The following is a 47,448-nucleotide window of genomic DNA, read 5'->3' as shown; positions in this document are numbered from 1 at the left end:
TGGTTTTCATCGTGGTCATCATCGGCGGCCTCGGCTCGATCGGGGGCTGTTTCATCGGCGCGTTGCTGGTCGCCATGGTCGCCAACTATGGCGGGTTTCTGTTGCCGAAGCTGGCGCTGGTATCGAATATTCTATTGATGGTCGCCATCCTGATGTGGCGCCCGCGCGGGCTTTATGCGGTGAAGAGCCGATGATGATCCTTTCCGGTGATCCGCCGCGCAGCCGCGCCCTTTCCATCGTGCTCGTGATCATCATCGCAATCCTGGCGATGACGCCATTTTTGTTCCCGGGCGCCAAGGCCATGAATGTCGCCACCAAGATCTGCATCTTTGCAGCGCTGGTGGCTTCTTACGATCTCCTGCTCGGCTACACCGGATCAGTGTCGTTCGCGCATACAATGTTTTACGGGATCGGCAGCTACGCGATCGCCATCGCGCTCTATTCGATGGGTCCAAGCTGGGCCGCGGTCGCCACTGGCGTCGCCGTCGGCCTGCCGTTGGCGATATTGCTGGCGCTCGCCATTGGACTGTTTTCGCTTCGGGTGGAGGCGATCTTTTTCGCCATGATTACGCTGGCCGTGGCATCGGCGTTTCTGGTGCTGGCCTCGCAATTGTCGTGGCTCACCGGCGGCGAGGATGGCCGCAGCTTCCAGCTACCGGAGTTGCTGCGCCCGGGCACCAAACTGATCTCTAAGGATGCGTTCGGCTTTGAACTCAACGGCCGCGTATTGACTTACTATGTGATTTTCGCTGGTTGCGGCGCGATGATCCTGGCACTGCTGCGGGTGGTGAACTCGCCGTTCGGCCGCGTGCTGCAGGCGATCCGGGAGAATCGCTTTCGCGCCGAAGCGCTCGGCTTCCGCACGGTATTCCACCTGACCTACGCCAACTGCCTCGCCGCGCTGGTCGCCGCCAGCGCCGGCATGCTTAACGCCCTGTGGCTCCGTTATGCCGGCCCTGATACGTCGCTGAGCTTTTCGATCATGCTGGACATATTGCTCATGGTGGTGATCGGCGGCATGGGAACGATCTACGGCGCAATCATCGGCGCGACGATCTTCATTCTGGCGCAGAACTATCTGCAGACGCTGATGGGCGCCGCATCCAATGCTGCCGCCGAAGCGGGTCTGCCGGTGCTTCCCGGGCTCCTGCATCCGGATCGCTGGCTGCTCTGGCTGGGCCTGCTGTTCATTGCAAGCGTTTATTTCTTTCCGACCGGCGTAGTTGGCCGGTTGCGAAGCGCCCGGCCAAAAATCCCTTAAAGCCTGAACTGGCGCGGTCCATGGCTGGGCTTATGCCCGCATGGAAAGGCGTTAAGCCCTAAGTAACCGCATTTGCTAACCGCTACGCCATTTGCACCCTGTATGCTCTTTTTGGGGAGGAGGCCGAGCATTCGAAAGCCGGTTTCCAACACAAGGCGCAATAATGTCAGGAAGCACGGCGCGCAGCCCGCATGAAGCGGCCACCTCGTTGAAGCGAGGCCCTGTTCTTTGGCTCATCCTCACCGGCGTTCTCGTGGTTGCGGCGATCACCATCGACATCGCGATTATCGTCGGCCAGTTCCGCGAACGCGCGATCAGCAACAGCGAGCGCGAACTTGAGAACACCGTGCTGCTCCTTACACGGCACTTCGATCAACAGTTCGCCGATTCCGATATCATGGCAACTGACCTGATTGCCAAAATGCAATTCGAGGGGAGCGCCTCGCCCGAGATTTTCAAGAGCCGGATGTCCACATGGGACGCCCACCTGTTGCTGAAATCCAAAGCCAGCGCCCTGTCATACATCGGCGATGTCAACATTTTCGATGCGAATGGGAAGCTGATCAACAGTTCGGGCAGCTGGCCGCTACCGGACCTCGATATCGGCGACCGCGACTATTTCAAGGCGCTCAAATCCGATCCCCGGTCGAAAATCATGATGACCGAACCGGAGCGCAGCAACTTGACCGGCAACGTCACCACGATGGTGATCGCCCGCCGGCTGAGCGGGCCAAATGGGATTTTTCTGGGCGTGATGGCGCGGCGGATTGATCCCCTGAATTTCGAAAATTTTTTCGCGTCGGTCCTGCTTGGAGAGGGTGCGGCAATTTCCATGTTCCATCGTGACGGAACGTTGCTGGCGCGCTACCCCCATGCCGATTTGATGATCGGGCAGAAATTAACCAGAGCGCCGCTATTGGAGATGGTTCGGGCCGACGGCGGCCTTCAGACGCTCCGGTTTGAAAGCTCCGTGGACTGGCAGGATCGTCTTGGATCTGCCGCCAGCCTGAACCGCTTCCCTATCATTATTGTCGCCACATCGACCATCTCCGCCGTGCTCGCGGATTGGCGCGAGCAGACGCGCTTCCTGGTCGCGATTGCCGCCTTATCCGCAATCGTGATTGCATCCATTCTGTACCTGATCGTCCGGCAGGTGAAGCAGCAGAACCAGGAGTCGCAGCAGCGGCTCGAATCCGAAAGGCATCGGCTTGATACTGCCCTGAACAACATGACACAGGGCCTAGTGCTGTATGACGCATCGGCGCGCGTCGTCACCTGCAATCGCCGCTACATCGACATGTACGGCCTCTCGACAGACGTCATTAAGCCGGGCTGCCATTTCCTGGATATCATCCGGCATCGGCAAGAAACCGGCTCCTTTGACGGTAACGTCGAGGAGTTCTGCTCCGCTATCATGCAGAATGTCGCCGAGGGGAAAGTCAGCCACACGATGATGGAATGCGCCGACGGCCGTTCGTTTCAGATCGTGAACAAGCCGCTGACGGAAGGCGGATGGGTGGCAACCATCGAGGACATCACCGAGCGTCGCAATCTGGAACAGGAGCGCGACCGCAACTACGCTTTCCTTCGCCAGATCATCGATCACATTCCAACGCAGATTACCGTGAAGGATATGCGCGATCGTTGTTACGTGCTGGCCAATCGGGTGGCCGAGACCCAGTTCGGAAGGTCGCGCGATGAGATAGTGGGCAAGACAGCCCTCGATCTTTTCCCGAAGGAGGCTGCGGAGATCATCGCGGCGGACGATGAAAAAGCCCTGCAATGCCCCGAAGGCCTGTTCCTCGATATAAGCCCGTGGCAAAGCCAGGCGACCGGCCAGCGCTACATCACCTCACGGCGGATCGGAATTCCCGACCAGGCCGGCCAGACTCGATATATCATCAACGTCGTTGACGATGTCACCGATCAACGGCGTGCGGACGAGAAGATCGCGCATCTTGCCCATTATGACGCGCTAACCGACCTGCCGAATCGCGTGCTGTTCCGGGATCGGATCGAACGCGAACTGCAGAAGACCAACCGGGGCCAACAGTTCGCGTTGCTTTACATCGATGTCGACGAGTTCAAGGGGATCAACGATTCACTGGGACATCACGTCGGCGACGAACTGTTAAAAGCCGTCGCCGCGCGCATCAGGGACTGCATCAGGGAGTGCGACCATGTCGCCCGGTTGGGCGGCGACGAATTCGCGGTGATCCAGACCGATGTCGAACATGCCGGTGATGTCATCGAGTTCGTGACACGCATTCAAGATGCGATCCGCCAACCCTATGAATGCCTCGGGCATCAGCTCTCGACCGACGCCAGTATCGGGATCGCATTGGCGCCACGCGATGGAACCGATCTCGATCAGCTCATCAAGAATGCTGACTTGGCGATGTACGGCGCCAAAGGCGACGGCCGGCGAACCTATCGCTTTTTCGAACCCGCGATGGATGCCCAGGCCAAGGCAAGGCTCACGCTCGAACGCGACCTGCGGCAGGCGCTCATCGACGGCAGCTTCGAGCTTCACTATCAGCCCGTGGTCGATCTCAACAGCGATGAGGTGACCGGCTGCGAAGCCCTGCTTCGCTGGCGCCATCCGCAACGCGGGATGATCTCGCCGGCGGATTTCGTCGCAGTAGCTGAGGATACAGGCCTGATCGTCGAGCTCGGCGAATGGGTGCTGCGAACCGCCTGCGCCGAGGCGGTCACATGGCCGCCTCATGTGCGGCTTGCGGTCAACGTTTCGCCCATCCAATTGAAATGCCCGAGCTTGTCGCTGAAGGTCGCCGGCGCGCTTGCCGCTTCGGGGCTCGCAGCAAACCGGCTCGAGCTCGAAATTACCGAGGCCGTGCTGATCCGCGATGACGAGATGGCGCTTGCGATCCTGCATCAGCTTCGCGAGCTGGGGATTCGCATCGCGCTCGACGATTTCGGGACCGGCTATTCCTCGCTGAGTTACCTCAAGCGCTTCCCGTTCGACAAAATCAAGATCGATCGTTGCTTCGTCAGTGACATTGCCGAAATCGACGGCTCATCCGCGATCGTCCAGGCAGTGGTCAATATAGCTGCGGCGCGCAACATCACGACAACAGCGGAAGGCGTCGAAACGCCAGAGCAAAAGGAAATGCTGCGCAGGCTCGGCTGCACCGAGATGCAGGGTTACCTGTTCAGCGCCGCCAAACCGAGTGCGGAGGTGAAGCGCCTGTTCGGAACCGACCGCGAGAGCGTCTCGGCCGTCGCCTGACTATGTTCTCCTTGAAGTCGTAAAAGCGTTGCCGGCGTTGGACGCAACGCGCGCCGAACAGAATTGAAACGTCGCCCGCCCAGGTCTTTCAGAGCGCTGCCTCATCTGCTACGATGTTGCTTTACTCGAATATTCCTCTATCTCGAACGTGGGACACTCTAGCAGATGTTCCCACAAGCTTTGCCAAGTCCATCTCGATCTGGCCAGGAGGCTGGTTATGGCAAGCATGCTTTATCACGAAGGCAATCGCGAATTTCAGCACCAGTTTGACAGCCGGCGGCTTGCCGATCGCCTCGAGGAGCGGCTGGCGCGGACCAAATTCAGCGACGACGACAGAAGTTTTGTTGAAAGCTGCATCTATTTCTTCCTGGCAACCGCCGATGCATCGGGCCGTCCTGATTGTTCATTCAAGGGAGGACCGCCGGGTTTCGTGAAAGTCACCGGACCATCCGAACTTGCGTTCCCGGATTACGATGGCAATGGCATGTTCAAGAGCATCGGCAACCTAGCCGTCAACCCGCATGTCGGGCTGTTATTCATCGCCATGCATGGCAATCCGAAGCGGCTGCGGATCAATGGCAGCGCTCGAATTGACCGTGACGATCCCCTGCTTGCCGGGACCGTCGGCGCGCAACTGATCATCCGCGTCAAAGTCGACGTGATCTTTCCTAATTGTCCACGCTACATTCCCGCGATGACGCTCACCGAACCATCGGTCTACGTACCGACCGCCGGAGTCGCTCCGGTCGAACCGGCCTGGAAGGGCTTTGATGCCTTCAGGGACGTCGTGCCGCCGCGCAGGGATGTGCGAAGCGAGTAGCGGCGAGCTTTACGAGCCGCCGGGAAGGACATTGCCCATGGCAGGGCAATCGGCTAAATGAACGCCAACGCACCCGTAGCTCAGCTGGATAGAGCGTTGCCCTCCGAAGGCAAAGGTCACACGTTCGAATCGTGTCGGGTGCGCCACTTGAACGGCAACAAGCCACCTTTATTGCGCGGCGGATCCACCCGCCACGATCTTCTCGCTCAGTTTTTGGTCCACGATATCGACCGTACGGTCGATATCGGCATTGGGCATGCCGAGCTGATGCGAAATCAACTTCACCAGCAGGTCGACCCGCTCGATGAACGGCGCTCCACTGGCTACCGCGCGGGCGGCTGATGAGGGTTTGAGAAGGCTTTCAGCTGCTTTGGCGTATTTCTCGAATGGTACTTGATCCCTGGGGTCGGCACCCAGACGCCGTGCGATGGCATCGACATGGTCATAAATCGATTGTGAGAGCTTCAGATCGTCGTGCACGGCGTCGCGGATCGACTGAGGCTCCTGCGACGTGATGCAGCGATAATTGCCGGTCAGTAGCATCGACCACTTAGCCAGCGGTACGAACAGGGAATCGAACACCTTGAGCTTCACGGGAACGTCCTGGCCATCCAGCTTCACCGCGTCGATATCTGCTTCCAGTTCCCGAAGCAGCCGATTATGCGCCTCGTCTGCAAATGTCGCTGCCTTGAAATTTGTTGGCAGGCCGACATGAAGGACATTCGCGGCTTCTTCTGATGGCCGGAAGGCCTGCGGATCAGGCGAGCAGAGCGACACCAGTCCCGGCTTGAATCGTTCCCACACCTGAGCATTGGTATAGGCCTCTTCGAGGCCCATCTCTGCCAATCCGTCAATCCGCTTGAGATACGGCAGCGGCGGCATATTCATGATCGAAAGACAAGGCAATTGCGCCTCGGCGATTTTGATCATCAGAACCCGGATCGTATGGTTGGCATACTGCGGCTCCTGCATCGCAAGACCAACGAGATCATAGCGGGAAACGTCGACGTCACCGGGTGGGGTCGCGTCCAGTTTTCCCGCCAGATCGCGCGAAAAAATCGACCGGTGCGCCGGCTCATCGCGCAGCTTGATTCGAACTTCGATACCTTCACGGTTAATGAGTTCGGCAGTCTTCTTCCGGCAGACCAGCGTCACGTTGTGGCCCGCCATCAGCAACTTCGTTGCCAGCAATGAGCCGTACGAGGCTCCAAGTATCAGAATGTTGCGCGCCATGCTCACTCGTCCAAAAATGATGTCTTAACGATCCGCCGGAGATCCATCGCATCAGGAATCGCGCCTGCGCAAAGAAATGCAACAGGCCAGCCCCCCGATATCGCCGAAGGAAAGCCGCTTGAGGCGGCGCATCGGTGTCTAACGTAAGTTGATGGACACCACAATCATCTGGCGGTTCTCACGGCGTTATTTTGGCGACCAGCAAAACGCTTCCGCACTCTGAACGCTGTGTCAGCGCCTATTCAATGTGCGCGCCGGCCGCCTTCACTACCTTCTCCCATTTCTCGGTTTCGGCCGCGACCATCTTGCCGAACTCATCCGGCGTGCTGATCAACGGCTCGCCGCCGAGATCGATCAGGCGGGCTTTGATGGCGGGTTCGGCCAGGACTTCGTTGATATCCTTGTTCAGCTTCTCGATGATCTCCGGCGGCGTCTTCTTCGGCGCGCCAACGCCGAACAACGCGCTAGCCTCATAGCCGGGCACGGTCTCCGCAACCGTCGGAACGTCAGGTAGCTGCGGCGATCGTGTTGTTGTCGTGACCGCCAAGGCGCGCAAGGCCCCTGAACGGATGTGCTGGATCACCGAGGGCATGTTGTCGAAGATCACCTGAACCTGCCCGCCGAGCATGTCGGTAAGGGCGGGCGCCGCACCTCGATACGGAACGTGCTGCATTTTTACCTCCGCCATCGACATGAACATCTCGCCCGAGAGATGCACCGAGGTGCCATTGCCTGACGAGGCCATGTTGATCTTGCCGGGATTTGCCTTGGCATAGGCGATGAATTCGGCCACGGTTTTTGCCGGCACGTTGTTGTTTACCGTCATCACATTCGGCACGCGATTGAAGGAAGCGACCGCAGCAATGTCGCGAACGAAATTGAACTTGAGGTTGGTGTAGAGCGAGGTGTTGATGTAGTTGGCAGGATTGACGAGCAATATCGTGTAGCCATCCGGCTCTGCGTTCACCACCGCCTCAGTGGCGATGTTGTTGCCGGCGCCGGGCTTGTTCTCGATTACGAATTGCTGGCCTGATTTTTCCGAGAGCCGCTGTCCGATCAAGCGCGCCAGGATATCGGTCGCGCCGCCGGGCGGATACCCGACGACAAAACGCACCGGTCGGCTTGGATAGTCCAACGCCGAAGCGGCTCCCGCCGGCCAAACCAGGGCGACAAGCCCGCTTGCAAAAACACCGATCGCTGCGCGGCGTGAAATCATGCAATTCCTCCTTGGGTCCGGATCCGATGTCCGGATTGCCCTTGTTTTATTGACGAATGATGGCCGTTGTAACAAACAAAGACCAAATCGGCCAGCAGCGCGGCGCGCGCGGAACCAGGACCAAAGGATAAGCGATGTCCGTCAAAGTGGAATCGATCGATCATATCGTCATCAACGTGGCTGACGTTGCGCGGACCGCTGAGTGGTATCAAAAAACCCTTGGCATGGAGATCAAGGTGTTCGATCCGGGCGACGGCAAGACGCCGCGGACATCGCTGATGTTCGGCAGCCAGAAGATCAACGTGCGGCCGATCGATGCCGATAAGATCGAGTGGTTTACCGCCGATCATGAAGCCGCAGGCAGCGACGATCTCTGCTTTCTGACCGCGAGCACGCCCGAGCAGGTGGTCGAACATCTCGAAGCATGCGGAGTATCGATTGAGGAAGGACCCGTGGAGAAACAGGGCGCGGTGGGCATGCTGCGCTCGGTCTATTGCCGCGATCCGGACGGCAGCCTGATCGAGATTTCGTCATATGAGCAGCGACGCGGTTAGCGCTGTAAGCGGTTTGCCTTTGATGGCGTGGCGCGGATTTGCGCTCGGCTCGGGCGGATGGCAGAAATACATGCAACAAAACAAGTCGGCTGAGACAGCGATAGCGGGGGGGAACGATGTCGAACAAAGACGCAGCGCCGGGCATTGTCGGGCCATTTGCCGGAATGGACGTGCCATCGCTGCTACGGATGCGCGCCGAGACACGCCGGCAACATCCATTTCTGATCTGGGCACCATTCGATGCGCCCGCACGCCGCTGGACCTACGGCGAATTTCACGAGCGGGTTGGCGCGCTCGCGGCCGGGCTCAAGGCGCGCGGCGTCAACCCAGGCGAGTTCGTCCTGATCCATTTGGACAATTGCGTCGAGGCGATGCTCGCCTGGTTCGCCAGTGTCGAGATCGGCGCTATTGCGGTGACCACCAACACGCGCTCGGCGCCGGCGGAGGTGGAATATTTCGCGGGCCATTGCGGGGCGGTGGCCGCGATCACGCAGCCAGCCTATGCCGAAATGGTCTCGGCTCACTGCAAAAACCTGCGCTGGCTCGCGGTGATCTCGCATGATGCGGGAGCTGCGCCCGCCACAGGCCAGAAAGTCCCGCATGGTGACAGCTTCGAGGCGTTATTCGCCGACAGTGCCGACCGGCCGCGCCGCGCCGTTGATCCATCGGCGCCATGCAGTGTGCAATATACTTCCGGCACCACTTCCCGCCCGAAGGCGGTGCTGTGGACCCACGCCAATGCGCTGTGGGGCGCCAAGATCAATGCGGCGCACCAGGATTTGCATCAAGCCGACGTGCATCAGACCTATTTGCCGTTGTTCCACACCAATGCATTGGCCTATTCGATGCTCGCAAGCTTGTGGGTTGGCGCAAGCTGCGTGATCCAGCCACGGTTTTCCGCCAGCCGATTCTGGAACGTCGCCGCGGAGCACGGCTGCACCTGGACCTCGACCATTCCATTTTGCATGAAGGCGCTGCTCGAACACGAAATTCCCAAGCGCCATACATTCCGCCTCTGGGGCACCGCGGTATGCGAGCCGCCGGCATTTTCCACTTTTGGGGTCAAGATCATCGGCTGGTGGGGCATGACCGAGACCATCACCCACGGCATTGTCGGCGAGGTCGACCAACCCAACACGCCGATGTCGATCGGTCGCGCCGCGGCGGAATATTCGATCCGGGTCATTGACGATGATGGCTCGCCAACGCAACCCGGCGGCACTGGCAATCTTCTGATCAAGGGAATTCCCGGCTTGTCGTTGTTCAAGGAATATCTCCACAACGAGCAGGCCACCCGCGAGAGCTTCGACGAGCACGGCTATTTCATCACCGGCGACCGGATCAGCTTGCTTGACGGCGGTTTTATGAAATTCGGCGATCGCGCCAAGGACATGCTCAAGGTCGGCGGCGAGAACGTCGCCGCGTCAGAGATCGAGCAGGTGATCGCGGTGGTGCCCGGCGTGCGCGAGGCGGCGGTAGTCGCAAAGAAGCATCCAATGCTGGACGAAGTGCCCGTCGTCTTCATCATCCCAGCCGACGGGGTTGAACGCGCGCCAAAGGACTTGCACGACAAGGTCATGGCCGCGTGCCGTAACGCGCTGGCCGATTTCAAGCTGCCGCGCGAGATCCGTCTGGTCGATGAGATGCCGCGTTCGACGCTTGAGAAAGTTGCAAAGGCAGAATTGAGAAAGATGCTGGGCTAGTCTTTGCCGAGCGCCACCGGACGAAAAGCCTGCAGCAAATGCTTGTCGAGCTTGCCGTCCATGGCTTCCATGATCGAAAACGCCCGGTTGTGCGTATACGGCAGCCGGTAGGCGCGGTTTTCCACCAGCGCCGAGTGGATGTCGACGATTGTTGTCAGTCGCACGATATCGCTGATCTGATCCCCGCGCAGGCCATTGGGATAGCCGGTTCCATCAAGCATCTCGTGATGATGCAGCACCACGTCCAGCATTTCAGGCGGAAAGCCAGCTTCCGCCGCGAGCGCATCATAGCCAAGGCGAGGATGCATCCGCATCACCCGTATATCGTCATCCGTGAGCTTTCCGGTTTTGTCGAGAATTTCAACCGGGACGAACGCCTTGCCGACGTCGTGCAGAAGGGCAGCGCGGACCATGCGGCGCTGGTCGTCCTCACGCATGCCGAGACGCTGCCCGAACGCTACCGCAAATCCGGTGACAAACAGGCAGTGACGGTAACTACCGGTGTGATGCCGGCCAACCGTGGTCAGCCATTCGCGCAGCGAAGTTTTTTTGATCGCCCGCAGGATCTTGTTTTCGGCTTCCAGGATGTCGTCGAACTTGAGCGGAGTCCCTGCCGGGAGCTTCTCAAATATCTTGACCATCACTTCTTGGGCCGCAGCAACACCCCTGTTCAGGGCCTTGCCGCCGTCGGTCGCATCGAATGACACGGTGTCCGGGAATGCCGAGCGAATGCGCTGCAGAATTCCTTCCGGATCGAACGGCCGGGCAATCGTATCGGTTGCGCCGAGGGCCCAAGCCTGCATCGAGCCGTGATGGAGCGCGTCCGCCAACACGAACAGCCGCGGCAAAGCGCGATAAGCGTCACCCCGAAGCTTGTTACGAACCTGCTGCACGCTCTCAGGCGACCGCAGATTGATGTCGACCACGATACCGGAAAATTCGCGGGCAGGCGTATCGGGAATCTCTGATGTCGAGATGGTATCGACCTGCCCCACTGCCTGCAGAATGCTGGCCAATTCGCTGCTCTGATCGCTCCGGTCGGAAGCCAGCAGCAATCGGCGTTTGGGTGAACTCTCAATGGCTGGAGCTGTCATAATTCCTCATCGGCAGGACGGAGTGGCCGAGAGTCCAAAGTGCCCGAAAGGCATTCCGTTGGGATTAAAGGGCATGATGAATCATTGCCTGTCGTGGAACGTACAATCCGAACGAGTGCTCGAAAAGCCGGCGCTCAGGCTCATACGCCGGACCCAAAAAAATCCGCCGGAAGACTGGCTTCCGGCGGACGTCGTTGTGGCTGATATCGGATCGGTTCAGGCCTTCATCGCTCCCTTCACCGCCTCCGCCGTGATCGGCAGCGAGCGGATGCGGGCGCCGCAGGCGTTGAAGATCGCGTTGCCGATGGCAGGCGCGATCACCGTGACGGCCGGCTCGCCGACGCCGGTTGCCTTTTCGCCATTGGCGATGACGCTAACAGCCACTTCCGGCACCTGGCTCATCCTGAGCGGAGTGTAGGTGTCGAAGTTGGTCTGTTCGATGCCGCCATCCTTTAGCGTGGCCTTTTCGTACAACGCGAGGGAAAGTCCCCACAATGCCGCACCCTCGACCTGGGCCCGGATGTTGTCAGGGTGCACCTGGGTGCCGACATCGGTCGCCACGGTCAGTTTCTTGACCTTGATCTCACCGCTCGGCGCGACCGCGACATGCGCAACGCAGGCAGTCCAGCTTGCGGTTGCCCGTTCCTGCGAGGAGACACAGGCCACGCCCATGCCTTCACCTTTCGGCAGCTCCCTGGTGCCGTAGCCCGACATGCCCATCGCCGCCAGCAGCGTGTTGCGTAGCCGCTGAGCGCCGCCGGCGTTGGCCCCTTTGCCGTCAAGCATGTCGATCCGGTACTGCGCCGGATCCTTGCCGACGGAATGGGCGAGTTCGTCGACCATGCTTTCCACCGCCCAGAAGGTCCAGCCCGGCGCGACCGAGCGTAATTGGCCTGACGGGGTGGCGTTATGGGCCATCTCGTTGAGAATGGCCCGAACGTTGTGATTGGGCACGGTGTAGAAGAAGTCCGCGCCATTCACGGTGAAGCCGTCAAGACCGCCTTTCTTGTCGACCGAAGGCGTGAGGAAATCGGGAATTCCCCATCGCTTGGTCGGCCATGCGCTGACCACGTCGTGATTCATCGCAATCAGTTTGCCGTCGGCATCCAGACCAGCCTTGATCTTCTGGAACGTCAGCGGCCGCGAGAAGTCCATCGTCATATCGTTCTCGCGCGAATAGATGACCTTGACCGGTTTGCCGACGGCTTTTGCCGCCTGCACCGCGGGCACGGTCATGTCCGCGTCGAGACGCCGGCCGAAGCCGCCACCCAGCCACATCTGGTGCATGACCACGAACTTGGGGTCGACGCCGGCAGCTCCCGCCGCGATCGCCCCGGAGCGCGTCGCAAACTGGTTGCCGGTATAGACGTGCCAAATGTCGCCCTGCTGTTGCGCGGTGGCGGTCATCGGCTCGAGCGGCGCATGAATATTGATGTTGGTGGTGTATTCCGCCTCGATCACCTTGGCCGCCGTGCCGAACGCCGCTGCCGTGTCGCCATCCTTCACAAAGAACAGCCCGGAATCGTCAAGCGACTGCAACCGCTTCGCTTCGTCAAGCAGCGATTGGCTCGACAACTTGGCGTTGGGTCCGCCGTCATAGCTGACCTTCAGCGCTTCGGCTGCCTTGCGCGCATTGACATAGGTATTGGCGACCGCCACCACCCATCCCGTCGTTGTCCCGGTCTTGTCATCGAGGGTGACGGCCTTGATGAAGCCAGGCACTTTCTTTGCGGCGCTATCGTCGACCGATTTGACAGTGGCGCCGTAACGAACCGGAGGCGTGACGAGCGCGCCGTACACCATACCTGGCAACATGACGTCGATGCCGTATTTGGCTGACCCGTTGGTCTTGGAGGGTATATCGAGCTGCGGCACCGAAACGCCGATCATCGTGTATTGATCGGGCGTCTTCAGCTTGATTGCTTTGAGCTCGTCGGGCGTAAAGGTCTTCGTGATCTTGCCGCTCTTGACGATCTCGGCAAAAGTCGTCGACTTCCTGGATTTCGGATTGGATATTACCGAATCCCTGACGATCAGCTCGGATGCCGGCACGCCCATCGCCGCGGCCGCGGCATCGGTCAAGGCGATCCGCCCCGCGGCACCCGCGCGGCTCATCGCATCGAAGTTCATCATGGTGCTCCAGCTTCCGCCGGTGATCTGCGCGCCGAGCACGGGATCGTTGAACTTCGGATCGTTGGATGCAAGCTGAACCCGCATGTCCTTCCAGTTCGCCCCGAGCTCTTCGCAGATGATTTGAGCCATTGTGGAGGCAATATGTTGGCCCATGTCGGCTTTGCCGCAGGTAACCGTGACGATGCCGTCGGGCGCGATCGAATACCAGACGCTGGCATCGAAATTGGCTGGCGCGGCGAGCGCCTGATCGGCTCCGAGCATTCCGGGAACACTGGAATAGCCGAGCGCAAGGCCCGCGGCGGCGGTGCCGACGAGGAACGAGCGGCGGCTCAAATCGGCGGTTTCCCGGCCCATCGTGACGTCGGTGATTTTCACGTGCGTATTCATGTTGCCCTCCGCTCGGTTCCGGAATTCGAAGCGGTGCGCATTTCGGAAGCTGCGCGCATGATCGCCTTCTGAATCCGCGAATAGGTCATGCAGCGACATAGATTACCGTCCATATGCGCCACCACCTCTTCCTTGGTGGGATTGGCGTTCTTCGAAAGCAGGGCCGCCGCCTGCATGATCTGCCCGGACTGGCAGTAGCCGCATTGTGGCACCTGTTCGGCGATCCATGCTTTCTGCAGCGGATGGTCGCCCTTGACGCTAAGGCCTTCAATCGTGGTGATCTTCTTTCCAGCGACGTCGCTGAGAGAGGTTTGGCAAGATCGTACCGCTTCGCCATTGACGTGAACGGTGCAAGCACCGCACAGGCCGGCGCCGCAGCCGAATTTTGTGCCGGTCATCTGCAATTGTTCGCGGATGGCCCAGAGCAGCGGCCTATCTGGCGCCGCTTCGACGGACATATTCCGTCCATTAATGTTGAGATTAGGCATGCTCTCTTCCCCTGCCGGTGCATGATGCCGATTACGTCGGCTAGTCACCTTGTCATCTGGTCTGACACCCACCGGGCCGGTGTAGACCTTGGTCCGAACAATGATCGCGTTCCAATCCGGAGGCAACGTAATTTGAAATCCGGCGCGGAGAATAAAATTGCGAAATGGGCTTGTGCGCTGCGGGAACTATCTTTCAGTCATTTGCCCGGCGCGCTCAGCGCCTTGCGCGAAGCGCCAATTATCGATGCGAGGTTTGGAGCCGGCCAATTCCCCTCAAGGCTTGGATCGCGCCACAATAGTGTGCGACAAGGCGCATTGCGAACCACCAGGAATAGCTGATGCCAAAGATCGACCGGGACGGGGTCAAGATCCACTACGAGGTTCATGGAAGTGGGCCGACGCTGCTACTAACCCACGGCTATTCCTCGACCTCGGCAATGTGGAAGGGCCAAATCGAGGCGCTGTCCAAAGATCACAAGCTGGTGCTGTGGGATATGCGTGGCCACGGCCAGTCGGATTATCCGGACGATCCCGCCGCGTATAGCGAAGCGCTCACCGTGGCGGACATCGCCGCGCTGCTCGATCAGGTCGGCGCCGCCAGCGCCATAATCGGCGGCCTTTCGCTTGGGGGCTATATGTCCTTGGCTTTTTATCGCGCGCATCCGGAGCGTGTCCGCGCGCTTCTCATTATTGATACCGGACCAGGGTTCAAGAAGGACGACGCCCGCGATGCCTGGAACAAGCGCGCGCACGATACCGCCGAGCGATACGAGCGCGAAGGGCTATCGGTGTTGCAAACCTTAAGCCGCGAACGTTCCAGCGTGAGCCATCGCAATGCGTCGGGCCTGGCGCATGCCGCGCGCGGGATGCTGACCCAACGTGACGCGCGCGTCATCGAATCCCTGCCCGCGATCAAAGTGCCCGCGCTGGTGATCGTAGGCGCCGACGACGGGCCGTTTCTCGCTGCCTCCGATTACATGGCCGTGAAAATTCCAGGCGCGCAAAAAGCCATCATTCCTGCCGCGGGACATGCCGTGAACATGGACCAGCCGCAAGCTTTTCTGGAAGCTGTGCTGCCGTTCCTCGATAGCCTACCGCGCCATCCCGAAGGGCTGGCGGCTTCATGACGCGTTTTGGGTGCCATGCATTTTGGCTGATCGCGCTTTTGCCCGTCTGTCTTGAACCGGCGTTTGCGCAGCAACCGGCTTCGATAGTCGCAGCTCCGCACCTGCCCTTCAGCTCGACGCTATCGAATAATACGCCGCTGGCATTCGGGATGAACGTCGAGGACGTCTCGCGGGCATTGGGCGAGCCGCTTAGCTTTATCAGCGGCCGCCGCGGCGACGAAATCTATCTGGCAATTCGCAACATCGGCGGCAGCGGATTATTCAATCACCACGACCGGCTGTTCCTGCAATTCCGAAAAGGGAGATTGACGGGATGGAAAGGTGATTGGGGCCACAACTGGATGTGGCAATAGCTAATAGCCGGTACTTCGCTCGTCAAAACTGACGGCGCATCAATTCTCAACAAATGGGCGACCCGTGGGAAAAGACATCAAGCTGACGGCTTCGGACAATCTTCGATTCAGCGCCTATCGCGCCGATCCTAACTCTGCGCCGAAAGCAGCGATCGTGGTGATCCAGGAAATTTTCGGCGTGAATCATCACATCCGCGCCGTGTGCGACCGTCTGGCAGGCGAAGGATACGTCGCGATTGCGCCTTCGATCTTTGATCGGATCGAACCCAACTTCACCTCCGGGTATTCGCCGGATGAGATCGCCGTGGCGCGCAAGTTCGTGTCAAATCCGGACTGGGCGGCGATGCTGCGCGACACCCAGGCCGCGATCGATGCCGTAAGGGACGTCGGGCCGGTCGGTATCATCGGTTTTTGTCTGGGCGGCAGCATCGCTTACGCGGCAGCGACCAAATTGTCAGGGCTGTCGGCTGCGGTCGGCTATTATGGCGGCGCCATCGCGCGCTTTGCCGACGACAAGCCTCAAGTACCAACCCAGCTTCACTTCGGCGAGAAGGACGCTAGCATTCCACTCAGCGACGTCGACATGATCAGGACCAAGCGACCGGAGGTCGAAATTCACGTCTATCCGGGCGCGCAGCACGGATTTCATTGCGACGAACGAGCAAGCTACGACAAAAAGAGCGCCGAAATCGCTTGGCCGCGTAGCCTGGCTTTTTTTGCCAAACATCTCAGCAAATAAGCCATCTCATTAAGGCTGTGAGTTACTGATAATAGCAAGTTACGTGCGGGGAGTGCGTTCGCGCGATGCGGAAGTCGGAAGGCGCGACTTTCCGCATGCGCGGATACAATTTACGCGGTGATGCCGACGCCGATCGGACACGACACGCCGGTGCCGCCCAGTCCGCAGTAGCCGCCGGGATTCTTCGCGAGATATTGCTGATGATAATCCTCCGCGAAATAGAACTCGCCGGCGGTCGCAATCTCGGTAGTGATGGAGCCGAGTCCCTTTGGCGCCAACGCATTTTGATAGGCGACTTTCGATGCCTCGGCAGCCTGTCGTTGCGCTTCGCTGAAGGTGTAAATCGCGGAACGATATTGCGTTCCGACGTCGTTGCCCTGACGCATGCCTTGCGTTGGGTCGTGACTTTCCCAGAAGACCTTCAGCAATTGATCGTATGAGATTTTTTTCGGATCGAATACGACCAGCACCACCTCGGCATGGCCGGTGCGACCAGAGCAAACTTCCTCATATGTGGGGTTTTTGGTGTGACCCCCGGCATAACCAACCGCGGTCGTAAATATGCCATCGCCGAGTTCCCAGAATTTGCGCTCGGCGCCCCAGAAACATCCGAGACCGAACACCGCCTGCTCCAATCCCTTGGGGTACGGCGGCTGCAGCTGCCGACCATTGACGAAATGAATCTTTGCAGTCGGGATCGGATCGGCACGGCCCGGCAGCGCCTCGGAAGCGCTCGGCAGTGCGGTTGGTTTGCGCGTGAACAGCATGGTTGCCTCCGCGATCAGGTTCGAATTCACGACGACGAAGCGTGTCTGTAATATATGTACGTTTCTACGCAGGCCAGTGCGCCGGGGTTACTCGGGGCGATGAAAAGCCGGCCACATTGCCCGACCGTCAGCTCCGCGAGTAACCGATTAGCGGCTTCCGAGGCCGGAACAGTAGCATCAAGAGAATGCCGATGATGCCCATGACCGCGAAAACCGGCTGATCCAGAATGACTCTGATGACGCTGGTCCACAGCCATGGCGCATGGCTTTCGACCCAGGCGCGGAACGCCTGCTGGCTGGATTGATGAATATCGTTCCAGAATTGACCAAACCGGGTGAAACGCAAAGTTTGATCGGCTACCCAGCGCGCGCCGTCATAGACCATAAACACAAACCCGCCGGCCAGTAGTAACAGTCCCAGAAGTCGGAAAAACCCGCGGATCATGCGTCACCTTACATGCTGAGACCGAAAAGCGCCGTCAGGCAATACCGGGGCTATCTGGAACATTCAACCTCATCAGCAACTTATCGGCGCTTTCTGGCCGTTTGAGGTTCCGCGGGCGGGCCCGGCAAGCGTTGACGCTGCAACACCCGCCCTCTATAAGGGCGCCAATGGCGGCGGGCGCAATCCCGCCGCCGCAGTTCTTTAAGCGGCGTCGTCATCTCAGCACAGTTGCCTCAGAGACCGACACTGCAGGGGACACCCGAAACACGATATCATCGATCCCGCATTGGGGGCGGCCGGCGCACTTGGGCCCGACCACTTAGCGATCGGTTACCGCCGAAGGATATTTGAGAGATGGCCAACACAACTTCCGCCAAGAAGGCGACGCGCAAGATCGCCCGCCGTACGATCATCAACAAATCGCGCCGCACCCAAATGCGCGGTGCGGTTCGCACCGTTGAAGAGGCGATCAAGAGCGGCGATCGCGATGCCGCACTGAAGGCAATGGCGCGCGCGGAGCCGGAGCTGATGCAGGCAGCGCAGCGCAATATCATTCACAAGAACAACGCGAGCCGAAAGGTGTCACGGCTGACGCACCAGATCGCCAAACTGGCGAAATGAAGCGCGCGAAAATCGATCAGTCATAAAGCCCGGCATCGCCGGGCTTTATGCTTTTTATGGTGCCGCTGTCTAACCGACGACTCCGGATATTATTGCGCACCGTATTTCTACGTGCGCTTTCAACGGGAGCGACGTTTAGAATTTCGAGAATGCGTCAGCACAAGCGCCGCTACGCATCGTAGCCGTCGCAGTTTTGATGTTGCAACCGCGTTGACGCCGCGCAATGCAAAGAGTGGCCGCAGGGTTACCCTGTTCTGACGAGCAAAAAAAAACGCGCTTGCGTAGTCACTTATCGGCATAGTGGCGAAGAGTTGTTCGAAAACTCCTTTCCGCCTTATTCCAACTTAAACGTTTTATGAATTTATTTGGCGGCGTTGTCAGAAATGTCACAGTGCTTTCGCGTTTCGAATCTGTGCACAGATTCAAAACGTTGCCACTTCGCGCGAAATGCTTCGCATCGCTTCGCCATCATGAATCGTTTTCAGGGGCGATCGGCACCAATCATTTCCGTTGCGGGAAATAAGGCATGCTGTATTTGTACAACGTTCGCGGCGCTCACGGCTCTTCAGACCAGCGCGGTTTAAGAAACGGGGCGGACGTGCAAATCGGCGGCGGTGTGCGCGTTGGCGACGCTCTCCAAGCGATTGTCGGGTTCAACTTCATAGGAATATGAGGACTGCGGTTCTGTGTCGAATTTTCTGAGGCGAGACATCTGTCTCCTGGTTTTTAGAAAAGTGGTATGCGGAGAGCTAAACCGAACAGCGTGGGAACGCGAAGCAAGTGGGCAGGGAAGACAATCAATCTTGGTGAGGCAGTGTAAACTCTGAACGGTTGTAGTGTTCGGGCGTTGGCGGCTGAATTTGGGATAGATGTTGGGATGACAACTTGCTGTGAGTGATCATGGCGAGATGGGGAGGTTGCATGCTATACAGAATCATCGCGGTGTTCGGTCAAATGCCAACTTCAAACAATGGCGCTTCGGACGCCGTTGACATCGTCACTGCACAGGCTCGGGCGCGAGCTCCCGACAGGCCCTCCAGTACGCGCTGACCTCACCAACGTTTCTCTTCAATCGACGATCTGACCGCGGCGTTTCCGCCGAGCGGCCGGTCTATGGCTGAAGACAACCGTCGCTTGAGGTCTACGCCGGGCACAAAGAGTGCAAGGCGTTTCGCCCAGCTACATTACTCTTTCCGAAAAGAAATCAGACATGACAACCACGGAACAGGATCGTTGGTCACGCGTAAAAGGCCGGCTGCGCTCGAGCGTAGGAGAAGACGTCTATGCAAGCTGGTTTGCGCGGATGGACCTCGAAGGCGTCGAGCAAGAGAGTGTGCGCCTTTCAGTTCCCACCCGATTTCTCAAGAGCTGGATCCAGGCACACTATTCCGAACGTGTTCTTACGTGCTGGCAGGCAGAGATGCCGGAAGTACACAGGATCGACCTAACCGTGCGCACGGCGATGCGATGCGTGGCGCCCGTTAAGGAGGCTCCGGCCCCGCTCGACAAGCGCCGCGTTGAGCGGTCCGACGGCAGGCCGGCGCCGGAGCTACGCGCGACCGCGATCGCGCCGGTTTCCGCCAGTCACGATGCGCTTGGTGGCTCGCCGCTGGATCCGCGGCTGACTTTCGGGACGTTTGTGATGGGCCGCTCCAACACGCTGGCACACGCAGCGGCGCGCCAGGTCGCGGAAGGCCGGCGCGGCGATCCCGTCATGTTCAATCCGCTTTACATCCATGCCGGCGTGGGCCTCGGCAAAACGCATTTGCTGCAGGCGGTGACATGGGCGGGCAATTCAGGCAGCGAGCGCAAAGTGCTGTATCTCACCGCCGAGAAATTCATGTACGGTTTCGTCGCGGCGCTCAAAACGCAGACGGCGCTCGCCTTCAAGGAGGCATTGCGCGGCATCGACGTGCTGGTGATCGACGATCTGCAATTCCTCCAGGGCAAGTCGACGCAGGCCGAGTTCTGTCACACGCTGAATGCGCTAATCGATGCGGGCCGTCAGGTGGTCATCGCAGCCGACCGTCCCCCGTCAGATCTGGAGAGCTTGGATGATCGCGTGCGTTCGAGGCTCGCCGGCGGCCTGGTGGTCGAAATGGGATCGCTCGGCGAAGAACTGCGGCTTGGAATTTTGAAGTCGCGCGTTGCGGTTGCCCGCGCGCACCATGCGAGCTTCGACGTGCCCGCACCGGTGCTCGACTATCTGGCCCGAACCATCACGCATAACGGCCGCGATCTCGAAGGAGCCATCAATCGCCTGCTGGCACACAGCAAACTGAATGCGCAGCCGGTGACGCTCGAAATGGCGGAGCGCGAAGTTCGGGATCTGATCCGCCCGCAAGAACCCAAGCGCATCAAGATCGAAGATATTCAGCGTGTAGTAGCCCGGCAATACAATGTCAGTCGCTCCGACCTGTTGTCCTCTCGACGGACGGCGAATGTGGTTCGGCCTCGGCAGGTCGCGATGTATCTAGCGAAGACGCTGACGCTGCGTTCGCTTCCCGAGATCGGACGGCGGTTCGGCGGGCGCGACCATACGACGGTGCTGCACGCAGTGCGCAAGATCGAGGGGCTGGTCTCCAAGGACATCGCGCTCTCCGAAGAGGTGGACTCGCTGAAACGTCAATTGCAGGAGTGAACCCCTCTTCTGTTTCCTCCTGGTTGGCAGGATCAGGCTAAACTCAGCCACCCGCGCGGCAGCCGGCTCGCTGCTCGCCTCGGGGTCGCCAAAGCGAGCCGTTGGAACGCGCGGTCTTTCGGATTCGCCCGCAAAACGTGGGGAACGAGGCCGCGTTTCTCTTGCGCTGACCGGCCATCCGCGCCACCTTGCGGTCCCCTCGCGGGTTTGATCAAATCCAGATCGGATCAGGCTTTTCGGGTCTCAAACGCCGCGGCGCGCCTTTTGGCCGCCCGGCTTTTCCATCTTAGGATCAGGCGGGTATTGAAATGAAGGTCACCGTCGAGCGCGCGCAACTGCTGAAGTCGTTGGGCCACGTCCATCGCGTGGTCGAGCGCCGCAACACCATTCCGATTTTGGGCAACGTGCTGGTTCGTGCTGAAAATGCACGGCTGTCGCTCAAGGCCACCGACCTCGATCTGGAAGTCACCGAAACGCTTGCTGCTGAAAGCACCACCAGTGGTTCGACCACGGTGCCGGCGCATATGTTCTACGATATCGTCCGTAAGTTGCCCGACGGCGCCCAGATCGTATTGGAAGCCGACGGCGATCGCTCGGTGCTGGCGATCCGCGCCGGGCGTTCGCGGTTTACGCTGCAGACATTGCCTGAGAATGACTTCCCCGATCTTGCAGCCGGCGACCTGACGCATTCGTTTACGCTCGGCGCCGCCGAAATGAAGCGGCTGATCGACCGCACCCAATTCGCGATCTCCACGGAAGAGACCCGTTATTATCTGAACGGCATTTATCTGCATACCGCCGGCAATGGCAAAGCCCAGAACTTGCGCGGTGTCGCCACTGACGGCCATCGCCTGGCCCAGATTGATCTGCCTCTGCCCAAAGGCGCAGCCGGCATGCCGGGCGTGATCGTGCCGCGCAAGACTGTTGGCGAGGTGCAACGCCTGATCGAGGACAATGAAGCCGAGATCAAGATCGAGTTGTCGCAGGGCAAGATCCGGTTCACCATCGCTGACGTGGTGCTGATCTCGAAACTGATCGACGGCACGTTTCCGGATTACGGCCGCGTCATCCCGCAGAATAATGATAAGGAACTGATCGTCGAGAAAAAGGATTTCGAGGCCGCCGTCGATCGGGTCTCGACCATTTCGAGCGAGCGCGGCCGCGCCGTGAAGCTGGCCTTGTCGGCGGGTAAATTGGTGCTGTCCGTGACCAACCCGGATTCCGGGAGCGCGACGGAAGAGCTTGAAGTCGAATACGCGTCCGATCCCCTCGATATCGGATTTAACTCTCGCTATCTGCTCGATATCGCGGCGCAGATCGAAGGCGACGTCGCGGTGCTCAAACTCGCCGATCCCGGCTCGCCGACGCTGGTGCAGGACAAGGATTCCAAGGGCGCGCTGTACGTTTTGATGCCAATGCGGGTTTAGAAGACTTTTCCAGTTCGCCCCGAATACGCCTGGCCTGCGGCCGCGCAAAGCGCGAATCGCAAGAGGCGCGTACGGAAAGTCCGCGTCGCGCCCCTGAGCATCCGCTTGTCGACTCGGAAAGGACGGATTGCCCCATGAAGCGGGATGAGATCCGGTGTGACGCGTTGATAATTTTGCCATGACCACCTCCCGCATTCACCGCCTCACGCTCACGCATTTTCGAAACTATCGGGCGGCGAGCCTCGAAACGCATGGTCAGATGGTGGTGCTGGTTGGCCCGAACGGGGCCGGCAAAACCAACTGCCTCGAGGCGATCTCGTTTCTTTCGCCCGGGCGTGGCTTGCGGCGGGCGACGCTCGAAGACGTTGGCGACAATCAGGGCGATGGCTCCTGGGCGGTGTCCGCCGAGGTCGAAGGCGCGCTCGGTCTAGCGACGCTTGGCACTGGAGTCGAACCGCCCGGCAACGATGGACCAGCCTCCAGCCGGCGCTGCCGCATCGACCGTGAGCCGGTGAATTCGGCAAGCGCTTTCGGCGACCATTTGCGCATGGTGTGGCTGACGCCGTCCATGGACGGACTGTTCCTGGGCGGGGCGTCGGAGCGACGGCGGTTTTTCGACCGGCTGGTGCTGGCGATCGACAGCGAGCATTCGAGCCGCGTGGCGGCACTCGATCGCTCGCTCCGATCGCGCAACCGCTTGTTAGAAGTGCGCAACTATGACGATCATTGGTGCGACGCTATCGAGCGTGAGACCGCCGAGCTCGCGGTTGCGGTGGCAACGACGCGCGCCCATGCAGCGGCAAAGCTGAGTGGTACGTTGCTTGAGCGCAGCCATGCATCCGCATTTCCCTCAGCCCAGCTGGCGCTCGACGGCTGGATGGAGAACGCGCTGCTCACCGAGCCCGCCACTTCGGTGGAGGATCGCTACCGCCAGATCCTGCGCGACAGCCGCGCCCGCGATGCTGCCGCCGGGCGCACGCTCGACGGTCCGCATCTCACCGATCTGCAGGTGATCTACGCGCCAAAGGAAATTCCGGCGCGCGAGGCCTCGACCGGCGAACAGAAGGCGCTGCTGATCGGCTTGGTGCTGGCGCACGCCAATCTGGTCGCGGAGATGACCGGGCTGACGCCCCTGTTGCTGCTTGACGAGGTGGTCGCGCATCTCGACCCCTCCAGGCGCGCGGTGCTGTTCGGTGAGTTGGCCGAGCTCGGCGCGCAGGTTTGGATGACCGGCGCGGACCCCGCCACTTTCAGCGAGGTCGGCACGACCGGCGAAATATTCGATGTCAATTCAGGCCAAATTGCTCGCCGCCCCTGAGGCGCAGCGTGTTGAATAAGGTTGAAGCAAATCGAAAGTCCGAGGCCAGGAAAAGCCTGCGGAATCGCGCTTTTGACGGGCGTCCGAATCGGGTTCCATGCACCTTGAAAAAATCACAAAAAGCACCATCTATTCAATGGTTTAGTAAAGCAGACTTTGCGCTAGGCGCATCGCGCCTTTCATGGCAGAAATAGATCAATCAGCGCCTGTATTGTGCCGCTGATTCGGGACACCCTCAAAGGCCTCACATGACAGAACCTGCCCGGCGAACGGTTGCCGAAACTGAGCAATCCATTCCCATCGAGTATGGCGCGGAATCGATCCGGGTGTTGAAAGGCCTTGATGCCGTGCGCAAGCGGCCGGGTATGTACATCGGCGATACCGATGACGGAAGTGGCTTGCATCACATGGTGTATGAGGTCGTCGATAACGCCATCGACGAAGCGCTCGCAGGCCACGCGACCATCGTGGAGGTGCTACTGAACGCCGATGGCTCGGTGACTGTGCGCGACGACGGCCGCGGCATCCCCGTCGACATTCACAAGGGCGAGGGCATTTCCGCCGCCGAGGTCATCATGACCCAGCTGCATGCGGGCGGAAAATTCGACCAGAATTCGTACAAGGTCTCGGGCGGCTTGCATGGTGTCGGCGTCTCCGTCGTCAACGCGTTGTCGAGCAAGCTGCAACTGCGGGTCTGGCGGGACGGCAAGGAACATTTCATCGAATTCGCCCATGGCGACGCGGTGGCGCCGCTGCAAATCATTGGTGACGCCAATGGCAAGCGCGGCACCGAGGTGACGTTCCTCGCCTCGAAGGAAACCTTCACCAACGTCGAATACGATTTCGCAACGCTCGAGCACCGCCTGCGTGAGCTTGCGTTCCTGAATTCAGGCGTCAACATCGTGCTGTCTGATCTGCGCCATGCGGTCGAGAAGCGCGAGGAGATGCGCTATGAAGGCGGGATCGAGGAATTCGTCAAATATCTCGATCGCAACAAGAAGCCGATGGTACCGTCTCCGATCGTGATCAATACCAACATGAACGGCATAGGCGTGGAAGCAGCCCTGTGGTGGAACGACAGCTACCACGAAAACGTGCTGTGCTTCACCAACAACATTCCCCAGCGTGACGGCGGCACCCATCTGGCGGGTTTCCGAGGCGCTCTGACGCGTCAGGTCAACGGTTATGCCGACGCGATCGCCAAGCGTGAAAAGATCGCCCTCACCGGCGACGATTGCCGCGAGGGCCTCACCGCGGTGCTGTCGGTGAAAGTGCCCGACCCGAAGTTTTCGTCACAGACAAAGGACAAGCTGGTGTCCTCCGAAGTGCGGCCGGTGGTGGAGAACGTCCTCAACGAGGCGTTGGCGGCCTGGTTCGAGGAACATCCAACAGAAGCCAAAATCATTGTCGGCAAAGTGGTAGAAGCCGCCGCCGCCCGCGAAGCGGCGCGGAAGGCGCGCGAGTTGACGCGGCGCAAAGGCGCGCTCGATATGGCGTCGCTGCCCGGCAAGCTCTCCGATTGCCAGGAGCGCGATCCTGCCAAGTCAGAACTGTTCATCGTCGAGGGCGACTCCGCGGGCGGCAGCGCCAAGCAGGGACGCAACCGCGAATTCCAGGCCGTGCTGCCATTGCGCGGCAAGATCCTCAACGTCGAGCGCGCGCGGTTCGACAAAATGCTCGGCTCCGAGCAGATCGGCACGCTTATCACCGCGCTCGGCACCGGCATCGGCCGCGAAGATTTCGATCTCTCAAAACTGCGCTATCATAAGATCATTCTGATGACGGACGCGGACGTCGACGGTGCGCATATCCGCACCCTGCTGTTGACCTTCTTTTTCCGGCAGATGCCGGCGCTGATCGAGGGTGGGTATCTCTACATCGCGCAGCCGCCGCTTTATAAAGTGGCGCGCGGCAAGTCCGAGCAATACCTGAAAGATGAGCGGGCGCTGGAGGACTATCTTATCCAGACCGGGCTGGACGATTGCGTTTTCAGGCTGGGTTCGGGAGAGGACCGCAAAGGCCGCGATCTCCAGGCAATGGTGGAGGACGCCCGCAGCATCCGCACCACGCTGCACAATTTGCACAGCCGTTATAATCGCAAGGTGATCGAGCAGGCCGCGATTGCCGGCGTGCTTACTCCCAAGGTCGCGGGGGATGCCGCAACCGCCAACGCCGCCGCCGAGTATATCGCAAGAAGGCTGGACGCGTTGGCCGATGAAGTCGAGCGAGGGTGGACCGGCCGCTATACCGAAGGCGAAGGTTACTTCTTTGAACGTACCGTGCGCGGCGTGAAAGACGTCGCGGCAATCGATGACGCGCTGCTCGGTTCCGCTGACGCGCGCAAGCTGGATAGCTACGCTGCCAAGCTGCAGGAGGCCTATCCGAAACCGGGCGTGCTGCGTCGCAAAGATTCCGAGACCCTCATTCATGGTCCTGTCGACCTGTTCGAGTCGGTGACCGCGGCCGGACGAGAGGGACTGAAGCTGCAGCGCTACAAAGGTCTCGGCGAAATGAATGCCGACCAGCTTTGGCAAACCACGCTCGACACCAACGAGCGTTCGCTTTTGCAGGTCAAGATCAAGGAGGTCGATGAGGCCGACGACATCTTCACCAAGCTGATGGGCGATCTGGTCGAGCCGCGCCGGGAGTTCATCCAGGATAATTCGCTCACGGCCAATGTGGACGTGTAGCGAGCCTTCGGTCCGGCAGACGGAACCCGCCGATCGCCCTGGCGCCTAGCATCGCGTGCGGCGCCGTTCCGGAATGGGACGAAGGCGATCATGTCCCGCGCCGTCCGCAGCCACGATCGATCCGGCTGATCGGCCGAGCGGCTGTTGACGGGCTACCGCGCGCGCCGTACCAAAACTGGCCGAACGAGCAAAAAAGGCAGTGCCATGGCCAACGAAACCGCTACGCTCGCCGCTTATGTCGCCGATCTGAAATTCGAAGATATCCCGCAGGAAGTACGGGAGCGCGCCAAGGCGCTGACGCTGGACTTCCTCGGTAGCGCGATCCGCGCGCGCCGGGACGCGGAGTCAACGCCATCGCTGCTGAGAATGCTGGAGGCGCTCGCCCTTGACGGTACCGGCGACTCCACCGTCTTCGGGGACACCAGAACGTGGACCCCTGCGGTGGCGGCGCTGCTCAACGGGGCGCTTGGCCACTCGCTTGATTTCGATGACACGCACGCGGACTCTTCGCTGCATGCGAGCGCGCCGGTCGTGCCTGCCGCATTTGCAGTCGGCGAACTCCTCAGTGCATCCGGGCGCGATGTATTGACCGCCATTGTTGCCGGCTATGAAGTGTGCTGCCGGCTCGGCAACGCGCTCGATCCCACCTCTCATTACGCACGCGGCTTTCATCCGACCGCCACCGCCGGCACTTATGGCGCGGCTGCGGCCGCGGCGAAGCTGTTTGGGCTTTCACAACAGCAAATCATTGCCGCCTTTGGCGTCTCCGGCAGCCAGGCCGCCGGCTCACTGCAGTTCCTCGTCAATGGCGCCTGGAACAAGCGTTATCAGGTTGGCGCGGCTGCTATGAATGGCGTGATCGCCGCTACGCTGGCGCGCAACGATTTCGTCGGGGCTACTGAATCAGTTGAAGGCAAGCATGGGCTGCTCGTGGGATATAGCGACAATGCCCATCCGGACAAGGCGATCGCAGGGCTCGGCAAGGTCTACGAGACCATGAACATCGGCGTGAAGCCATATCCGAGCTGCCGTTACACCCATGCCGCGCTTGATGCACTGATAGCGATGCGTCGCGAGCATAATTTGACTCCGGACCAGATCAAGCGCGTTGAGATCGGTCTGCACCGCAATGGCATCACACTGACCGGTGACGCCGCTACCAAGCGGCACCCGACCTCGATCGTTGGTGGACAGTTTTCGATGTTCTTCACCGGTGCGGTGGCGCTCGATCAAGGCCGCTTTGGTTGGGACGATTACGAGCGACTGGGTGACGCCGCGGTCGACGCGCTTGCCGACAAATTCGACGTGGTGCAGGACGACCGGCTCCAGATCGGCCGCAGCCATCCGTTCGGCGCGCGCGTCAGCATTACCACGGATGACGGCGTACATGAGCGTCTCCATGCCGATCCCTCCGGCGAGCCGAACTCGTTTCCGGATGCACAGGCAATGGCGCAGAAATTCCTGACGCTCGCGCGCCCGGTACTGAACGGTCGCGCCGATCAGCTAGCGGACGCGGTCCTTTCGTTGGAGCGATTCGACCGGATCGGCAAGGCAACCGAGCTGGGCCGGCAGTAGGCGTGACGCGATCGGTTGCCGAACCTCCGGTTACGCCTTCCATTTATCGCGATGGGTTACCCAAATATCCGCGGGATGGCCAAACAGATCGAACTCGTCCTGTTTATCGGCACCGAGCCGCCGAGCGACAGCCTGCGACGCCGTGTTCTCGCGATCGATGCAATGGATGATGCGGTCCAGTTCGAAGGTCGCAAACGACCAATCGATTGCCGCTCGAGCCGCCTCTAAGGCATAGCCCTTGCCGCGAAACTCGCGAGCTATGCCCCAGCCGACCTCAAATCCCGGCCACCCCGGTGGAAACCATGGGCCCACCCGCCCGACGTATTTTCCGGTCGTCTTTTCCTCGACCACAAACATGCCGGCGCCGTGCAAGATCCAATGTCCTGACATGATGGCTGCGTTGCGCCATCCCACGAACGGGTCGGTGACGGGCTTATTGTCGGCAGCAATGTATCGCGCGGTACCCGGATCGGAAAGCATCGCCGTATTCGGCGCTATATCGTCCGCGCGCCATTGCCGCAGTTTCAGCCGCTCGGTTTCGATCACAGGACCGTTCGGCGAATTAAGGGTGGCACCGGGCTTGAGGCGGACCGCGATCATGATTTCCATCCCCTTCTTGCTTGTGAGTGCTTACCGCCGTGTTCGCGAGCCGCGCACGCGAACTCGGCGCTTGGACGGACGTAGATATTTGTTGTTATAATATCGGCAAAACTCACGGAGACGCGGATGAGCTGGTTTCCCGACAAAGACCCCGTGCTCGGCGATGTGAAGTCCTGCGACGCTCTGGAAATGGTGATCGTGCCGCGCACGCGCGACCTGGGCGACGGATTCGCGGTGCGCCGGGCATTGCCGCACGGTCGGCGCCAGATGGTCGGCCCCTTTATTTTTTTCGACCATTTCGGCCCGGTGCAATTCGTGTCCGGCAAGGGCATGGATGTTCGTCCGCATCCGCATATCGGGTTGGCCACGGTGACCTATCTGTTCGACGGCAGCATCCTGCATCGCGACAGCGAGGGCAACATCCAGGAGATCCAGCCGGGCGCAATGAACCTGATGACGGCGGGACGCGGCATTGCCCACTCGGAGCGCACCCCTGACCTGGAGCGCAAGAATGGCCAGAAGATGCTGGGACTGCAGAGCTGGATCGCGCTGCCGGCCGCTTCCGAAGAGATCGCGCCCTCGTTTCAGCATTACGCCGCTGCCGACCTGCCCGTTGCAAGCGATCGCGGTCTTACGGCACGCGTTATCGCAGGCAACTCCTTCGGCCTGAGCTCGCCGGTTGCGATGGTGTCGCCGTGGTTCTACACCGAGGTGACCGCGGCCCAAGGCATCGGCGTTCCGCTCGATCCCGATCACGAAGAGCGCGCCATTTACCTGGTGGACGGCGAAGTCGAGATCGCGGGCGATCGCTACGAAGGACCGTGTCTGCTGGTCTTTCGGCCCGGCGATCGAATCACCGTCAAGACCATCAGACCTACGCGGATGATGTTTCTTGGCGGCGATGCATTGGAAGGTCCGCGTCATATCTGGTGGAACTTTGTCTCGTCCAGCAAGGAGCGAATCGAGCAGGCCAAGCAGGACTGGAAAACAGGACGCTTCGCGCCAGTCCCCAACGAACACGAGTTCATTCCGCTGCCGGAGTAAGCTCGCCCGCCCCTTCTCTTGCTGCCGCCAGCCCCTGTGCATACGGGCGCTGCCCACCGAAAGTTTGACAATGCCTCCCATGCTCGCCAGCGACCTGCCCCTCCCTCGGATCGGGCGCGGCAAGGTGCGTGACCTCTATGCCGTTGGCGAAGACCGCGTACTGCTGTTGACAACTGATCGCATTAGCGCCTTCGACGTGGTGATGGCCGAGACCATCCCGATGAAAGGCGCGGTGCTGACACAGATCAGCGCGTGGTGGTTCAACGAACTTGAGGGCGTAGTTCCTCATCACATGATCAGCGCCGATGCCGATGAGATCATTGCCGAGGTGCCCGCCTTGGGCGAACATCGAAGTTCACTAGCCGGACGCACGATGCTGTGCCGTCGCACCACGGTGTTTCCGATTGAATGCGTGATCCGCGGCTACCTCTCGGGTTCGGCGTGGAAGGAATACGCACAACAGGGCACTTTGGCGGGTGAAACACTTCCGCCGGGATTGCTGGAAAGCGGCAAGCTCGATCCGCCGATCTTCAGTCCGGCAACCAAGGCCGAAACCGGCCATGACGAGAACATCACGATCAATCGAATGCGGGAGATCCTGGGCCATGACGTAACACATACGCTCGAGAGCATGACGCGCGCCGTCTATACGCTTGGCGAGAAGATCAGCCGCGACCAGGGCATCATTATCGCCGATACCAAGTTCGAATTCGGGCGTGACAAGGATGGCCGCATCATTCTCATTGATGAGGTCATGACTCCCGACAGTTCGCGCTTCTGGGCTGCGGATCTGTACAAGCCTGGTCAGCCGCAACCGAGCTTCGACAAGCAACCACTGCGGGACTACCTTGACGTCGAGCGCTGGGCGGGTCGCTGGAACGGCGAAGCGCCGCCACCGAAGCTGCCAGCGAGCGTGGTTGAGGCTACCAGCAAACGTTACCTCGAGGCTTACCGCCGTATCACGGGCGAAGAGCTGACGATTTGAGCCAGTCACTTGTTGAGCCTGTCATTTCGTATCCGGGAGCATAGCCATGACCGACACGGATAGCGTGCTTGAGCGCGATGGTCCGGTGACCATCGTTTCGATCAACCGTCCGCATTGCCGTAATGCCGTAGACGGTGCAACGGCGCAAAAACTGTTCGACGCCTTCAACGCGTTCGATGCCGATCGCGAGGCATCGGTCGCGGTCTTTACTGGAACCGGAGGCTATTTCTGTGCGGGCGCCGACCTGAAGGCCGTGGCATCCGGCGACCCCAACAAGAAACGTGAAATTGGCGGCCATGACTCGATCGCGCCGATGGGACCGAGTCGGCTACGCCTTTCAAAGCCGGTAATTGCGGCCGTGGAAGGTTTCGCCGTGGCCGGCGGCATGGAGCTCGCGCTGTGGGCGGATATGAGGGTTGTCGCCGAAGACGCCACATTCGGAATCTTTTGCCGCCGCTTTGGCGTGCCGCTGATCGACCTCGGGACCATTCGACTGCCGCGACTGATCGGTCATTCGCAAGCGATCGATCTTATTCTTACCGGACGCCCGGTCGGTGGTCCGGAGGCCCTGCGGATGGGTCTTGCCAATCGATTAGTGGCGAAAGGCGAGGCGCGAGCCCACGCGATTTCACTGGCAAAGGATATCGCGCGCTTCCCGCAAGCCTGCTTGCGTGCGGATCGGCTGTCGGCACTGCGGCAATGGGACCTGTCGGAAGAAGATGCGATCGCGGATGAGATGCGCGGCGGTCTGGAGGTCATAGCATCCGGCGAAACCTTGTCCGGCGCTACCCGCTTTGCTTCAGGTGCCGGACGTCACGGCAAGTTCGCGTGAGCGTTGCAATCGGCGCCCATGAAAAGGCGCCGATCCTTGGTCGGTCCATGGAACGGCTCGCGCCCGCGTAACGCTCAGACCCCGGCCATCATCACGTATTTGATTTCGACATACTCATCCATGCCGTGGTGCGATCCTTCGCGGCCGAGGCCAGATTCTTTAACGCCGCCAAACGGCGCGACCTCCGTGGTAATGAGGCCGGTATTGACGCCAACCATGCCCGACTCGAGCGCCTCGGCGACCCGCCAGACGCGGCCGAGATCGCGCGAGTAAAAATATGACGCCAATCCGAATGGCGAATTGTTGCACATCGCGATCACGTCGGCCTCATCCTTGAACCGAAACACCGGCGCCAGTGGGCCGAAAGTTTCCTCCTGCGAGACCAGCGCGTCGGGCTGGACATTCGCCAGCACGGTCGGTTCGAAGAAGGTGCCGCCCAGTGAATGGCGTTTTCCGCCGGTCACGACCTTTGCGCCGCGCTTGACCGCGTCGGCAATGTGCTTTTCGACCTTATCGACGGCGTCCATATTGATCAACGGACCCTGCGTGACGCCGGACTCGGTGCCGTCGCCGATCTTCATCGCCGCGACTTTCTTGGTCAATTTCTCGACAAACTGATCGTAGATCTTGTCCTGGGCGTAGATGCGGTTCGCGCAGACACAGGTCTGACCCATGTTGCGATACTTCGACACCATCGCGCCCTCAACAGCGGCATCGATATCCGCGTCATCGAACACCACGAACGGCGCGTTGCCACCTAGCTCCAGCCCGAGCTTCTTCACTCCGACCGAAGCTTGCTTGTAAAGGATCTTCCCGACCTCGGTTGATCCGGTGAATCCGATGAAGCGCACCGCCGGGTGTTCGCACAGTACTTTGCCGATGGCGGAGGAATCCCCGGTGATCACATTGAACACACCTTTGGGCACGCCGGCCTTCTCGGCGAGCGCCGCGAGCGCCAGCGCACTGAACGGTGTTTCATTGGCGGGTTTCAAGACGACGGTACAGCCAGCGGCGAACGCGGGGGAGACCTTGCGGGTGATCATCGACGACGGAAAATTCCAGGGCGTAATCGCGCCACAGACGCCGATCGGCTGCTTGATCGCCAGCAGCCGCGCATCGGCGCGTTGCGTTGGAATGGTCTCGCCATAGACGCGACGCGCCTCTTCCGCGAAAAACTCGACATAGGCGCCGCTGATATCGACCTCGCCCAGCGCTTCAGCGAGCGGCTTGCCCTGCTCGGTAGTCAGGATCATCGCCAAGTCTTCGCGGTTGGCGACAATCAGGTCGAACCATTTGCGCAAGATATTGGAGCGCTGCTTGGCGGTGAGCTTCGACCAAGCGGGAAACGCGCGCTCGGCGGCTTCGACGGCCTGGGTTGCCTCGGCCGTGCTCATCCTTGGAATCTTCGCAATTTCAGCGCCATTGGCCGGGTTGGTTACGGCGCTAGCCGGTGTTCCGATCCAGGCGCCACCGATATAGCAGCGATCACGCAGCAGCGACGGATCCTTCAAACGGTCGCGCAGTGAAGGCGTGGTAGGTTGGGAAGTACGTGCCGCAGCAGTCGGGGACATGGCGTTACTCCTCGGATTTTTGGATATTGATCCAATTATAGGCCGAAAACGGCAGCAATGCACCGGCCGCAAAACGCGGGGCTGCTTCAATCAATTTTGAAGGCTGGAGTTACAAGGCTGGCCGCGCCCGCTTAGGCCGCGCCGCTCATATAGGTCTCCCGACGACCGATCATCCGCTCCGCCGCAGCCTTAGCGTCCGCCTTGGTCGAGGTGGCGCAGGTGCGGTATTCGAGCTCCGGCACGGCAACAGGTCCACGCCGTCCAAACCAGGATTTCGAACTGTACGGGAGTTGCGACAGCGCCTGGGCGACATTGTCGACGGCTCCAAACGAATGCAGAGCGCCGGTCGCCGCATAGCGCACTTCGTAGATGCCCGGAGTAATCGGGGCCTCGATATTTTCCCCGCGGCCCGCCCGCGGATACATTTTCCATTCGCTCCAGGTCGAGATCATTATCATTCCCTCGCGGCGCCACGGCCGCAAAAATGTCGTTAACTAATGTCCGCGGAAAGCGTTTGAAGCCGCGATCTGAACGTGTTGCTACGAAATCAATTCCGGTTTGGCGAGTCGAATATACCGCTCAGAGCAGCATCGGTCATTGCCCGAACGGCCCAATGCACCGCAAATAAGACAACCCTTGACGTTGTTCAATCCTCTCCTGCGCCGTCAGCATCACGAGATCGCGACCCTCCCCTCGATTAACCACGACGCTTGCGGGAAGTGAGCGGCGGGAGGAAGATCACCCGTTTTAAAAACATAACGGGAGGACATGCCATGCAAAGCAACGCACAGGTTGAACAGCTGCTGCGCCAGAAGACCAGCGACCGGGAAATTCCCGGCGTGGTCGCGATGGCGGCAAACGCGAACGAGGTGATCTATCAGGGCGCGTACGGCAAGCGCGACTTGTCCAAGGACGATGCCATGACGCTGGATAGCGTTTTCTGGATTGCCTCGATGACGAAGGCGATCACGGCGGCCGGCGCCATGCAACTGGTCGAGCAAGGCAAGCTCTCACTCGATGCGCCGATCGGTGAAGTGCTGCCGGATCTTGCCGCGCCTCAGGTGCTCGAAGGCTTTGATTCCAGTGGAGAGCCGAAGCTGCGGCCCGCGAAATGTCCCATCACGTTGCGCCATCTCATGACCCACACCGCCGGCTTCGCCTACCATTTATGGAACGGCGAAATCGTGCGCTATCTGGAAAAAACCGGGCTGCCCGAAATCACCACCTGCAAGAACGACGCGCTTAAGACACCTCTGATGTCCGATCCTGGCACGCGCTGGGAATACGGCATCAACATCGATTTCGTCGGCAAAGCGGTTGAGGCCGTCACCGGCACACGGCTAGGCGCCTATCTCCGTGATCATTTGTTTGCCCCGCTCGGTATGAGCGACACCGGCTTCAAAATCGGGGACTCGCAACGGCAGCGCCTTGTTGCCATGCACGCCCGCGGCGAAGACGGAAGCCTGTCGCCGATCCCGTTCGAACTCGATCAGGACCCGGAATTCCACATGGGTGGGGGCGGCCTGTACGGCACGGCGGGCGATTACATCAAATTCACCCAGATGATCCTCAACAAGGGTCGAGGCAACGGCGCTCAGGTGCTCAAGCCTGAAACGGTTGCGATGATGGCACAGAATCACATCGGGGACCTGAACATGACCAAGCTGACGTCGGCGGTGGCGTTCGCTACCAACGATGTGGACCTCTATCCTGACATGGACAAAAAGTGGGGACTGAGTTTCCTGATCAACACGGCCAGGACGGCGGAGGGTCGCAGTGCCGGCAGCCTCGCCTGGGCCGGGCTTGCGAATACCTATTTCTGGATTGATCCCGCGCGAGACATCAGCGGGGTAATTTTGATGCAGGTGCTGCCGTTTGTGGACCGCGAATGCATGGAAGCGTTCGCCGGCTTCGAACGCGCGATCTATGGCGCGCTTGATGCGACACAACAGGCCGCGTGAGGACGCGGGGTTGATTGGATGATGAGCTAGGCCGGCAGTCCGCTCTGCTGCGCCAATTGCTTCAATGATGTTTGCGGGCGCGCGCCGATGTGCTGAATGACTTCAGCCGCGGCGAGCGCTCCTAACCTTCCGGCGTTTTCATAGCCAGCGCCGCGCACGAGCCCGAACAGAAACCCGGCGGCGAACAGGTCACCGGCCCCCGTCGTATCGACCATCTTTTCGATTGGAAACGCCGGGACCGCGGTGACATCATCCTTTGACGCCACCACGCACCCTTTCTCGCTGCGCGTCACGATCGCCAGATTCACGTCAGCTCGAAATTGCTTCAGCGCCGCGTCGAAGTCTGACGTCTGGTACAGGGAATGCAATTCGGCCTCGTTCGCGAACACCAGGTCGACCGTTCCATTACGCATGAGATCCAGAAATTCGCCGCGATATCGATCAACGCAAAAAGAATCCGATAGCGTCAGCGCAACCTGCCGACCCGCTTCATGTGCGATACCCGCAGCTTTCACAAAGGCGTCCTTGGCGCTTTTCGGATCCCAGAGGTAACCCTCCAGATACACGATCGCCGACGCCGCGACCTGGTCGGCGTCGATATCGCTGGGCATCAACTCCTGGGCCGCGCCGAGGTAGGTGTTCATGGTGCGCTCTCCGTCGGGCGTAACGAGAATATACGAGCAGCCGGTCGCGGGGCCGTCGGTTGCGGGGCGCGTTTCGAACGCCACGCCCGCCGCGCGAATATCGTGGGCGTACAGCTTGCCGATCTGGTCATTCTTGACTTTGCCGACATAGGCCGCCCGTGCGCCAAGATTGGCGAGCCCGACAATCGTGTTGGCGGCCGATCCGCCCGACATCTCTGTCGCCGGCCCCATGTCGCGGTAGATCGCCGCGGCCCTGGACTCGTCGATGAGCGACATGCCGCCTTTGGTCATGCCGTGAGATGCGAGAAAGCCCTCGTCGGTCTGCACCAATATGTCGAAAATAGCATTGCCGATTCCAAGAACGTCGTATTTCGCTGAACTCATCTATCCGTCCTGTCGCGGCAATTGCAGTGACGCGGAAAATCCGCTCCAACTGGGTCTCGATCGGGTGCAGCGGCCTATCACGATCAACCCTGTGCCAGCAAGCGACGGTGCTATACAGCCTCTCATGATCCGTTCTTTCCTGACCGTGTCCACGGGGACGCTGGCATCGCGACTACTGGGGTTCGCGCGCGATTCGATGGTCGCGGCGCTGCTCGGTGCGGGGCCCATTGCGGATGCGTTCCTGGTAGCATTTCAGCTAATTAATGTGATCAGGCGCTTGTTGACTGAAGGCGCGTTGAACGCCGCGCTGGTGCCGGCCTGGCTGCGCGTACGCGAGGCCGAGGGCACTGCTGCCGCCGCCGCATTCGCCGGGCGTATCCTCGCGACCGTCAGCACCGCGCTGATCGCGGCGGCTCTCCTGATAGGCATTTTGATGCCGATCGTCATTACCGCTCTGGCGCCAGGCTTCACCGGGCGTCCAAGCCTGCAACTGGCAATCGACGATGCTCGGCTGATGCTGCCCTATCTTGCTTTTGCAGGTCCGGTCACCGTGATGATGGCGCTCATGAATGCGCAACATCGATTTGCGCTCACTGCCTTCTCACCGCTTCTGTTTAACGTCAGCTTGATTACAGTGATGATCGCTCTCCTGGGCCTTCAGCACGACCCGGCTATTGCTGCGCGAGTGATCGCATTCACGGTCGGAGTGGCCGGGCTGCTGCAGCTGGCGATTCTGCTGTTGCGCCGCGGCAGCAACGCTCCCCGCCCGCTGCGGATTTCATTTGACGCCCAGATGCGCGGCTTTCTTGGCACGGCAGTCCCCGGAATGATCGCCAGTTGCGGGCCGCAGCTGCTCGTCATCGCGGGCGCCGTGATGGCCTCGACTTCGTCGTCCGCGATATCGCGGCTGTATTTCGCCAATCGCCTGATCGAGCTGCCGCTCGGCATTGTCGGAGTCGCAATGGGCACGGTAATGGTGCCAGAACTGGCGCGCGCGCTGCGCGCCCAGGATCGAGTAGCCGTCGGCCACGCACAATCGCGCGCACTCGAGCTCGCGGCGGGCCTGGCATTGCCTGCGATGCTCGGCCTGATCGTAATGAGCGAGTCCGTTGTGCGAATGCTGTTCCAGCACGGTGTGTTCAGCGCATCCGATAGCGCGGCCACGGCGCAGACATTGAATTGGCTCGCGCTCGGGCTACCCGCTCACGTGCTGGTCAAGACGCTGTCGCCGGCATTCTTTGCGCGCCAGGATACGCTGACACCACTAATGGCCACGCTGAAAGGATTGGCGGTCGCGATCGTCCTGGCTGTGATCCTCAACCAGATAATCGGCCCGGCCGGCATCGCAGCGAGCATCGCGTGTGGCGCCTGGAGCAGTGCGCTGGTCTTGATCCGGCGCGGTGCGGCGACATTTGGATTTTCGATCGACACCGCGGCGCGGCGGCGGCTCCCGCGCATAATCCTGGCGGCGGCGGCAATGGGCGGCCTGGTATGGGCCGCGTCGCAGCTGGTCCCGCCAACGGAGCTGCATGGTCTCGCCAACGCGGCGGTTCTGATGATGTTGATCGCAGGCGCGGTAGCCATTTACGGTCTACTTCTGGTCTTGTTGGGTGTCGTCAGTTGGAACGAAGCGCGTATTGGCTTCAGGCAAAACGCGCGCTCCGACTTGCGCGACCATGAACCACGTGGCATGTGACGGCGCGCCGCGCCTTTGCCAATTGATGGCGCGACAACAGGCGGGCGCGGGAAGCTGATCATGGCATTCGTTGAGCGGGTTTTCTCAGGCGTCCAACCGACGGGCAATCTGCATCTGGGCAACTATCTCGGCGCCATCGTTAATTTTGTGAAGCTGCAGGAAACGCACAATTGTCTGTACTGCGTGGTCGACATGCACGCGCTGACTCAGCCGGTTTCGGTCTGGGGCGGTCCGGCGGAACTGGCACGCAACACCAGGGAAGTCACCGCCGCGTTCATCGCCAGCGGCATCGATGCGAAAAAGCACATCGTGTTCAATCAGAGCCAGGTGTCCGGCCATGCGGAACTGGCGTGGATCTTCAATTGTGTTGCGCGCGTCGGTTGGCTGAACCGTATGACGCAGTTCAAGGAGAAGGCCGGCAAGGACCGCGAGAATGCGTCGGTGGGGCTGTACGATTATCCCGTGCTGATGGCGGCGGACATTCTGCTCTATCGCGCTACGCATGTTCCGGTCGGTGAGGACCAGAAGCAGCATCTGGAGCTTTCGCGCGACATCGCGCAGAAATTCAACAACGATTTCGGCGACTCCATACGCAGCCATGGCTTCAACGAGGGACTGTTCTTCCCGCAGCCGGAGCCGCTGATCACTGGCCCGGCGACACGGGTGATGTCGTTACGCGATGGTACCAAGAAGATGTCGAAATCGGATTCATCGGATAACTCGCGCATCAATCTGACCGATGACACCGACACCATCGCGCAGAAGATCAGGAAGGCAAAGACCGACCCGGAACCGCTGCCGTCCGAGGAAAAGGGTCTTGAGGGGCGCCCGGAGGCGGACAATCTCGTCGGCATCTTTGCCGCGCTGTCGGGCCGGACCAAGTCCGATGTCCTTGTCGAGTTTGGCGGCGGCCAGTTTTCAACCTTCAAGAATTCACTGGTCGAGCTCTGCGTCGCAAAGCTGTCGCCGATCGCCTCCGAAATGAAACGGCTGGTCGCGGATCCCGGTTACGTCGATTCGATCCTGATCGAGGGAGCAAACCGCGCCCGCGATATCGCTGCCGAGACCATGAAATCGACAAAGGACATCGTGGGTTTCGTCCGGAGACACTGATTTCGCCGATTTGCCGGCTTGCTGCCTGTCAATCTATAAGCGCTCCGTTGGTGAACGCCGCTCCCTGCGCGCTTGTCGAGCATGGCTGGGTCATGGCAGCATAGGCTCCGCTTGGCAGCACCGGGACATGCATGACCAACCAGCGACGAAGCTATGAGACGGGTCACAAGCCAAAATGTCTGGTTATCGTCGATGATACTGCGGAATGGGACCGCGCGGTCTATTATGCCAGCCGCTGGGCGATCCGGGCCGGCGGCGGCGTGGTAATGCTGCGTATCATCGAGACGGAAGATCAGAACCAGCAATGGCTCGGGGTCGCTGAGGTGATGCGCGCCGAGGCCCACGAGGAGGCCAACGCCGCGCTTGATCGCGCCGCCGGACGCGCCAATGGGATCGCCGCGATTACGCCCGAACGTGTAATCCGGGAAGGCGATCCGGCCGAGCAGATCGTCGACGTCATAGATAACGATGTCGATATTTCGATGTTGGTGCTGGCCGCCAATCCGGGACCCGAAGGTCCCGGCCCGCTGATCACCATCATGGCCAAGACGGTTGGCTCGTTCCCGATTCCGGTCACCATCGTACCAGGAGATCTGAGCGACGAGGCGATCGACGCACTGTCGTGATCCGTGTCACGCTATTCTTTTTCGACCTTAGATCTTTGATACAGCTGCGGAACTCCTGTTCTGCACCCCTTGATCGTGCATCCGCGGTCGCCATCTGCTAGGTATCGCTCACGCGCCGGCCTTGAACCGGCGACGCCGGAGAAAACCATGTTCATCCAGACCGAAACCACCCCTAACCCCGCCACCCTGAAATTCATTCCAGGGCGTATCGTGCTCGACAGCGGTACCATGGAATTTACCAGCCCCGAATCCGCGGTGCGGTCGCCACTAGCCGAGCGATTGTTCAGCATTCCCGGCGTGACCAGCGTGTTCTACGGCTCCGATTTCGTCACGGTGACGAGAGACGGCAGTGACTGGCAACACATGAAGCCGGCGATCCTCGGCGCCATCATGGAACATTATATGTCGGGCGCGCCGCTGCTCGCCGATGGCACCGTTGCAAATGACGAGGCGGCCGATGAAGACGACGAATTCTTCAACGAAGCAGACGCCGAGACTGTGGAGATGATCAAAGATCTGATCGAAACCCGGGTGCGTCCGGCTGTCGCCAACGACGGCGGCGACATCACTTTCCGTGGGTTCAAGGATGGTGTCGTCTATCTCAACATGAAGGGTTCCTGCTCAGGATGCCCATCATCCACAGCTACTCTCCAGCACGGAATTCAGAATCTGCTGCGGCATTTTGTGCCCGACGTGGTTGAAGTCCGGCCGATGTGATGCCGGCAGCGGCGAACAGCGCGGTCCAATGCTGATCCTGGCCATCGATACCGCGCTGGATGCCTGCTCCGCCGGCGTTCTCGATACTGACGCAGGTCAGCTGATCGCGCTGCAAACGCTGGCCATGAAACGCGGTCACGCCGAGGCACTGATGCCGCTGATTCAGCGAGTGATGGACCAATCCGGCATCGCTTTCGCAACGCTCGACCGAATAGCGGTCACCACCGGTCCTGGCAGCTTCACCGGGCTTCGGGTGGGACTTTCCGCCGCTCGCGGAATCGGATTGGCGGCGCGAAAGCCGGTGGTCGGGCTGACGACATTGACCGCCTATGCCGCTCCAATCGTCGGCCAAAACGCCGAACAGCCGATCATCTCGGCGATCGATGCGCGGCACAATCACGTCTACTTTCAGGTTGTCGCCGGCAACGGCGCCTCGCTGGTCCGGCCGCAAGTTGCGTTGATTGACGAGGCACTCGATGCCTCGCGTTTCGGCGCGCCGTATCTGGTCGGTAACGCCGCCAACATGCTCGCCGACCGCTGGCCGGCCGACGCGCCGCGGCCGTTCAAAGTCGATCCGCAACCGGCGCCGGATATCGTCTGGGTCGCCTGGCTGGGTGCTGCCGTCAGCCCGGATACAGCGCCGGCGCGACCCTTCTATTTGCGGGCGCCCGACGCCAAGCCACCAACCGACCCGCTGCTTAGATCGTCCCCATCGCCGCTGCAATGATGGAGTGGCTCTCGGAAATGTGGGGCGGCGGAACGGCGGCGGTCGAGCCCGCAACGCTGCGCGATGCCGCCCGTTTGGCGCAGTTGCACGCCGCCTCGTTTCACCGAGGCTGGAGTGAAAGCGAATTCGAGGCCATGCTGACTGAGCGCCACACGCTGGTGCATCGCCTGAGAGTCGGACGCAAGATCATCGGTTTTGCGGCTTCTCGGATGGCGGCTGACGAGGCCGAAATCCTTTCGGTCGCGATTGCCGGGACCCACCGCGGCCGCGGCTATTCGCACAACCTGTTATTGACCCATCTTGGCCATCTCGCCGGGCGCGGCGTACGCAGCGTGTTCCTTGAAGTCGAGGAACATAATCAGCCGGCGCGGCGGCTCTACGAGCGCGCGGGATTCGCGATCGCCGGGCGCCGCGAGCGCTATTATCACCGAGAGGGTGGAAAAGAATTGAATGCCGTTCTGATGCGCCGCGACTTGTCGTGACCCCCGCGCGGTGGCACAAGGGACACTGGAGTTCTATCGATAAAAATCCGATCCAGATTGCACCGGATCGAAGTTCCATCTCAATCAAGCGGCGTACAGTTTCGTCGTCGTACCGCTTACATGCTCTGATCGGCCTGACATGCGTTGAACGCAACACGCGCTGCTAGGCGAAGGCAAGATCCGATGACCGCACTGAAAACGCCGCCCGCGCCCAAGGCAACCGGAATTGAAGCCCGTTGCGCTGCCACCGGCATGCGCATGACCGAACAGCGCCGCGTGATTGCGCGAGTGCTGGCGGAAGCAGCCGATCATCCCGATGTTGAGGAGCTTTATCGCCGCTGCGTTACCGTGGACGACAAGATTTCGATTTCAACCGTATATCGAACGGTAAAACTGTTCGAGGACGCCGGGATCATCGAACGCCATGACTTCCGTGAGGGCCGTGCCCGCTACGAGCAGATGCGTGATAGCCATCACGATCATCTGATCAATTTGCGCGACGGCAAGGTGATCGAATTCACCAACGAAGAAATCGAAAAGCTGCAGGCCGAAATTGCTCGCAAGCTCGGCTACAAACTTGTGGATCACCGGCTGGAATTGTACTGCATTCCGCTGGACGACGATAACTCCTGAGCTTGCAAGTTTTGCACTCAAAAATCGACCTTGTCATTTTCGACTGTGATGGCGTGCTCGTCGACAGCGAGGTCATTTCATGCCGCGCGCATTCTGAAATGCTGACGCGTCACGGTTATCCGATCACCTCCGATGAGGTGCTTGCCCGATTTCTCGGCGTATCGGACCGCGAGGCGAGATCGATCATCGAAGCCGAACTTGGCCGCAGTCTGCCGGATGATTTTGAAACTCAGGTCAAGCAAGCCACGCTGCAATGCTATGCGGGTGATCTGCGCGCCATTTCCTATGTCGGCGAAGCGATCGGATCGATTGCATTGCCGAAGTGCGTGGCTTCCAGCGGCACGCCCGAGAAAATCCGGCACGGTCTCATCTGCGCGGGGCTGTATGATCTGCTCGCCCCGAATATTTTCTCCGCCTCACAGGTCGCGCGCGGGAAGCCTGCGCCGGATCTTTTTCTGTTCGCCGCCGAACAGATGCAGGTGACGCCGCCACGATGCTTGGTCATCGAGGACAGTCTGCCCGGCGTCACCGCCGCCCGGGCGGCCGGAATGACGGTGCTAGGCTTCCATGGCGGCAGCCATTGCCGCGCCGGTCACGGTGATGCCCTGGGTGCCGGGGGAGCGCAGATGATTTTCGAGGATATGCGGCGATTGCCCGGTCTGATCCTGGATTTTCAGGCGCATTGACCGCGCCGCGCAAGAGACGGCGACGCAGGTCGGAAAACGCTGATTTTGCGAGATACCGCGTGATCCTGCGGCTGGAATGATCGCCTCACACACTGGCTTTTCGCCGCTTTAGCCTATATTTGAGGCCGGCGCCGCGATGGCGGCATTTCACGCACAGCATTCAGGTTCCATGAACCCGCCGCGCAAGCTGCATATCAAGTCCTATGGTTGTCAGATGAACGTCTACGATGCGCAGCGCATGGTGGATACGCTGGCGCCGGAGGGTTTCGTCGAGACGCCGACCGTCGAGGATGCCGATCTCGTAATCCTCAATACCTGTCATATCCGGGAAAAGGCCTCCGAAAAGGTGTACTCGGAACTGGGTCGGCTACGCCGCCTCAAACAGGAGGCTGCGCGCAACGGCAAGCGCATGAACATTGCCGTGGCCGGCTGTGTCGCCCAAGCCGAGGGCGAGGAGATCATCCGACGCGCCCCGGTCGTTGACGTCGTCGTCGGCCCGCAAAGCTATCATTATCTGCCGCAACTTCTGGAACACGCAAAAAGCACCGGCCGTGCACTGGAGACCGATTTTCCGGTCGAGGACAAGTTTGGCTTTTTGCCGCCGCCGCGGCCCGAGGCGATTCGCGCCCGCGGCATCTCCTCATTCGTCACCGTGCAGGAAGGCTGCGACAAATTCTGCACGTTCTGCGTAGTGCCCTACACGCGCGGCACCGAAGTATCGCGCCCGGTCACAAAGATCATCGATGACGTGCTCAGACTTGCCGACAATGGGGTGCGCGAGATCACCGTTATCGGTCAGAACGTCAACGCCTATCATGGGGAGGGACCTGATGGACGAACCTGGTCGCTCGGAAGGTTACTGCACGCTCTGGCGGAGATTCCCGGCATCGTGCGCCTGCGCTACTCGACGAGCCATCCTCGGGACGTCGACGATACACTTATTGCAGCTCATCGCGACGTGCCCGCCGTGATGCCATTCGTTCACCTGCCCGTGCAATCCGGTTCAGATCGCATTCTTGCGGCGATGAACCGCAGGCATACGGCGGATGATTACCGCCGAGTTATCGAGCGGTTTCGCCTCGCCAGCCAAAACGTCGCATTTTCATCGGATTTCATCGTCGGTTTCCCAGGTGAGACCGAGGAAGATTTTCGCGCCACCCTCGCGCTTGTCACGCAAATCGGCTACGCTGGCGCTTATTCGTTCAAATATTCGTCGCGGCCGGGGACGCCGGCTGCGGACATACAGGAGACGATTTCAGCGGCTGAGATGGACGAGCGATTGACGCGGCTTCAAGAAGTGATCGACAGCCAGCAATCAGCCTTCAATCGGGCTGCGATTGGCAAGACGGTCGATGTGCTGTTCGAACGCTCGGCGCGCAATGCCGGTCAGATCGTCGGCCGCACAGTGTATCTTCAGCCCGCCCATGTCATGGCATCTCCTGATCTGATCGGGCAAGTCCTGCCGGTAAGAATAGAAAGCCTCGAGCGTTACAGCCTGCTCGGCCAGCTCGTGCCTTCATCGAACGAGCGTAGCATGCCACCTGCAGCTTCCAGGATGGCATCTGCTCAAGCCACCAATTCTCAAATGACGACGGGAGCCTGAACCCTTGCCCAAAAGCGCATCGGATTCGCCTTCGCTCGCTCCCAGCCGCAAACTCGACCGCGACGTGCAGATGCCACCCGAGACGCAAGTCGTCATCGACTTCGACGACAACCGCGGAGCATCGGCGCTGGTCGGCCCCTACGGTCAAAACCTTGCCTTGATCGAGCGCCGGCTCGGCGTCGTGGTCGACTCCCGCGGCAATCACATTTCGATCGCGGGATCACGCGACGGCTGCGACGCCGCGCGGCGCGTGCTGGAAACGCTGTATGCGCAGGCGACCCAAGGCCACGACCTCTCGCAAGGTGATGTCGAGGGCGCAATCCGCGCCGTCATAGCGCAGGGCTCGTTGTTCGAGTTCGACGCCAAGACGGTCAAATCGTCTTTCGAGACCATCAACCTGCGCAAGCGCCCGGTGCGGGCGCGCACCGCGGCCCAGGATTCCTACATTCGCGCATTGAAACGGCACGAACTGGTGTTTGGGATCGGCCCGGCGGGCACGGGCAAGACCTGGCTTGCGGTGGCACATGCGGCGCAGATGTTCGAACGCAAGGAAGTGGATCGCATCATCCTGTCGCGCCCCGCGGTGGAAGCCGGCGAAAGACTCGGCTTCTTGCCGGGCGACCTGCGCGAGAAGGTCGATCCTTACTTACGGCCGATTTATGATGCACTGTACGACTTGATGGACTCCCGAATTGTCGAACGCGCCCTGCAGGCCGGCGAAATCGAAATCGCGCCGCTCGCGTTTATGCGCGGTCGCACTCTCACCAACGCTGTCATCATTCTGGACGAGGCGCAAAACACCACCTCGATGCAGATGAAGATGTTCCTGACACGGCTTGGCGAGAATAGCCGCATGATCGTCACCGGCGATCCCTCTCAGGTCGATCTGCCGAACGGCCAGACTTCCGGTCTTGCGGAAGCGGCCAGGCTGCTGGACGGCGTCGAGGGTATCGCGCAAGTGAAATTTACGGCTGAAGACGTGATCCGTCATGAACTGGTAGCCCGAATCGTCGCCGCTTATGAAAGCTCAGCGCTGCGGCCGGGAACAACCAAGTCCTGATGAGAAAATCTGCCGAGAAGCGATCGCCGCAAAGCATTTCGGGGCGCAATAGAAATTCTGGAGCGATGGCGCAATCCGCCCTTCCCATGACCGAGGTCCTTATCGTCGCCGACGCTTGGAACGGCGAGCCGGACGCCGACGCTGTGATCCAACGCGCGGTCGCGGTCGCAGCCGAGATGGCCGATGCCGATACCGCCGATGCCGAACTCGCGGTGATGCTGACCGATGATGCAGGAATTCGCACCCTGAACAGCAACTGGCGGGGCATCGACAAGCCTACCAATGTGCTGTCGTTCCCGGCGCTAAGGCCGCCAACCGGCGTGAGCAGCGCTGATGAGATACCACCCATGCTCGGCGATATCGCCATCGCCTATGAGACCGCGCGCAGGGAAGCCGATGACGAGCAAAAGCCCTTTGACCATCATCTCAGCCATCTCGCTGTCCACGGTTTCCTGCATCTGGTCGGATATGATCACGAAACAGATGACGAGGCCGAGGCGATGGAAGCTCTGGAAATAGAGATCCTGGCACAACTCGGCATTCCCGACCCATACGCTGATCGGGAGCGGATGGACTGAGATGGCGGACTCCGAACCGACCCATGATAATCCGCGCAATACGCGCAACCTGCCGGCGGTGGTGCCGCAAGGCGAGGTCATACGTCCGACGGCCGACAATTGGCTGACCCGTGCGATCCGAGTGCTGTTCGGGTGGAAGCCGGGTTCGGTCCGCGATGATCTGCAGGTCGTACTCGATGCCTCTACGCCTGACGATGCGGGCTTCTCCGCCATCGAACGCACCATGCTGCGCAATATCCTCGGGCTGCATGAACGGCGCATCGCCGACGTCATGATCCATCGCGCCGATATCATCGCGGTCAAGCGCGATATCCCGCTTGGTGAATTGATGAGCCTGTTCGAAAGTGCCGCGCATTCGCGCCTTGTCGTCTACAACGAAACACTCGACGATCCCGAGGGCATTGTGCACATTCGCGATCTGCTGGCGTTTATGACGGCAAAAGCGCGTGCGCTCGATCCAGGCAAAAGCAAGCGAAAGAAACCGTTTCCCGCCGGGCTCGACCTGCGTGCGGTCGATCTGGCCCTGCCACTGTCGAATGCCAACATCATCCGAAAGCTACTGTTCGTGCCACCATCGATGCGGGCGATCGATCTTCTGGCACAAATGCAGGCGTCGCGAATTCATCTGGCCCTTGTGGTGGATGAATATGGCGGCACCGACGGCCTGGTCTCGATCGAGGACATCGTCGAGCAGATCGTCGGCGACATCGATGACGAGCACGACAGTGATGAACCACCGGCGATCGTTCGCCAGGCTGACAATTCCTTTATCGCCGATGCCCGCGCCAGGCTCGATGACGTCCGCGCTGTTATCGGAGAAGACTTCGTCACGGGCGAGGCCGGCGAAGAGGTCGAGACACTCGGAGGCTATCTCGTGACCCACGTCGGCCGGCTGCCGGTGCGCGGAGAGGTGATCTCTGGCCCCGGCAACTACGAGATCGAAGTGCTTGACGCCGATCCGAGGCGCGTGAAGCGGCTGCGCATTGCCCCTCGCAAGGAGCGCCCTCCTGCGCGAACACAGCGCGAGGGCCGCCGCCGTGAAGCCGCACCGGACGCAAGCCAGCCTCAAGCCAGTGATAATGCGAGTCCAACTTCCGGCGACGGAGCCGCTTCGCAGTGAGCTCATCAGATAGACTTCGCCGCTTCGGTCTAGCGATCATCCTGGCATGGGGCTGGAGACGCGCGGTCATCGCGCTTGCCGCAGGCGCCCTGTCCTCGTTCGCGATGGCGCCGTTCAATGCATGGCCGGTGCTGTTCGTTACTTTTCCGGTGATGGTCTGGCTGATTGACGGTGCCGGAGCAGGACGGTTGCGTGGCGTGCCCGCGGCCGCGATGGCGGGCTGGTGGTTCGGTCTCGGCTATTTCGTGCCGGGACTGTACTGGATCGGCTATGCGTTCCTGGTCGATGCGTCGACTTTCGCGTGGCTGATGCCATTTGCTGTAGTAGGCCTACCGGCTTATTTGGCGCTGTTTCCCGCTTTGGGCTTCGCGCTGGCGCGCATGATCTGGACCAGGGACGCTTCGCGGGTGTTGGCGCTCGCGGTTAGTCTCACGGCAAGCGAATGGCTTCGCGCCCATGTGCTCTCGGGCTTTCCCTGGAACGCGTTTGGCTATGCCCTGAGTGAACCGCTGGCGCTGGCGCAGACCGCGTCATTAATCGGCCT

Annotated in this window: 41 protein-coding genes, 1 tRNA gene and 2 pseudogenes; 33 read left to right on the top strand and 11 right to left on the bottom strand. The window is 60.3% G+C overall.

The features are described from left to right. The 5 genes and pseudogenes from VJV58_RS10720 to VJV58_RS10700 all read left to right on the top strand — a co-directional run. A pseudogene (locus tag VJV58_RS10720) lies at positions 1–194 on the top strand (branched-chain amino acid ABC transporter permease); the annotation flags it as partial. After that, entirely contained in the window at positions 191–1,261 is a 1,071-nt protein-coding gene (locus VJV58_RS10715) for a branched-chain amino acid ABC transporter permease (RefSeq protein ID WP_324137318.1), read from the top strand. The pseudogene VJV58_RS10720 and the gene VJV58_RS10715, both read left to right, overlap by 4 nt. Before the next feature lie 163 nt (positions 1,262–1,424). Then, positions 1,425–4,511 carry an EAL domain-containing protein gene (locus VJV58_RS10710; protein ID WP_324137317.1) on the top strand — a complete coding sequence of 1,029 codons (3,087 nt, stop codon included), beginning with the start codon at positions 1,425–1,427 and terminating at the stop codon, positions 4,509–4,511. 217 nt (positions 4,512–4,728) lie between these two features. Further along, positions 4,729–5,331 (top strand): pyridoxamine 5'-phosphate oxidase family protein, encoded by a 603-nt coding sequence (locus tag VJV58_RS10705; protein WP_324137316.1) that lies wholly within the window; start codon positions 4,729–4,731, stop codon positions 5,329–5,331. Between the two features lie 69 nt (positions 5,332–5,400). After that, positions 5,401–5,477: transfer RNA gene (locus tag VJV58_RS10700), tRNA-Arg, on the top strand. A 22-nt stretch (positions 5,478–5,499) separates the two neighbouring features. Here VJV58_RS10700 and VJV58_RS10695 read toward each other — a convergent pair. After that, on the bottom strand, positions 5,500–6,564 hold the full coding sequence (locus VJV58_RS10695; protein ID WP_324137315.1) for a ketopantoate reductase family protein: 1,065 nt from the start codon (positions 6,562–6,564) through the stop codon (positions 5,500–5,502). Positions 6,565–6,802: 238 nt separating this feature from the next. Continuing rightward, positions 6,803–7,780 carry a tripartite tricarboxylate transporter substrate binding protein gene (locus VJV58_RS10690; RefSeq protein WP_324137314.1) on the bottom strand — a complete coding sequence of 326 codons (978 nt, stop codon included), beginning with the start codon at positions 7,778–7,780 and terminating at the stop codon, positions 6,803–6,805. A gap of 134 nt (positions 7,781–7,914) precedes the next feature. Between VJV58_RS10690 and VJV58_RS10685 the strand changes: the two genes are divergently transcribed. Continuing rightward, a complete protein-coding gene (locus VJV58_RS10685) occupies positions 7,915–8,334 on the top strand; it encodes a VOC family protein (protein WP_324137313.1) in 420 nt (139 codons plus the stop codon). A gap of 116 nt (positions 8,335–8,450) precedes the next feature. After that, the gene (locus VJV58_RS10680) at positions 8,451–10,037 is read left to right on the top strand and encodes an AMP-binding protein (RefSeq protein WP_324137312.1); all 1,587 of its coding nucleotides are present in this window, start codon (positions 8,451–8,453) and stop codon (positions 10,035–10,037) included. Here VJV58_RS10680 and VJV58_RS10675 read toward each other — a convergent pair. The 3 genes from VJV58_RS10675 to VJV58_RS10665 form a co-directional block, all read right to left on the bottom strand. Continuing rightward, the gene (locus VJV58_RS10675) at positions 10,034–11,131 is read right to left on the bottom strand and encodes an HD-GYP domain-containing protein (RefSeq protein ID WP_324137311.1); all 1,098 of its coding nucleotides are present in this window, start codon (positions 11,129–11,131) and stop codon (positions 10,034–10,036) included. The genes VJV58_RS10680 and VJV58_RS10675 overlap by 4 nt on opposite strands. A 216-nt stretch (positions 11,132–11,347) precedes the next feature. After that, positions 11,348–13,651 carry a xanthine dehydrogenase family protein molybdopterin-binding subunit gene (locus tag VJV58_RS10670; RefSeq protein ID WP_324137310.1) on the bottom strand — a complete coding sequence of 768 codons (2,304 nt, stop codon included), beginning with the start codon at positions 13,649–13,651 and terminating at the stop codon, positions 11,348–11,350. Further along, positions 13,648–14,139: a (2Fe-2S)-binding protein gene (locus VJV58_RS10665; RefSeq protein WP_324137309.1), complete on the bottom strand. Its 492-nt coding sequence runs from the start codon at positions 14,137–14,139 to the stop codon at positions 13,648–13,650. The genes VJV58_RS10670 and VJV58_RS10665 overlap by 4 nt, the downstream gene beginning before the upstream one ends. Before the next feature lie 338 nt (positions 14,140–14,477). On the opposite strand from VJV58_RS10665, the gene VJV58_RS10660 reads away from it, so the two are divergent. The 3 genes from VJV58_RS10660 (at position 14,478) to VJV58_RS10650 (ending at position 16,358) form a co-directional block, all read left to right on the top strand. After that, positions 14,478–15,266 (top strand): alpha/beta fold hydrolase, encoded by a 789-nt coding sequence (locus tag VJV58_RS10660; RefSeq protein WP_324137308.1) that lies wholly within the window; start codon positions 14,478–14,480, stop codon positions 15,264–15,266. Further along, complete coding sequence (locus VJV58_RS10655) at positions 15,263–15,619, top strand: hypothetical protein (protein ID WP_324137307.1); 357 nt, start codon at positions 15,263–15,265, stop codon at positions 15,617–15,619. Before VJV58_RS10660 ends, VJV58_RS10655 begins: the two co-directional genes overlap by 4 nt. 64 nt (positions 15,620–15,683) lie before the next feature. Beyond that, positions 15,684–16,358, top strand: coding sequence for a dienelactone hydrolase family protein (locus tag VJV58_RS10650; RefSeq protein WP_324137306.1), 675 nt, complete (start codon positions 15,684–15,686; stop codon positions 16,356–16,358). Between the two features lie 110 nt (positions 16,359–16,468). On the opposite strand, the gene msrA is transcribed toward VJV58_RS10650, so the two are convergent. Together msrA and VJV58_RS10640 are read right to left on the bottom strand one after the other, a co-directional pair. Then, positions 16,469–17,125, bottom strand: coding sequence for a peptide-methionine (S)-S-oxide reductase MsrA (gene msrA, locus VJV58_RS10645; RefSeq protein WP_324137305.1), 657 nt, complete (start codon positions 17,123–17,125; stop codon positions 16,469–16,471). A gap of 127 nt (positions 17,126–17,252) precedes the next feature. After that, complete coding sequence (locus VJV58_RS10640; protein WP_324137304.1) at positions 17,253–17,570, bottom strand: hypothetical protein; 318 nt, start codon at positions 17,568–17,570, stop codon at positions 17,253–17,255. Between the two features lie 354 nt (positions 17,571–17,924). On the opposite strand from VJV58_RS10640, the gene rpsT reads away from it, so the two are divergent. From rpsT to VJV58_RS10610, 6 genes are all read left to right on the top strand, one after another. After that, positions 17,925–18,191 (top strand): 30S ribosomal protein S20, encoded by a 267-nt coding sequence (gene rpsT / locus VJV58_RS10635; RefSeq protein ID WP_192736317.1) that lies wholly within the window; start codon positions 17,925–17,927, stop codon positions 18,189–18,191. Between the two features lie 1,210 nt (positions 18,192–19,401). Beyond that, positions 19,402–20,832: a chromosomal replication initiator protein DnaA gene (gene dnaA / locus VJV58_RS10630; RefSeq protein WP_324137303.1), complete on the top strand. Its 1,431-nt coding sequence runs from the start codon at positions 19,402–19,404 to the stop codon at positions 20,830–20,832. A 308-nt stretch (positions 20,833–21,140) separates the two neighbouring features. Then, complete coding sequence (gene dnaN, locus VJV58_RS10625) at positions 21,141–22,259, top strand: DNA polymerase III subunit beta (protein WP_324137302.1); 1,119 nt, start codon at positions 21,141–21,143, stop codon at positions 22,257–22,259. Positions 22,260–22,437: 178 nt separating this feature from the next. Beyond that, positions 22,438–23,577, top strand: a complete 1,140-nt coding sequence (recF, locus tag VJV58_RS10620) for a DNA replication/repair protein RecF (protein ID WP_324137301.1) — start codon at positions 22,438–22,440, stop codon at positions 23,575–23,577. A 248-nt stretch (positions 23,578–23,825) separates the two neighbouring features. Further along, positions 23,826–26,267, top strand: a complete 2,442-nt coding sequence (gene gyrB / locus VJV58_RS10615; RefSeq protein WP_324137300.1) for a DNA topoisomerase (ATP-hydrolyzing) subunit B — start codon at positions 23,826–23,828, stop codon at positions 26,265–26,267. A gap of 204 nt (positions 26,268–26,471) precedes the next feature. Then, entirely contained in the window at positions 26,472–27,842 is a 1,371-nt protein-coding gene (locus tag VJV58_RS10610; RefSeq protein ID WP_324137299.1) for an MmgE/PrpD family protein, read from the top strand. Positions 27,843–27,872: 30 nt separating this feature from the next. Here VJV58_RS10610 and VJV58_RS10605 read toward each other — a convergent pair whose 3' ends face one another. After that, positions 27,873–28,442, bottom strand: a complete 570-nt coding sequence (locus VJV58_RS10605; RefSeq protein ID WP_324137298.1) for a GNAT family N-acetyltransferase — start codon at positions 28,440–28,442, stop codon at positions 27,873–27,875. A 126-nt stretch (positions 28,443–28,568) separates the two neighbouring features. On the opposite strand from VJV58_RS10605, the gene VJV58_RS10600 reads away from it, so the two are divergent. The 3 genes from VJV58_RS10600 (at position 28,569) to VJV58_RS10590 (ending at position 31,303) form a co-directional block, all read left to right on the top strand. After that, the gene (locus VJV58_RS10600; RefSeq protein WP_324137297.1) at positions 28,569–29,486 is read left to right on the top strand and encodes a pirin family protein; all 918 of its coding nucleotides are present in this window, start codon (positions 28,569–28,571) and stop codon (positions 29,484–29,486) included. Between the two features lie 70 nt (positions 29,487–29,556). Further along, entirely contained in the window at positions 29,557–30,471 is a 915-nt protein-coding gene (locus VJV58_RS10595) for a phosphoribosylaminoimidazolesuccinocarboxamide synthase (RefSeq protein WP_324137296.1), read from the top strand. Between the two features lie 46 nt (positions 30,472–30,517). Then, positions 30,518–31,303 carry a crotonase/enoyl-CoA hydratase family protein gene (locus VJV58_RS10590; RefSeq protein ID WP_324137295.1) on the top strand — a complete coding sequence of 262 codons (786 nt, stop codon included), beginning with the start codon at positions 30,518–30,520 and terminating at the stop codon, positions 31,301–31,303. A 74-nt stretch (positions 31,304–31,377) separates the two neighbouring features. On the opposite strand, the gene VJV58_RS10585 is transcribed toward VJV58_RS10590, so the two are convergent. Together VJV58_RS10585 and VJV58_RS10580 are read right to left on the bottom strand one after the other, a co-directional pair. Next, positions 31,378–32,874 carry an NAD-dependent succinate-semialdehyde dehydrogenase gene (locus VJV58_RS10585; protein WP_324137294.1) on the bottom strand — a complete coding sequence of 499 codons (1,497 nt, stop codon included), beginning with the start codon at positions 32,872–32,874 and terminating at the stop codon, positions 31,378–31,380. 131 nt (positions 32,875–33,005) lie between these two features. Beyond that, positions 33,006–33,326 carry a hypothetical protein gene (locus VJV58_RS10580; protein WP_324137293.1) on the bottom strand — a complete coding sequence of 107 codons (321 nt, stop codon included), beginning with the start codon at positions 33,324–33,326 and terminating at the stop codon, positions 33,006–33,008. Positions 33,327–33,647: 321 nt separating this feature from the next. Here VJV58_RS10580 and VJV58_RS10575 point away from each other — a divergent pair, with 321 nt between their 5' ends. Then, a complete protein-coding gene (locus tag VJV58_RS10575) occupies positions 33,648–34,835 on the top strand; it encodes a serine hydrolase domain-containing protein (RefSeq protein ID WP_324137292.1) in 1,188 nt (395 codons plus the stop codon). A 26-nt stretch (positions 34,836–34,861) separates the two neighbouring features. Here VJV58_RS10575 and VJV58_RS10570 read toward each other — a convergent pair whose 3' ends face one another. Then, the gene (locus VJV58_RS10570) at positions 34,862–35,863 is read right to left on the bottom strand and encodes an adenosine kinase (protein ID WP_324137291.1); all 1,002 of its coding nucleotides are present in this window, start codon (positions 35,861–35,863) and stop codon (positions 34,862–34,864) included. Positions 35,864–35,987: 124 nt separating this feature from the next. On the opposite strand from VJV58_RS10570, the gene murJ reads away from it, so the two are divergent. From murJ to VJV58_RS10505, 13 genes and pseudogenes are all read left to right on the top strand, one after another. After that, on the top strand, positions 35,988–37,559 hold the full coding sequence (gene murJ, locus VJV58_RS10565) for a murein biosynthesis integral membrane protein MurJ (RefSeq protein WP_324137290.1): 1,572 nt from the start codon (positions 35,988–35,990) through the stop codon (positions 37,557–37,559). Between the two features lie 60 nt (positions 37,560–37,619). Beyond that, on the top strand, positions 37,620–38,672 hold the full coding sequence (gene trpS, locus VJV58_RS10560; RefSeq protein ID WP_324137289.1) for a tryptophan--tRNA ligase: 1,053 nt from the start codon (positions 37,620–37,622) through the stop codon (positions 38,670–38,672). Between the two features lie 131 nt (positions 38,673–38,803). Continuing rightward, positions 38,804–39,298, top strand: a complete 495-nt coding sequence (locus tag VJV58_RS10555; protein ID WP_324137288.1) for a universal stress protein — start codon at positions 38,804–38,806, stop codon at positions 39,296–39,298. Positions 39,299–39,445: 147 nt separating this feature from the next. Then, complete coding sequence (locus VJV58_RS10550; RefSeq protein ID WP_324137287.1) at positions 39,446–40,015, top strand: NifU family protein; 570 nt, start codon at positions 39,446–39,448, stop codon at positions 40,013–40,015. A gap of 28 nt (positions 40,016–40,043) precedes the next feature. Then, entirely contained in the window at positions 40,044–40,742 is a 699-nt protein-coding gene (gene tsaB / locus VJV58_RS10545; protein ID WP_324137286.1) for a tRNA (adenosine(37)-N6)-threonylcarbamoyltransferase complex dimerization subunit type 1 TsaB, read from the top strand. Continuing rightward, positions 40,739–41,224, top strand: coding sequence for a ribosomal protein S18-alanine N-acetyltransferase (rimI, locus tag VJV58_RS10540; RefSeq protein WP_324137285.1), 486 nt, complete (start codon positions 40,739–40,741; stop codon positions 41,222–41,224). Before tsaB ends, rimI begins: the two co-directional genes overlap by 4 nt. Before the next feature lie 183 nt (positions 41,225–41,407). Further along, positions 41,408–41,857 (top strand): Fur family transcriptional regulator, encoded by a 450-nt coding sequence (locus VJV58_RS10535; protein WP_324137284.1) that lies wholly within the window; start codon positions 41,408–41,410, stop codon positions 41,855–41,857. A 23-nt stretch (positions 41,858–41,880) separates the two neighbouring features. Continuing rightward, complete coding sequence (locus VJV58_RS10530) at positions 41,881–42,543, top strand: HAD family hydrolase (protein WP_324137319.1); 663 nt, start codon at positions 41,881–41,883, stop codon at positions 42,541–42,543. Between the two features lie 169 nt (positions 42,544–42,712). Continuing rightward, the gene (gene miaB / locus VJV58_RS10525; RefSeq protein ID WP_324137283.1) at positions 42,713–44,146 is read left to right on the top strand and encodes a tRNA (N6-isopentenyl adenosine(37)-C2)-methylthiotransferase MiaB; all 1,434 of its coding nucleotides are present in this window, start codon (positions 42,713–42,715) and stop codon (positions 44,144–44,146) included. A gap of 4 nt (positions 44,147–44,150) precedes the next feature. Next, positions 44,151–45,206 (top strand): PhoH family protein, encoded by a 1,056-nt coding sequence (locus VJV58_RS10520; protein ID WP_324137282.1) that lies wholly within the window; start codon positions 44,151–44,153, stop codon positions 45,204–45,206. Positions 45,207–45,271: 65 nt separating this feature from the next. Continuing rightward, positions 45,272–45,784, top strand: coding sequence for an rRNA maturation RNase YbeY (gene ybeY, locus VJV58_RS10515; RefSeq protein WP_324137281.1), 513 nt, complete (start codon positions 45,272–45,274; stop codon positions 45,782–45,784). A gap of 1 nt (position 45,785) precedes the next feature. After that, a complete protein-coding gene (locus VJV58_RS10510; protein ID WP_324137280.1) occupies positions 45,786–46,904 on the top strand; it encodes a hemolysin family protein in 1,119 nt (372 codons plus the stop codon). Further along, a pseudogene (locus tag VJV58_RS10505) lies at positions 46,901–47,448 on the top strand (apolipoprotein N-acyltransferase); the annotation flags it as partial. The gene VJV58_RS10510 and the pseudogene VJV58_RS10505, both read left to right, overlap by 4 nt.

Origin of the sequence: Bradyrhizobium sp. (genome assembly GCF_035273305.1) — a bacterium.
Taxonomy (GTDB): Bacteria; Pseudomonadota; Alphaproteobacteria; order Rhizobiales; family Xanthobacteraceae; genus Bradyrhizobium.
The sequence above is the reverse complement of the archived record's forward strand: the minus strand, read 5'-3'. Positions and strand labels throughout refer to the sequence as shown.

What these genes read in the sequence shown, in the direction of transcription:
- VJV58_RS10585 (WP_324137294.1), bottom strand. Translation starts at nt 32,874, where the DNA reads ATGTCCCCGACTGCTGCGGCACGTACTTCCCAACCTACCACGCCTTCA.
- miaB (WP_324137283.1), top strand. Translation starts at nt 42,713, where the DNA reads ATGAACCCGCCGCGCAAGCTGCATATCAAGTCCTATGGTTGTCAGATG.
- dnaA (WP_324137303.1), top strand. Translation starts at nt 19,402, where the DNA reads ATGACAACCACGGAACAGGATCGTTGGTCACGCGTAAAAGGCCGGCTG.
- VJV58_RS10670 (WP_324137310.1), bottom strand. Translation starts at nt 13,651, where the DNA reads ATGAATACGCACGTGAAAATCACCGACGTCACGATGGGCCGGGAAACC.
- VJV58_RS10600 (WP_324137297.1), top strand. Translation starts at nt 28,569, where the DNA reads ATGAGCTGGTTTCCCGACAAAGACCCCGTGCTCGGCGATGTGAAGTCC.
- VJV58_RS10685 (WP_324137313.1), top strand. Translation starts at nt 7,915, where the DNA reads ATGTCCGTCAAAGTGGAATCGATCGATCATATCGTCATCAACGTGGCT.
- VJV58_RS10550 (WP_324137287.1), top strand. Translation starts at nt 39,446, where the DNA reads ATGTTCATCCAGACCGAAACCACCCCTAACCCCGCCACCCTGAAATTC.
- VJV58_RS10605 (WP_324137298.1), bottom strand. Translation starts at nt 28,442, where the DNA reads ATGATCGCGGTCCGCCTCAAGCCCGGTGCCACCCTTAATTCGCCGAAC.
- VJV58_RS10570 (WP_324137291.1), bottom strand. Translation starts at nt 35,863, where the DNA reads ATGAGTTCAGCGAAATACGACGTTCTTGGAATCGGCAATGCTATTTTC.
- VJV58_RS10680 (WP_324137312.1), top strand. Translation starts at nt 8,451, where the DNA reads ATGTCGAACAAAGACGCAGCGCCGGGCATTGTCGGGCCATTTGCCGGA.
- VJV58_RS10580 (WP_324137293.1), bottom strand. Translation starts at nt 33,326, where the DNA reads ATGATCTCGACCTGGAGCGAATGGAAAATGTATCCGCGGGCGGGCCGC.
- VJV58_RS10610 (WP_324137299.1), top strand. Translation starts at nt 26,472, where the DNA reads ATGGCCAACGAAACCGCTACGCTCGCCGCTTATGTCGCCGATCTGAAA.
- VJV58_RS10535 (WP_324137284.1), top strand. Translation starts at nt 41,408, where the DNA reads ATGACCGCACTGAAAACGCCGCCCGCGCCCAAGGCAACCGGAATTGAA.
- VJV58_RS10590 (WP_324137295.1), top strand. Translation starts at nt 30,518, where the DNA reads ATGACCGACACGGATAGCGTGCTTGAGCGCGATGGTCCGGTGACCATC.
- murJ (WP_324137290.1), top strand. Translation starts at nt 35,988, where the DNA reads ATGATCCGTTCTTTCCTGACCGTGTCCACGGGGACGCTGGCATCGCGA.
- VJV58_RS10640 (WP_324137304.1), bottom strand. Translation starts at nt 17,570, where the DNA reads ATGATCCGCGGGTTTTTCCGACTTCTGGGACTGTTACTACTGGCCGGC.
- msrA (WP_324137305.1), bottom strand. Translation starts at nt 17,125, where the DNA reads ATGCTGTTCACGCGCAAACCAACCGCACTGCCGAGCGCTTCCGAGGCG.
- rimI (WP_324137285.1), top strand. Translation starts at nt 40,739, where the DNA reads ATGATGGAGTGGCTCTCGGAAATGTGGGGCGGCGGAACGGCGGCGGTC.
- VJV58_RS10695 (WP_324137315.1), bottom strand. Translation starts at nt 6,564, where the DNA reads ATGGCGCGCAACATTCTGATACTTGGAGCCTCGTACGGCTCATTGCTG.
- VJV58_RS10715 (WP_324137318.1), top strand. Translation starts at nt 191, where the DNA reads ATGATGATCCTTTCCGGTGATCCGCCGCGCAGCCGCGCCCTTTCCATC.
- VJV58_RS10665 (WP_324137309.1), bottom strand. Translation starts at nt 14,139, where the DNA reads ATGCCTAATCTCAACATTAATGGACGGAATATGTCCGTCGAAGCGGCG.
- VJV58_RS10660 (WP_324137308.1), top strand. Translation starts at nt 14,478, where the DNA reads ATGCCAAAGATCGACCGGGACGGGGTCAAGATCCACTACGAGGTTCAT.
- VJV58_RS10595 (WP_324137296.1), top strand. Translation starts at nt 29,557, where the DNA reads ATGCCTCCCATGCTCGCCAGCGACCTGCCCCTCCCTCGGATCGGGCGC.
- VJV58_RS10575 (WP_324137292.1), top strand. Translation starts at nt 33,648, where the DNA reads ATGCAAAGCAACGCACAGGTTGAACAGCTGCTGCGCCAGAAGACCAGC.
- VJV58_RS10690 (WP_324137314.1), bottom strand. Translation starts at nt 7,780, where the DNA reads ATGATTTCACGCCGCGCAGCGATCGGTGTTTTTGCAAGCGGGCTTGTC.
- VJV58_RS10675 (WP_324137311.1), bottom strand. Translation starts at nt 11,131, where the DNA reads ATGACAGCTCCAGCCATTGAGAGTTCACCCAAACGCCGATTGCTGCTG.
- trpS (WP_324137289.1), top strand. Translation starts at nt 37,620, where the DNA reads ATGGCATTCGTTGAGCGGGTTTTCTCAGGCGTCCAACCGACGGGCAAT.
- VJV58_RS10510 (WP_324137280.1), top strand. Translation starts at nt 45,786, where the DNA reads ATGGCGGACTCCGAACCGACCCATGATAATCCGCGCAATACGCGCAAC.
- tsaB (WP_324137286.1), top strand. Translation starts at nt 40,044, where the DNA reads ATGCTGATCCTGGCCATCGATACCGCGCTGGATGCCTGCTCCGCCGGC.
- VJV58_RS10705 (WP_324137316.1), top strand. Translation starts at nt 4,729, where the DNA reads ATGGCAAGCATGCTTTATCACGAAGGCAATCGCGAATTTCAGCACCAG.
- rpsT (WP_192736317.1), top strand. Translation starts at nt 17,925, where the DNA reads ATGGCCAACACAACTTCCGCCAAGAAGGCGACGCGCAAGATCGCCCGC.
- dnaN (WP_324137302.1), top strand. Translation starts at nt 21,141, where the DNA reads ATGAAGGTCACCGTCGAGCGCGCGCAACTGCTGAAGTCGTTGGGCCAC.
- ybeY (WP_324137281.1), top strand. Translation starts at nt 45,272, where the DNA reads ATGGCGCAATCCGCCCTTCCCATGACCGAGGTCCTTATCGTCGCCGAC.
- recF (WP_324137301.1), top strand. Translation starts at nt 22,438, where the DNA reads ATGACCACCTCCCGCATTCACCGCCTCACGCTCACGCATTTTCGAAAC.
- VJV58_RS10655 (WP_324137307.1), top strand. Translation starts at nt 15,263, where the DNA reads ATGACGCGTTTTGGGTGCCATGCATTTTGGCTGATCGCGCTTTTGCCC.
- VJV58_RS10555 (WP_324137288.1), top strand. Translation starts at nt 38,804, where the DNA reads ATGACCAACCAGCGACGAAGCTATGAGACGGGTCACAAGCCAAAATGT.
- VJV58_RS10710 (WP_324137317.1), top strand. Translation starts at nt 1,425, where the DNA reads ATGTCAGGAAGCACGGCGCGCAGCCCGCATGAAGCGGCCACCTCGTTG.
- gyrB (WP_324137300.1), top strand. Translation starts at nt 23,826, where the DNA reads ATGACAGAACCTGCCCGGCGAACGGTTGCCGAAACTGAGCAATCCATT.